The sequence below is a fragment of the Terriglobales bacterium genome (genome assembly GCA_035651995.1).
In the GTDB taxonomy this organism is placed as follows: Bacteria; Acidobacteriota; Terriglobia; order Terriglobales; family Acidobacteriaceae; genus DASRER01.
Genome location: DASRER010000006.1, coordinates 1 through 57671, shown reverse-complemented (window position 1 = coordinate 57671; position 57671 = coordinate 1). Strand labels below are relative to the sequence as shown.

General features: G+C 65.5%; 46 protein-coding genes and 1 riboswitch (1 of these 47 running past the window's edge). Of the genes, 15 read left to right on the top strand and 31 right to left on the bottom strand.

The features are described from left to right. Positions 1-505, top strand: the 3' end of a protein-coding gene (locus VFA60_03220) for a protein kinase (GenBank protein HZQ90784.1). The gene continues 2780 nt to the left of window position 1, outside the view; 505 of the gene's 3285 nt are visible here — the last part of the coding sequence; its start codon lies off the left edge, out of view; it ends in the stop codon at positions 503-505. Further along, the gene (locus VFA60_03215) at positions 477-1838 is read left to right on the top strand and encodes a hypothetical protein (GenBank protein HZQ90783.1); all 1362 of its coding nucleotides are present in this window, start codon (positions 477-479) and stop codon (positions 1836-1838) included. Before VFA60_03220 ends, VFA60_03215 begins: the two co-directional genes overlap by 29 nt. 199 nt (positions 1839-2037) lie before the next feature. Here VFA60_03215 and VFA60_03210 read toward each other — a convergent pair whose 3' ends face one another. From VFA60_03210 to VFA60_03190, 5 genes are all read right to left on the bottom strand, one after another. Then, on the bottom strand, positions 2038-2541 hold the full coding sequence (locus tag VFA60_03210) for a response regulator (protein ID HZQ90782.1): 504 nt from the start codon (positions 2539-2541) through the stop codon (positions 2038-2040). Positions 2542-2617: 76 nt separating this feature from the next. Next, the gene (locus VFA60_03205; GenBank protein ID HZQ90781.1) at positions 2618-3328 is read right to left on the bottom strand and encodes a response regulator transcription factor; all 711 of its coding nucleotides are present in this window, start codon (positions 3326-3328) and stop codon (positions 2618-2620) included. Beyond that, on the bottom strand, positions 3325-3741 hold the full coding sequence (locus VFA60_03200) for an Hpt domain-containing protein (GenBank protein HZQ90780.1): 417 nt from the start codon (positions 3739-3741) through the stop codon (positions 3325-3327). Before VFA60_03200 ends, VFA60_03205 begins: the two co-directional genes overlap by 4 nt. Before the next feature lie 205 nt (positions 3742-3946). Then, positions 3947-7342 carry a carboxypeptidase regulatory-like domain-containing protein gene (locus VFA60_03195; GenBank protein HZQ90779.1) on the bottom strand — a complete coding sequence of 1132 codons (3396 nt, stop codon included), beginning with the start codon at positions 7340-7342 and terminating at the stop codon, positions 3947-3949. Between the two features lie 504 nt (positions 7343-7846). Beyond that, positions 7847-11167 (bottom strand): TonB-dependent receptor, encoded by a 3321-nt coding sequence (locus VFA60_03190; protein ID HZQ90778.1) that lies wholly within the window; start codon positions 11165-11167, stop codon positions 7847-7849. Positions 11168-11519: 352 nt separating this feature from the next. Here VFA60_03190 and VFA60_03185 point away from each other — a divergent pair, with 352 nt between their 5' ends. Both VFA60_03185 and VFA60_03180 read left to right on the top strand, forming a co-directional pair. Further along, positions 11520-13124: a patatin-like phospholipase family protein gene (locus VFA60_03185; protein HZQ90777.1), complete on the top strand. Its 1605-nt coding sequence runs from the start codon at positions 11520-11522 to the stop codon at positions 13122-13124. A gap of 159 nt (positions 13125-13283) precedes the next feature. Further along, complete coding sequence (locus VFA60_03180) at positions 13284-14534, top strand: hypothetical protein (GenBank protein HZQ90776.1); 1251 nt, start codon at positions 13284-13286, stop codon at positions 14532-14534. Positions 14535-14579: 45 nt separating this feature from the next. Here VFA60_03180 and VFA60_03175 read toward each other — a convergent pair whose 3' ends face one another. Beyond that, on the bottom strand, positions 14580-15170 hold the full coding sequence (locus tag VFA60_03175) for a PAS domain-containing protein (protein ID HZQ90775.1): 591 nt from the start codon (positions 15168-15170) through the stop codon (positions 14580-14582). 316 nt (positions 15171-15486) lie between these two features. Between VFA60_03175 and VFA60_03170 the strand changes: the two genes are divergently transcribed. From VFA60_03170 to VFA60_03160, 3 genes are all read left to right on the top strand, one after another. Beyond that, positions 15487-17694 carry a response regulator gene (locus tag VFA60_03170; GenBank protein ID HZQ90774.1) on the top strand — a complete coding sequence of 736 codons (2208 nt, stop codon included), beginning with the start codon at positions 15487-15489 and terminating at the stop codon, positions 17692-17694. Next, entirely contained in the window at positions 17691-18050 is a 360-nt protein-coding gene (locus tag VFA60_03165; protein HZQ90773.1) for a response regulator, read from the top strand. Before VFA60_03170 ends, VFA60_03165 begins: the two co-directional genes overlap by 4 nt. Positions 18051-18160: 110 nt before the next feature. Then, positions 18161-19087 (top strand): proline dehydrogenase family protein, encoded by a 927-nt coding sequence (locus VFA60_03160; GenBank protein ID HZQ90772.1) that lies wholly within the window; start codon positions 18161-18163, stop codon positions 19085-19087. Positions 19088-19688: 601 nt separating this feature from the next. Here the strand turns inward: VFA60_03160 and glmM are convergent. The 7 genes from glmM to queA all read right to left on the bottom strand — a co-directional run bounded on the left by glmM (position 19689) and on the right by queA (position 30577). Then, a complete protein-coding gene (gene glmM / locus VFA60_03155) occupies positions 19689-21089 on the bottom strand; it encodes a phosphoglucosamine mutase (GenBank protein ID HZQ90771.1) in 1401 nt (466 codons plus the stop codon). After that, a complete protein-coding gene (locus VFA60_03150; protein ID HZQ90770.1) occupies positions 21086-21763 on the bottom strand; it encodes a CdaR family protein in 678 nt (225 codons plus the stop codon). The genes glmM and VFA60_03150 overlap by 4 nt, the downstream gene beginning before the upstream one ends. Continuing rightward, the gene (cdaA, locus tag VFA60_03145; protein HZQ90769.1) at positions 21764-22663 is read right to left on the bottom strand and encodes a diadenylate cyclase CdaA; all 900 of its coding nucleotides are present in this window, start codon (positions 22661-22663) and stop codon (positions 21764-21766) included. A gap of 82 nt (positions 22664-22745) precedes the next feature. After that, on the bottom strand, positions 22746-24152 hold the full coding sequence (xseA, locus tag VFA60_03140; protein ID HZQ90768.1) for an exodeoxyribonuclease VII large subunit: 1407 nt from the start codon (positions 24150-24152) through the stop codon (positions 22746-22748). Between the two features lie 132 nt (positions 24153-24284). Next, complete coding sequence (gene polA, locus VFA60_03135) at positions 24285-27137, bottom strand: DNA polymerase I (protein HZQ90767.1); 2853 nt, start codon at positions 27135-27137, stop codon at positions 24285-24287. A gap of 68 nt (positions 27138-27205) precedes the next feature. After that, entirely contained in the window at positions 27206-29353 is a 2148-nt protein-coding gene (locus VFA60_03130) for a M28 family metallopeptidase (GenBank protein ID HZQ90766.1), read from the bottom strand. Positions 29354-29473: 120 nt separating this feature from the next. Further along, the gene (gene queA, locus VFA60_03125) at positions 29474-30577 is read right to left on the bottom strand and encodes a tRNA preQ1(34) S-adenosylmethionine ribosyltransferase-isomerase QueA (GenBank protein HZQ90765.1); all 1104 of its coding nucleotides are present in this window, start codon (positions 30575-30577) and stop codon (positions 29474-29476) included. A gap of 234 nt (positions 30578-30811) precedes the next feature. Here queA and VFA60_03120 point away from each other — a divergent pair, with 234 nt between their 5' ends. Further along, complete coding sequence (locus VFA60_03120) at positions 30812-31513, top strand: class II aldolase/adducin family protein (GenBank protein HZQ90764.1); 702 nt, start codon at positions 30812-30814, stop codon at positions 31511-31513. A gap of 104 nt (positions 31514-31617) precedes the next feature. Here VFA60_03120 and VFA60_03115 read toward each other — a convergent pair whose 3' ends face one another. The 3 genes from VFA60_03115 to VFA60_03105 are packed head-to-tail and all read right to left on the bottom strand — an operon-like array spanning position 31618 to position 34206. Beyond that, on the bottom strand, positions 31618-33033 hold the full coding sequence (locus VFA60_03115) for a glycosyltransferase (protein ID HZQ90763.1): 1416 nt from the start codon (positions 33031-33033) through the stop codon (positions 31618-31620). 18 nt (positions 33034-33051) lie between these two features. Continuing rightward, positions 33052-33726, bottom strand: coding sequence for a DUF5752 family protein (locus VFA60_03110; GenBank protein ID HZQ90762.1), 675 nt, complete (start codon positions 33724-33726; stop codon positions 33052-33054). A 60-nt stretch (positions 33727-33786) separates the two neighbouring features. Continuing rightward, positions 33787-34206 (bottom strand): DUF4118 domain-containing protein, encoded by a 420-nt coding sequence (locus tag VFA60_03105; GenBank protein HZQ90761.1) that lies wholly within the window; start codon positions 34204-34206, stop codon positions 33787-33789. 154 nt (positions 34207-34360) lie between these two features. On the opposite strand from VFA60_03105, the gene VFA60_03100 reads away from it, so the two are divergent. The 5 genes from VFA60_03100 (at position 34361) to VFA60_03080 (ending at position 38147) form a co-directional block, all read left to right on the top strand. After that, complete coding sequence (locus tag VFA60_03100; protein HZQ90760.1) at positions 34361-35566, top strand: cation:proton antiporter; 1206 nt, start codon at positions 34361-34363, stop codon at positions 35564-35566. 67 nt (positions 35567-35633) lie between these two features. Further along, positions 35634-36395: a 3-oxoacyl-[acyl-carrier-protein] reductase gene (gene fabG / locus VFA60_03095; GenBank protein ID HZQ90759.1), complete on the top strand. Its 762-nt coding sequence runs from the start codon at positions 35634-35636 to the stop codon at positions 36393-36395. After that, positions 36392-37045: a DUF2238 domain-containing protein gene (locus VFA60_03090; protein HZQ90758.1), complete on the top strand. Its 654-nt coding sequence runs from the start codon at positions 36392-36394 to the stop codon at positions 37043-37045. Before fabG ends, VFA60_03090 begins: the two co-directional genes overlap by 4 nt. Before the next feature lie 44 nt (positions 37046-37089). Further along, entirely contained in the window at positions 37090-37578 is a 489-nt protein-coding gene (locus VFA60_03085; protein ID HZQ90757.1) for a GNAT family N-acetyltransferase, read from the top strand. Positions 37579-37748: 170 nt separating this feature from the next. Beyond that, complete coding sequence (locus tag VFA60_03080; protein ID HZQ90756.1) at positions 37749-38147, top strand: helix-turn-helix transcriptional regulator; 399 nt, start codon at positions 37749-37751, stop codon at positions 38145-38147. A gap of 114 nt (positions 38148-38261) precedes the next feature. Here the strand turns inward: VFA60_03080 and VFA60_03075 are convergent, their stop codons facing one another. From VFA60_03075 to VFA60_03035, 9 genes are all read right to left on the bottom strand, one after another. Beyond that, complete coding sequence (locus tag VFA60_03075; protein HZQ90755.1) at positions 38262-39788, bottom strand: glycosyltransferase family 39 protein; 1527 nt, start codon at positions 39786-39788, stop codon at positions 38262-38264. A 131-nt stretch (positions 39789-39919) separates the two neighbouring features. Further along, entirely contained in the window at positions 39920-42025 is a 2106-nt protein-coding gene (gene fusA / locus VFA60_03070) for an elongation factor G (protein HZQ90754.1), read from the bottom strand. A 448-nt stretch (positions 42026-42473) separates the two neighbouring features. Then, entirely contained in the window at positions 42474-42797 is a 324-nt protein-coding gene (locus VFA60_03065) for a hypothetical protein (GenBank protein ID HZQ90753.1), read from the bottom strand. A gap of 164 nt (positions 42798-42961) precedes the next feature. Further along, positions 42962-44164: a pyridoxal phosphate-dependent aminotransferase gene (locus VFA60_03060; protein ID HZQ90752.1), complete on the bottom strand. Its 1203-nt coding sequence runs from the start codon at positions 44162-44164 to the stop codon at positions 42962-42964. Positions 44165-44330: 166 nt separating this feature from the next. Continuing rightward, positions 44331-44975, bottom strand: coding sequence for a pantetheine-phosphate adenylyltransferase (gene coaD / locus VFA60_03055; GenBank protein HZQ90751.1), 645 nt, complete (start codon positions 44973-44975; stop codon positions 44331-44333). Positions 44976-45379: 404 nt separating this feature from the next. Next, positions 45380-46753: a methyltransferase domain-containing protein gene (locus tag VFA60_03050; GenBank protein ID HZQ90750.1), complete on the bottom strand. Its 1374-nt coding sequence runs from the start codon at positions 46751-46753 to the stop codon at positions 45380-45382. Beyond that, complete coding sequence (locus VFA60_03045) at positions 46750-47139, bottom strand: DUF2442 domain-containing protein (GenBank protein ID HZQ90749.1); 390 nt, start codon at positions 47137-47139, stop codon at positions 46750-46752. The genes VFA60_03050 and VFA60_03045 overlap by 4 nt, the downstream gene beginning before the upstream one ends. Before the next feature lie 14 nt (positions 47140-47153). Continuing rightward, a complete protein-coding gene (recA, locus tag VFA60_03040) occupies positions 47154-48242 on the bottom strand; it encodes a recombinase RecA (GenBank protein ID HZQ90748.1) in 1089 nt (362 codons plus the stop codon). Between the two features lie 129 nt (positions 48243-48371). After that, positions 48372-48731 carry a DUF6632 domain-containing protein gene (locus tag VFA60_03035; protein ID HZQ90747.1) on the bottom strand — a complete coding sequence of 120 codons (360 nt, stop codon included), beginning with the start codon at positions 48729-48731 and terminating at the stop codon, positions 48372-48374. A gap of 186 nt (positions 48732-48917) precedes the next feature. Between VFA60_03035 and VFA60_03030 the strand changes: the two genes are divergently transcribed. Next, positions 48918-49472 (top strand): superoxide dismutase family protein, encoded by a 555-nt coding sequence (locus VFA60_03030; GenBank protein HZQ90746.1) that lies wholly within the window; start codon positions 48918-48920, stop codon positions 49470-49472. Positions 49473-49583: 111 nt separating this feature from the next. Here the strand turns inward: VFA60_03030 and VFA60_03025 are convergent, their stop codons facing one another. From VFA60_03025 to VFA60_03015, 3 genes are all read right to left on the bottom strand, one after another. Continuing rightward, the gene (locus tag VFA60_03025) at positions 49584-50117 is read right to left on the bottom strand and encodes a cytochrome D1 domain-containing protein (GenBank protein ID HZQ90745.1); all 534 of its coding nucleotides are present in this window, start codon (positions 50115-50117) and stop codon (positions 49584-49586) included. Between the two features lie 5 nt (positions 50118-50122). Continuing rightward, positions 50123-50566: a hypothetical protein gene (locus VFA60_03020; GenBank protein ID HZQ90744.1), complete on the bottom strand. Its 444-nt coding sequence runs from the start codon at positions 50564-50566 to the stop codon at positions 50123-50125. 437 nt (positions 50567-51003) lie between these two features. Next, entirely contained in the window at positions 51004-52605 is a 1602-nt protein-coding gene (locus VFA60_03015; protein HZQ90743.1) for an FAD-dependent thymidylate synthase, read from the bottom strand. 116 nt (positions 52606-52721) lie between these two features. Between VFA60_03015 and VFA60_03010 the strand changes: the two genes are divergently transcribed. Beyond that, the gene (locus tag VFA60_03010; GenBank protein HZQ90742.1) at positions 52722-53594 is read left to right on the top strand and encodes a hypothetical protein; all 873 of its coding nucleotides are present in this window, start codon (positions 52722-52724) and stop codon (positions 53592-53594) included. A gap of 33 nt (positions 53595-53627) precedes the next feature. Here VFA60_03010 and VFA60_03005 read toward each other — a convergent pair whose 3' ends face one another. From VFA60_03005 to VFA60_02995, 3 genes are all read right to left on the bottom strand, one after another. After that, positions 53628-54308, bottom strand: a complete 681-nt coding sequence (locus VFA60_03005) for an ATP-binding protein (GenBank protein ID HZQ90741.1) — start codon at positions 54306-54308, stop codon at positions 53628-53630. Positions 54309-54324: 16 nt separating this feature from the next. Continuing rightward, positions 54325-54891: a DUF6580 family putative transport protein gene (locus tag VFA60_03000; protein ID HZQ90740.1), complete on the bottom strand. Its 567-nt coding sequence runs from the start codon at positions 54889-54891 to the stop codon at positions 54325-54327. A gap of 145 nt (positions 54892-55036) precedes the next feature. Further along, the gene (locus VFA60_02995) at positions 55037-57190 is read right to left on the bottom strand and encodes a TonB-dependent receptor (protein ID HZQ90739.1); all 2154 of its coding nucleotides are present in this window, start codon (positions 57188-57190) and stop codon (positions 55037-55039) included. A 66-nt stretch (positions 57191-57256) separates the two neighbouring features. Further along, positions 57257-57457, bottom strand: a riboswitch (cobalamin riboswitch). Positions 57458-57671: the final 214 nt, after the last annotated feature.

Below are 57671 nucleotides of genomic sequence, written 5' to 3'. Positions count from 1 at the left end.
GGCGGCGCCGCCCGCGCAGCACACCATGGTGGCCGGAAGCGTCGCGCCGGCGGAAGCGCCTGCTCCAGCGGCTGCGCCGGCCCCGGCGAAAGCGGCCGCCGCCCCGGCGCCCGCGCGGCATGTTCCGCCGCCGGCGCCCGCGCCCGCCGCGTCGAAGAACCTGAAGCTGATTCTGGCAGCGGTCGCAGCCGTGGTGGTGCTGGCGCTCGGGTTCGTCGTGTACCAGAGGCTTTCCGGTCCCCCGCCGGCAACGACGTATATCGAAGTCAACGCGGTGCCGTGGTGCACGGTGAAGTATCTGCAGCCGGCCAAAGGACGCAAGATCGAAGTAAACCAGCAGACACCTGTGCGCGTGGCGGTTCCGCCGGGCGACTACACCATCGTGGTCGCGGGTCCCGATGGCGCCGAGCGCAGCGACCAGGTGAAGGCGAGCAATGAAGTTCCCGGCGCGTACAATGCCGTCTTCGAGCAGATTGATGTTGAAAAGCTACTCAAGAGCTACTAACGCCCTCGCGGTCGCGCTGCTGCTGGCGCTCGGAGCGACGTCTGCCTTCGCCGACAAGAAGGGCGAGCAGTGGAAGCTGGCCGACCAGGCCGGCAAAGAAGGCCGCTTCGAAGAGGCGGCGCAGCTCTACTGCGCGATCGCGGCGGAAGATCCGAAATACAAGAACGGCGACGTCGTCATGATGTGCAACGTCATGACCAAGGAGGCCGCGCGCGTCAAAAAGAAGTACGAAGACAATTTCAGCCAGGCTGTGAGCTTCTTCCAGTCGGGTCAACTGGAAGACGCCGAGCAGAAATTCCGAAACGTCAAAGACGGCCCCCACCTGGACGAAGCGCGATCGTATCTGGCCAAGATCAACGCCGCGCGCACCGAGGCGGGCCAGGTGGCCGCCTTCCAGAAGGCCGTGGCGGCGTACCAGGCGGGCAATTTCGGCGACGCGAAGGTCAGCTTCCTGCTGATCACCGGCGGCAAGGCGGGCGAAGCCAAGGACTATCTCGCCAAGATCAACCAGTACGAGCAGGCGATGGCCGCCGGGAACAAAGCGCTGGAAGCCAAGGACTACCGCGCCGCGACCGAGCGTTTTAACGAGGCGATCGCGATCAGGGCAGATGGCCCGGGCGATCCGCGCGGCAAGCTTTCGCAGACGCAGCAATTGATGGCCGCGGCCGCCGAAGCTGAAAAGAGGCAACAGCAGCAACTGGCAAGCGCGGCCGGCGGAGGCGGCTCGCATCAGGCCGGCGGAGGCGCAATCACGACGTCGGGCGGCGGCGCGGGACTGAGCGGGCAGTCGGGCAGCGCCCTGCAGCCAGCGAAGGTGGTCGGCGCAGTGAAGCTGCCTACCCGTACCCTGGACGTCGCAAAGACTCTGGAGGAGGCGGAAGCGGCCAAGAGCAAAGGTGACATGGCGCTGGCTCGCGGCAAGTATCTCGCCGTACTGGGTGTGGAGCCGGCGAACGTCACGGCGCGCGGCGGCTTGCGCGCGCTGCCCAGGCCGCAGGCGAATGAGAAGCCGAGTGCCGCCGCGACCGCCGACGCCGATACTCTGCTGGCACGCGGCATCGGCGAGTTCTACAGCGGACAGTTCGAAGATTCCGAGGTCCACATCAAGGAATACATCGAGTTCGGCGGCACCAAGACCGGGCTGGGGTTTTTCTACATCGGCGCCAGCAAGATCACGCGCTACTACCTGGGCAGCAAGGAGCGCCGGCTGTTGCTGGAAGCGAAGAATGCGTTCAGCCAGGCGCGGCAGACGGCGAGCTTCCATCCGCCTGACCAGAAGTTCATCTCGCCCGTCATCCTGAAGGAATACGAAAGCGGCGCGGCGGCGAACTAGATCCGGATTCGAAAACCGCAGGGCCCGGCGAACCGGTCGCGCCGGGCCTACGTTCTTTGCCGGGCCGGCAGCGGGCGCGCGAAGCTGCCGCCGTCAGGCAGCGGCGCGCGCGCGGCGCGCTTGGCGCGAGCGGCCCGGGCCAGGCGGCGCAAGTGCAGCCGCAAGCAGCGGCAGCGTCGAGCAAGCTGGGGAGCGGCGCTCATCGCAGCGCCTGCTCAACCACCGCCAGCAGATGTCGCAGCGGCGCGGGCTTCGCGATATAACGATCGAAGCCGGCGCTCAGCGCCTGGGCGGCGCAATCGTCGTAAGGAACGGTGCTGACGGCGATCATCTTCAGTCCAGCAAACTGTGGCTCAGTGCGCAACCGGCGCGCCACAGTCAGCCCGTGCAGCTCCGGCAGGTATAGTTCCATCACGACCAGGTCCGGGTGCAGGTCCATGACGTCGTCATAGGCCTGCTGGCCGGTCGATGCCTCGATGACGGCATAACCGCGTGACTGCAGCAGTTCGCGCAACAGTTCGCGGCTCACAGGATCGCTGTCGGCGACCAGGATTGTTTTATTGCGCGCAGCCTGCATCGTTCGCAGATTGCCGCCGGTGTTCGCTTCCGCCTCGGGTGTCATGACCAATTCTCCTTGCATGATGAGGAGCTGTGCTCCGTCCTGATGTGCAGAGTAGGCGGTGGCGCTGAAACGCAGAATCACGAGAGGGTGGTAGAGCGTCCCACGACGGTAACCGCGGCGGAAGTTCCGAAAGTTTGGCGCGGGCGACGGCCGGTGACTAACGTTTCGGAACGAGCTGGTGGTGGATTGCGAAGAGCGCCAGTTCGAGGCGGGTGGAAACGCCGGTCTTGTCGAAGATGTTGGTGAGGTGACGCTTCACGGTTTCTTCGCTGATGGAGAACTGCTGCGCGATGTCGCGGTTGGTGCCGCCCTCGAGCACCGCGCCCACGATCTCCAGCTCGCGCGCGGTCAGCCGGAAGCGGCGGCGCGGGGCGGGGCGTTCGGGCTCGGGGCCGGCCGTGCGCAGGATGTCGGCCAGGCTGCCGGCCACCTGTCCGCCGAGCCAGTAGCGGTCATGGAGCACGGCATCGATGGCGTCGAGCACCTCGCGCGCCGCCGATACTTTTGCGACGATGCCGCGCGCGCCCATCTGCAAAACCTGGTGGACCTGGTCCCGCCCGGTATAAGCGGAGACGACGACCACGCGCAGCGACCTGTGCGCCGAAGTCAGGCGGCGCAGCACGTCAATGCCGGCCGACAGATCCGGCATGGCGAGGTCGAGCAGCAGCACGTCGGGCTTGAGCCTGCGGACCAGGTCAAGCGTTTGGCGGGCATCGGCCGCTTCGCCGGCCAGCACGTATCCGGGACGCGACTTCAGCAGGTTGGCCAGGCCGATCCGCACCACCGGATGATCGTCGGCCAGCAGAATGCGGACCGGCGCAGGACGCCGTTCGGCCAGCGCGCCCATGGACGTGGCCGCGGCGCTCACGGCTCGGTCCTCGCCTGCGCCAGCCAGTCGCGCGCCTCCGCCTCGGCGTGGGAAAAAGCGTTCGCAATGGCGGTGGCCAGCAGCCTCAGGTCCCCGTGCGATGCGCAGCCACTCTGCTTCTCCAGCTCACCGCAGCGTCCCGCCATCTCGTTCGCGCCCACGCAGGCAGCGCTGCCGTGCAGATAGTGCGCGATCCGGCACACCGTATCACGGTGCTCCAGGTCAGCCGCGCGCAGAAGCTCGGCCACACGGCCGGGCGTGTCGGAAAGGAACAGACTCAGCAGGCGCACGGTGAGGTCGGCGTTTCCAGGCGCGCTCAGTGAGCGCAAAACACCCGCGTCGAGGGCGACCGTCGGCGCGCCGTCCGTGGCCTGTTCGCCGGGCGCGCCCCCCAGAACTTTCGCGTTGTGCATGGATAAAGCATCTACACGGGCGTGTCTGGACGCCAGCGTAATGCCACAAAAGGACACTCACTGGAGCCGGTGAAATTCCCAAATCAGGACTGGGCGAATCGGTGGCGGCCAGGCCGAGGGCAGCTTGGCTCCAGCAGGCAAGAAAAAAGCCCCGGAGAATTTCTCCGGGGCTACCTGGAGGATGCAGGGGTTACCAGGTTCAAGACTAGAAGATCAGCTTCACGCCCATGCGGATAATGCGGCTGCCGACCGCATTGCCCTGGGCGGTAAGGCCGAGGTTCTGCAGGTTGTAGTTGATGAACTGACCGGCAGCGGTGGTGTTCACGTTGATTCGCGTGGAAGGCGTGACCACGTTTCGAGTATTCGTGAGATTGAATATCTCAGCGCGGTACTCGAACTTCCAGCGCTCGGTCAGCTTGAACTGCTTGATGATGTTGGCATCCACCACCATCTGTCCCGGCGTGTAGTTGGCGTTGCGGCCTTCCACAATACCCTTGACGGGCTGGCTGCCGCCGTTGGCTAGGACGAAGTGCACGTCGTTGGTCGTGACGCAGGCCAGCGTGTCAATGTTCTGGAACCCGGTGGAGCAGGTCGCAATCGCGACACTCCTCGCACGCGTGTTGACCGGAGCATTGGGGTTGCCGATGTCCGGACGATCACCGATGGTCGAGCCGTCGAAATCGCGGTCAGCGCCCGCACCCTGGAGCACCGTGAACGGAATGCCGCTCTGGACGGTGATGATGGGCGAGAAGTTCCAGCCACCCAGCACCTGACCGAGGACGCCATTCTTGGGGCCGCGCACGTTCCACTGCAACGCGGTGACCCAGGCGTGGCGACGGTCGTTGTCCGACGGGCCGTAGTCGAACTCCTTCAGCGGATGAAGCGCCGGCGAGAGCGAGGGGTTCTGCGCCGACGAGTTGGTGGCGAAGATCTCCGATGCCGTGTCCATATTGCGCGACCAGGTGTAGTTGGAGGTGAAGCCCATCTCACCCAGTGGCGTCCAACGCAGCGGCCGCTTCACGCCCAACTGCATGGAGTGGTAGTTGCTGGTTGCGCCCGAGTCGCGGACTTGGATAATGCCCCGATTCGGGAACAAGCGCGCGCCCGGCGCGGTGTTGGTCGCGTTGGGGAGCTGCGGGTTGAGCGGGTTGGTGTAGAACAGCTGCCGCGCCAGCAGGCCGACGTACGACAGGTCCACCACCATGTTGCCGAACGTCTCTCGCTGAACTCCGAACGAGAGGCGGTTGGCGTAGGGGTTGCGGATGTTCTGGTTGAAAACCGACGTCACGGTGGAGAGCGGCGTGATGGCTACAGGCTGCAACGTGGGGATGATGTTGCGGATGTTCCCCAAACCGCGTGGAGTGGCTGCCGACGGCGCTGCCGGAATGTTCAGGTTGGTCAAGGCATTCGGCGAACCGGCCGCCATGTTCGACAACATGTTGTTGAAGAACGTGTCGTAGCTCACCGCGTATCCGCCGCGGATCACCGTCCGGCCGCTGCCCGTCAGCTTGCCCAGGAACCCATTCGACCACTGCGGGTTGTAGGCGAAGCCAAGGTTCGGGCCGAAGTTGTTGTTGTCCTGGTTCACGCGCTTGCCGTCGTTCACGCAGGCGTCGCAGAACCCGGTGAACGCCGGGAACTTGAAGATGTTCGCCGGCTGGCCGAAGTTGTCGTAGCGCAACCCGGCCGAAATCGTCAGGTTGGGCGTGAACTTCCAGCTGTCCTGGAAGAACAGGCCGTAAGTAAACAGATTCGGACGATACAGGCCGCTGCCGAACGAGATCGCCGCCACGTTCGAGGCCGACGTCACGAAATCGTCGACGAAGTTAGCCAGGCCGGTAATGGAGCCGCCAGTGAACACCTGCTGAGCGGCGTTGGGAGTGAAGTTGGCGTAGGCAATCTGACCGCGACCGTTGAACGGAGCGACCTGCCGCGCCAGCTGGCGAAGCACTTCGCCGCCGAAGCGGAAGGTGTGCTTACCCGCCACCTTCGACATCGTGTCCTGGTACTGGAAGCTGTTGGCCACGCGCCCCTGCGGGAAGGTGGATGGAACACCCAGGTTGTTGCCCGAGGCGAACAGGCCGGAGATAGTGATTTCCGGCAGCGTGGCGCCGATGCCGTTGGAATCCGCCAGCGGGAACTGGAAGTTGAACCGCTCAAAGCTGAAGCGGAACTCGTTCGTCCAGGTGTTGTTGATGATGTAGGTGTCGTTGAACGTCGCGCTCAGCGTGCGGCCCTGGAAGTTGCTGTCGAAGCCAGGGACAAGGCCGATGAACGAGGCGGTTGCGGTGGTGTCGTCATACAGCCAGCGGAAGCTCAGGGTCTGCTTCTGCGAGGCCACGTGGTCGATGCGCACGGAGTGATTGTTGTCGAGCACGAGCGACGGTGCGAATCGGCTAAACGTGCCGACTTGTACCGACTGGCCGGCGCGCGCGCCACCACCGCACGAGGTGTTCGCGATCTGGTTTGGAATGGCAATGCTGATCGGAGCACCCAGCGCCGTGGGCGCAACTTCGCCATTCAGCGTGGTGAGCAGCAGGGCCACGTTGGGGCATGTCGCGGCCAGCGGCTGCAGGGTTGCGATGCCCGCCGCCGTGGGAAGTGTAAAGTCCTGCTGCACGCCGCCGGAGGAGAAGCGGTCCCACTGCCCGGCGCCGAAGAAGAACGTCTTGTTCTTCCCGTTGTAAAGGTGGGGAATGATCACCGGCCCGCCGATGGTGAAGGCGGGGATGTTTTCCTTGTAGGCCGGCTTCAGCACGCCCGTCTGACCGGCGTTGAAGAAGGCGTTGAGCTGCGTCTGCGTGGCCGAGTTCAGCACTTCGCTCTGATAGACCTCCGCCACGGTGCCGTGCAGGCTGTTGGTGCCGCCCTTGGTGATCTGGTTCACCACTGCGCCGCCCGCCCGCCCGAATTCGGCGGTGAAGTTCGACGTCTGGACCGCCACTTCCTGGATCGCGTCGTTGTTGGTGATGGTGAAAGCCGGGCCGGCCACGGAGATGTCCTGGTTCAGCGCGCCGTCGATCAGGAACAGATTGGAGCGGGCGCGCGCGCCGTTCACCGAGCCGATGCCGCTGTCGAGCGAGCCCCCCTGGCGCGAGCGGACCACGCCGGGAAGCACCAGCACCAGGTTCAGCGAGTTCTGCGCGATGATCGGCAGGTTGAGAAGGTCGTGCGGCTGGATCGCGCCCCCGCGGACGGTCTCTTCGGTCTGGAGCTGCGCGGCGGCGGACTCTACCGTCACCGTTTCGCTCGCCTGTCCGACGCGCAGCTGGAAGTCGTAGCTGGAAGTGCGCTCGGCGTTGATGGTGGTGCTCGCCTTCACCTCGGCGAAGCCGGCGGCCTTCACCGCGACGGTGTAGGCGCCAAGATCAACCGCGTCGAAGCGGTACACGCCGGCGCTGTTGGTTTCGGTGGTGCGCGCGACGGTGGTCGCGGTATTGGTCAGCGTGACCGTGGCGTTCGCGACCACGGCGCCGCTGGGATCAGTCACGGTCCCTGTCAGGGTGCCGCGGCTGGTTTGCGCCAACGCCGGAATGGCCAGCAACATGGCCAGGGCCGCGATCAGCACAATTGAAACAGTGTTGCGGAAGTTGCGCTCCATCTCTCCTCCAAAAATTTGGTGCTGAGGGAACATCGCTGCTTTTTGCAGCCGCACTTCCAAAGCTGCTGCCGTAAGTTGCTCAATCTACAGGCCGCACTTGTGTGCCAGAGGCGCGCGAAACAGGCGTGAATTCCGCATTTCAGAGCGAGCCAGGAAGCGGGGGGACCAGTGTCCGGGACAATGAGTTTCCTCGATGTGACGAAGGGATGAGTGTGGTGATGAACGGCCAATCCGCGTTATGAATGGTGAGTTATGTAAATGTGGAAGGAAGATATGGGATTTGGCAGCGATGAGCGGCGCATTCAATGCGTCAAATGGGCCAGATTGCCGAGCGGAATTGAAACTCAAAAGCAAACACGACGGACGGCATCCGCCGGTGGACGAAGGCCTATCAAATTCGGCGGTTCCGCAATCGTTCTCGGCTGAGTGCTGAGCGCCGGCTGCTTGCCGAAAGAAAAAAGGCCCCGGAGAAAATCTCCGGGGCCACCTGGAGGATGCAGGGGTTTACCAGGTGAACTTAAGCGCCATCCTCATCGTGCGGCCGCTGGCGGCCAGCTGCGTGAAGTCGTAGAAAGAAGACGACGACGCAACCGTGACCGCGGGAACGCCCGTGAAGTTGATGGTGTTGAGGGCGTTAAACATCTCGAGGCGATACTGCAGATCCATGCCTTCGCGAATCTTGAAGTGCTTGATCACGTTCGCATCGACGATGTCGAAGCCGTTGCTGCGCTGGCTGTTGCGGCGGATGGTCGCGGCCGTGGGGTTCCCGGTTCCCACGATCCAGTGAACATCGTTCGCCGTGACGCAGGCGCTGGTGTCAATGTTGCGCAGGCCGCTGGCGCACACGCTGGTGGCCACCGAGGTGGCGCGGGTGTTGAGCGGCGCGTTCGGGTTGCCGACATCCGGACGGTCCGGACCGGCCTGGCCGTCAGAGTTGCGGTCCGTACCGTTCAGCATGGTGAACGGAGCCGCCGTCTGCCACCGCGGAATACCCGAGAGCGACCAGCCACCCAGGATATAGCTGAGCACTCCCGTCTTCGGTCCACGCACATCCCACACGAAGTTCATGACCAGGCGCTGCCGGCGATCGAGATCGGAGTCAGCGTAGTCAACGCGTGAGAACTGCGGCCCGAGCACCTGCGCGATCGACTGGAACGAGCTGTTGGTGTTCGCGGTAGCGAACGCCTCAGAGCCCGCGTCGAAGGTGTGCGACCAGGTGTAGGAGCCTTCCACCGCCATGGTGCCCACCGGCGTGGCGCTGAAGCGCCGCTTCACGTTGACCTGCAGCGCGTCGTAACGCGAGTTGACGCAGGCGCACCGGATGGAGCGGACACCCTGGCTGGCGTGCGACAGACCATTGACCGTGCCCGGAGACTGCAGTTCCGGATGCAGGCGGTCGCCGGTCGCGGCGTTCACGATGGGGTTCATGTCGAGCGTGCGGAAGAGCTTGCGCCCTGCCGTGCCCACGTACGACACGTCGAAGATCATGCCGAGCGGGGCCTCGCGCTGGACGCCCAGCGAATAGTGATACGTGTACGGGTTGCGAATGTTGGGATCGAACAAGCTGCTCTGCGCCGACTCCTTGGTCGGAGGCGTCGCCGTAATGCCGGCGAACTGATCGGAGAAGTTCCCCGAACCGCGAGGATTCGCCGCGTTCTGGATGGACGCAATGGAGCCGCCCAGGGTGTTCGGCGAAGAGCCGGCGATGTTCGACAGCAGGTTGTTGAACCAAGTGTCGTAGGTCACCTGGTAGCCGCCGCGGACAACCGTCTTGCCGTCTCCGAACAGGGCGTGCTGCCAGCCGGAGCTGCCACGCGGATTCCACGCGAAGCCGACGGTCGGACCGAAGTTGTTGTTGTCCGCATTCACTTTGTGCGGCGCGGCGAAGTTCACCGGGTCGTAGTTGGTGAAGGCGGCCACGGTGAAGAAGTTCACCGGAGTGCCGAAGTTCTCATAACGCAGGCCAAGGTTCAGCGTCAGGTCCGAGCGGACTTTCCACGCATCCTGGAAGAAGTAGGACTGGCGGAAGAGGTTCGGACGATAGCGGGCCACACCGAACTGCTTGTTGAGGCTGCCGCCGTTGCCGCCGAAGTTGTCGATGAAGTTGGCCAGCGCGGTTGCCGCTCCAACGCCGGTGCTCGCCGCATAGCTGAACGAGCCACGGAAGTTGAACGGCGGGTCCTGGGCCGCGATCTGCCGCAGGAAGTCGCCGCCAAACCGGAAGGTGTGCGTGCCCTCCACCTTGGTCATGGTGTCCTGGTACTGCCAGTTGTTGGCAATACGTCCCTGCGGGATGTTGGTCATCAGACCGAAGCCGGTCACACCGGTGATGGTGTAGCGCGGCAGGTCATTGTGGAACGCGTCCGGCGCGGCACTGGGGAAGCCGAAGTTGATGCGGCCATAGTTGAACCGGAATTCGTTGGTCCAGCTGGGGCTGAGCACATAGGTATCGGCCCAGGTGCCGGAGAGTGTGCGGCCCTTAAAGGCGTTGTCGAAGCCGGGCAGGCTGGCGAGCCCGTTCGGCGTCTGAATGCTGTCGTCATACAGCCAGCGGAACGTCATGTTCTGCTTCGCCGAAACGACGTGGTCGATGCGGATGATGTGGTTGTTGTCGAGGAACGGTTCGGCTTCGATGCGCGAGAACAGGCCGGTGGTGATGCTCTGGCCCGTGCGGAGCGTGCCATTGCACGTGGTCGTGCCGGCCGGAGCAGCAATGCTGATCGTGGTCGGAGAAAGCGTATCGCCACCGCGGATGGGGCCGAGGGCCTGGAGATAGGTGGCCACGTTCGGGCACGACGACGCCAGCGCCTGCAGCGTCGCGAAACCCGACGCCGTGGGAACGCGAATGTTGAGCTGGCCGCCCTGATACTGGCGGTCCCACTGTCCGGCGGCGAACCAGAACGTCTTGTTCTTGCCGTTGTAAAGGCCCGGAATGATCACCGGTCCGCCGGCGGTGAAGTCGGGGATGTTCTCCACGTACTTGGCCGGGTGCTTCAGGCCACCCAGGCGATCGTCGTTGCTGGTGGCGTTGAAGGCGTTGCTCAGGTAGTAGTGCTCCACGTTGCCGTGGAACGAGTTCGTCCCGGACTTGGTCACCTGATTGATGACCGCGCCGCCGGCGCGTCCGAACTCAGCGGTGAAGTTGGTGGTCTGAACCGAAACTTCCTGCACCGCGTTGTAGTTGGTGATGGTGTTGGCCGGCCCGGCGACGGAGATGTCGTTGTTCTCCACGCCGTCAATCATGAAGTTGTTGCCGCGCGGCCGCTGCCCGTTCACCACGAAGTTGAACGTGCCGTTGCTGAAGCTGGTCGTCGGAGTGGTGACGCCGGGAATCAGCGTGAGCACCGCCAGCGAGTCCAGGCCGGCGAGGGGAATGTTCTGGATGGTCCGCGGTGTGTAGTTGCCGCCGCGCACCTGCTCGGTGGTCTGCAGCACTTCCTGCCGCGTCGCTTCCACGGTGACGGTCTCGGTGCTGGCGCCCACTTTCAGGGCGATGTCCAGCGCGGTGACCACGACGGCGGGCACGTTCACGCCCACCGCTTTCGATTCGGCAAAGCCCTTGGCCTTGACCGAAACGTCATACACGCCCAGGTCAACCGCGTCGAAGCGGTAGATGCCGGCGCTGTTGCTGGTGGTGCTGCGGCTGGTTCCATTTGCCGCGTTGCTGATGGTGACGGCTGCGTTCGCTACCACGGCGCCAGTCGGATCTGTGACTGTGCCGGTGAGCGTACCGCGGCTGGTCTGGGCCAATCCTGGAATCGCCAGCGCCAGGGCCAGCGCCAGAACAACCCATGTCCTGCTCGTAAGACGGAAGTCGCGCTCCATCTCTCCTCCAAAACTGTGTTTTACTTGGGGGAACACGTACGAACTTCAACTTAGCAGCTTGGGTTCCAAAGTACCTGCCCGCAAGTCGTTCATCCCACAATGGCGGTTGTTGACACCTTGGATAACCTTCTCGTCCCTTTTCCTATATTTGAAATGTATCTATGAAAATCTGCATTTTTCCCGCTAGCACATTGGTGTTCAAAGAGTAATCGCCTGTTCGACAGGGTCTGAATCTCCCCTGACGGAAGTGGCAGGACGCGGGCGATTCGGGCTGGCATGCGGTTGGACTCCGGTTACTGGACTCGGCCGGGTTTGCGGCCCGGGTTTGGAGTTCCGGCTTATGCTTGGAGCAATGCGGAGCTCTGCCCAATTGCAAATCGGCGCGGCGCGCCAGGTCCTGCAGGCGCGGCGCGCCGAGTTTCGCGCCGGCCTGGCCGCCGATACAGCGCAACTCTGGTCGCGATCGCCGGGGCGCATTGCGGCGGTGCTCTCCGGCGGCGGCGCGCGCGGCGCCTACGAAGCGGGCGTGCTGCTCGCGTTCCAGGACGCTGCCCTGCCAACCCACATCCTCACGTCAACGTCGGTGGGCAGCATCAATGCGGGCTCGTACGCGGCGCAATCGAGCACCCTGGTGGGCAACGCGGAACCCGCGGTGGACGCCTGGTTCAAGGTGACCTCCACGGCGGTGGGCATCGACTGGGGCCGCTATCTGGTCATGCTGGCGGGGCTGATCGCGGCCACCGCCGGCTTTGGAAACCTGGCGCGAGCCTGGCTGTATCAGAAGAACGTTTACGTCCACCTGGAGCACCCCCGCCTGGCGTGGCTCTCCCTGGGACTGGCCGGGCTGGTGGTGATGTGGTTCTACGACAGCTTTCCCTACCTGCTGATCCTGCTGCGCCGGCAGTTGCGGCACGAGCACTGGAAGCCGCGCACGGAAAAGATTCTCGCTTCCATCGCCGGCAACGCGGTGGTGCTCGCCGTGGTGTGGAGCATCTTCGTGGCGATGCACCTGCACCTGGGGCGCAGCGGCATCGTGCGTCTTCCGATTGACGAGCGCCTGCTTCTGCTCGGGTCGTTGGCGCTGCTGGGCGCGCTGGGATGGCTGCTGCGGCGTCCCATCAGCCTGCTCGGGCACAAGTTTCTGCGCCTGCCGCTGCGCAGCGGACTGTTCGCCAACTTCGACCGGTCGAACTATCTGCGCGATTGCATTCCGGCGGCCGGGTTGCGCGCTTCCCCCATTCGCGTAGTCGTGACCAGCAGCGACATACGCAACGGCGAAGTGCAGTTCTTCACCAACGCCAATGCCGGCGAGCTGGCGCGCGATCCGGGCGTCGACGTGGACTTCGTGCGCAACGAGGTACGCACGGCCGAAGACCTGTTCCGCGCGGTCATCGCCTCGTCGGCATTTCCGCTGGTTTACGAACTGGTCCAGATGGAAAAGCATGACTGGACCGACGGCGGCATTGTGGCCAACCAGCCGATCCGCCCCGCCATCCGCCTGGGCGCCGAGGTGCTGTTCCTCATCATGGTGGAGCCGCGGCACGCGCCCGCGCAGACGGGGCGCATGAGTTTTCTCGACGTGGGCCTGCGCGCCCTGGAAGTGCTGGTGGCGCAGAACGTGAAGGCCGACCTGCGCTTCCTGGAAAACATCAACGGACTCTGTGAGGCCTCGGCGGCGCCGATGAACTTGCGCCCCGAACAGGTAACCATCGAGCTGGGCGCGCGGCGCTATCGCTATCTGAAGGCGTTCACGGTATGTCCCGAGACGCCGCTGGCGCCCACCGTGCTCGACTTCGACGGCCGCATCACCGCGCCCGCCATCCTGCAGGGGTACGCCGACGGCTGCCGCGCCGTGCTGGAATTCCGCCAATACCTGCTCGACCTGCCGCACGATCTTCCCAGGGTCACTCTGCGGCTCGCAGCCGAGCGGGCAGCGGGGGCCACGGTCAGCACCTAGCTGCTCCCAAGCTGGACAATTCCGCAGGGTTCAGGGTCTGAATGCCGACTGTTAAGTGCTGATTGCTGGTTTTTCCACAGCGGGTATTCACTTAGTAATTCCACGCACAGTCAGCCGGGCAGATACTGGCCGCAGCTCTGGTCGAACCCCGCAGTCCTGATGAAAATCACGCGGCGCACGGCTTCGGCGGCCGCCGGGACGATCGCGGTCCTGGCATGGTTCGGACTCGCAGGCGTATCAGAGGTGCTCGGGCAGGCCCGCAAAGACACAGCCGAGCGCGAAGTCCAGTACGTCAACACGCGCGGTTACAACGCCGCGCACCCGAAAAAAGTTGTCATCAATCAGCTCGGGTACAAGACGCCCGAGGGCCTGGAAGTGCGTTTTCAAATGGCGCCCGTTCCGCCGGAAGCGCCCTCGCACATGCCCGCGGGCCTGATTTTCCTGCTCTGCTCGGCCGCGATCCTCACCGGCCTCGTCCTGCTCGAGTGGCGCTTCCAGGTGCCGGTATTGACGTCATTGAAAATTTCCCTGCTGCGTCCCGTGCTCAGGCGCCCCGTGGTGGCGCAACCGGTGTTGGGAGAGCTGACCCCGAAGCCCCAGCCCGCCGCGCAGCCGCGTCCCGTGCCGACGCCGAAAGCGGCGCAACCGCCGCTGCCGGCTCCTCAGTCGCAAGCTGCGCGGCAACCCAAGCCAGTGCATCAGCCGCAACCAACGCGTCCGCCACAAGTACAAGTAACGATCGGTGCGCCGCCGGTGGAGCGGACCGCAACGCCGCCGTCGCTGAGCGCAACCGTCGCGTTCGGCATGTGGACGTCAAACACGTTGACCGGCGCGATCGCCGAGCGCGAGCGCGCAGCCAGCGCTCCGGCGCCGGCCGCGGCGTCCCCAGCGCCGGCTGTCGAAGCGCCCGCGGCTCGCGAAACAGAAGAAGTGAAGCCGCCCGTAGCGAAAGCGCCAGTAGCCGAAGCCGCCTCTCCGGATCCGGGCCCGCTCGCCGGCTCGCACCTGATGATCGTAGGTTCGCACAGCGCCGTGATCGAAGTAGAGAAACGCATCCTGGAGAAGGCGGGCGCGTGGGTGCTGGCGCTGCCCTCCTGGTCCGACGCGGTGGACCGGCTGCAAACCGGCACGCCCGACCTGCTGCTGATTAACGACATTACCGCCGACGGCTGGGCCGCGCCGCACATCCACGGCTGCCTGGCGCGTCACCATCCCGGCCTGGAGCGCCGCATCGCGCTCACCCTGGCGGCGTGCGACGACGAGGTCGAAGAATTCATTCGCACCAGCGGCGTGCCCTGCATGTTCCATCCGTTCCTGCCGCGCGAGCTGGTGCGGTTCGTGGCCGAAGCGCTGACCGAGGGCGTGCTGCGGAGCCCCGCGTTGCAGACGGACGTCGCCGCGTCGGCGTAGCAAGGTCTGCGCATCCGGCTTGTCCGCTCAAGAGGCGGCCCGAGTCTACGGGCAGTCCTCGCGCTGTGGATCGTGCGCCGGCACCGGACGCAGCACGCTGAAGTGGCGGCCCGGCCGATAGTGCGCCCGCCAGGCAAAGTTCACTACCAGGTCGTCCCCTTGTCCGCGGCGCAGGCGGAAGACGCCGCGCAGCGAACCCTCCGCGAGAAAGCGCTCCCACATCAGGCTCAGGTGCGGCGCCAGCTCCGGCGGAGTGATCGTATCCAGCCGCGTCCCGGCAAGCTCGTCGCGTTCGCGGCGCAGCAGCCGGCAGGCGGCGGGATTCACTTCGACGATCATGCGCCGGTCATCGGTGATGAGGATGGCATCGAGCGCCTGTTCGAACATCAGCCGGAAGTCGCCGGCGTCGGCCGCGACCGCGCGGTGGCGAAGCACGGTCCAGTCCTTTTGCCACTGGTCCAGCTCGTCGGTGTAGGCGGTGACCAGCCCGCGCCGCTTGCCGGCAACGCGGCGTACCGGCAGGCGCTGCAGCTCCTCAAAGCGCTGCACCGTGCGAATGCTCTTTTGTAAGTAAGCGGAGATTTCCTTCCAGCCGGTCAGAACCTTGCGGTCGGGATCGAAAGAGGCAGCGCGCATCACACCAAAATCCGATCTGGCGTATGTTGTCAGTCCCACGGCAAACCTGCCTGCCAAAATGGAATTTTCCACGGATGCGTGGACGCGTATTTTACTCAAAATAGGCCTCTGTACACGCTCTGACGCATTTTGACGCACCTGGCCTCCCCGACATTCCCCTAGAGTCCTGTTTTGCGTGGACACCGGCACCGTGCCCCGGCTAAGCTTGCCCTGCCGCAAGCCTCACGCTGTAAAGCACTTTCATGGCCTGAAACGTTGTAAGTAGCACCGGGGACTGAGTGCATTCCCGCAAGCGCCGCGCACTTGGGAGGCAGCGATGCACCGGCTGCAGGACACGAAGCTGGCGATCCTCTTTCTTGGCACCATAGTGGCCCTGGTTACGGTCGGGATCGTAGGGTACCGGCAAACCGCGGGTTTCACTGTGAATGCCCATTGGGTCAGCCACACCTACATCGTGATCCAGTCGGTTGAGCAGGTCCTTGCGGAACTGGGCGCCGCCGAAGCCGAGCAGCGCGATTTCCTGCTGACCGGCGACCAGCCCTATCTGGACGCCTTCCACATGCATTCCGCGCGCGTGTGGCAGCACTTAGAGGACCTGAACCAGCTCACCAAAGACAATCCGGTGCAACAACGCCGGCTGGCGGGTATCGAGCCCCTCCTGCGCGCGCGCTTGCAGCGGCTGGAGCAGGGCGCGGCATTGCGTCAGAGCAAGGGAGAAGCAGCGGCGATTGAATTCGTGCGCTCCAGCGGGGGGCCACAGCTTTCCCGCGACGCTCGAATGCTACTCGATGATGTCGTGGAAGAAGAAAGGACGCTGCTGCAGGACCGCGAGGCCATGGCCCAGGCCGATGCACGTTCGGTCGCCATCATTCTGCTGGCGGGCGGCGGCTTTTCAGTCCTGCTGGTGATCTTCATCTTCCTTCGACTGAACCGCGAGGTCGCCATTCGCCGCCATTTCCAGGACGAAGCCGAGCGGCGCAAACACGAGGTTGAACTCCGCAGCCAGGAGGTGGAGCGCGCCAACCAGCTCAAGAGCCAGTTCCTGGCCAGCATGAGCCATGAGTTGCGCACGCCGCTCAACGCGATCCTGGGGTTTTCCGAGCTGCTCAAGGACCAGGTGGCCGGGCCGCTCCAGCCCAAGCAGGTGCGCTGGGTGGAACACATCCAGAGAGGCGGACGCCACCTGCTGCAGCTGATCAACGACATCCTCGACCTTTCCAAGATCGAGGCCGGGCAAGTGGAGCTGGCGCCGGAGACGTTCGCCCTCGCCGCGGGGCTGGGCGAAGTGCTCTCCACAACACGGCCGCTGGCCATGACGAAGCGCATCACCGTACGCAGTTCGGTGGCGCCGGGAATCGCGGTTTATGCCGACCGGACGCGGGTGAAGCAGGTGCTCTACAACCTGTTGAGCAACGCGATCAAGTTCACGCCCGAGGGCGGATCGGTGACGATCGAGGCCGTGAACGAAGGCAAGATGGTGCGCTGCTCGGTGACCGATACCGGCGTGGGCATCAGCGAAGAAGACCAGAAGGTCATCTTCGAGGAGTTCCGCCAGGTCGGCAAGGCCTCGAGCGGTGTGACCGAGGGCACCGGCCTGGGGCTGGCCATCACGCGCCGGTTGGTGGCGCAGCACGGCGGCAGCCTGACCGTGAGCAGCCAGCCGGGTGCGGGCAGCAGCTTCAGCTTCACCCTGCCGGCCGCGGAACTGGCTGCCGGCATCGGTCCCCCGCCCGAGGCCATCGAAATCGCCGGTTCCCCGGAGGCGCCGCTCGTTCTGGTGGTGGACGACGAGATGGCCGCCTGCGAGCTGCTGGTCAGCCATCTTTCCAACGCGGGCTATCGCACGGCGGTGGCGAACAGCGGCAAGGAAGCGCTGGAAAGGGCGCGCACGCTGCGTCCGGCAGTGGTGACGCTCGATGTGCTGATGCCGACCGGAAGCGGATGGGAAACGCTCTTCGAGCTGCGCAACACGCCCGAAACGGCCGACATTCCCGTGATCGTGGTCTCCATCGTCGACCAGAAAAAGCTGGGCTTTTCGCTCGGCGCCTCCGACTACCTGGTAAAACCGGTCGACCGCGAGCAGCTGCTTGATGCGGTGCGCCGCAAGACTGCCGGGCGTCCCGGCCAACCCTTGACCTGCCTGGCGGTGGACGACGATCCTGACATGCTGCGGCTGGTGCGCGAGGTGCTGGAACCGGCGGGGTTCGGCATCCTTTCGGCCGCCAACGGCCTGGAAGCGCTTGCGTGCCTGGAGCGCGAGAACAGCGTGCACGTCATCCTGCTGGACCTGCTGATGCCGGAGATGGACGGCTTTGAGGTGCTGGAGCGCCTGCACGACAACGAGGGCTGGCGCCGCATTCCCGTTCTGGTGCTCACCGCCAAAGACCTTACGCCGCCGGAGCGCGAAACGGTGGCGCGCCGCGCCCGCGCGCTGCTACATAAGAGCGACGAGTGGCAGTCGCGGCTGCTGGAGAGCGTTCGCAACGCCACCGCGCAGGGCAAAAACTGGGCAGGGGTGGCATGAAGATACTGCTGGCGGAAGACAATCCGCTGAACCAGGAGATGCTCTCCGAGCTTCTCGAAAACTGGGGACATACGGTCGCGCTGGCGGAGAACGGCCAGCAGGCGCTGGACCGCATGGAGGCCGATGTGCCCGACCTGGTCCTGTTGGACCTGCAGATGCCCGTGCTCGATGGCTACGCAGTGCTCAGCCGCATCCGGCAGAATCCGAAACTGAACGGCGTGCCCGTGCTCGCCGTGACCGCCTATGCCATGGCCGGCGATCGCGAAAAAGCCATCTCGGCAGGCTTCAATGGCTACGTGACCAAGCCCATCGAAAGCGCGCAGCTGAAAGCGGAGATTGCGAGGGTGAAGCAGTGAGCATCGCGTCATCGGGTCATTGATCATTGGACCGCGTCAACCGCGCGTGCATCCAGCGACTCCATGGCCCGTGACCCGATGTTCAATCGGCGTCTGGTACCATCGCGCCCATGAACGTGATGCGCAGCGCGTTCCTGGCCGCTTCCACCAGCCGCTGGCTGCGTGAACGCGCGCCACGCTACCGGTTCGTGCGGCGCACGGTCTCGCGCTTCATGCCCGGCGAATCGGCCGGCGATGCGCTGGCTGCCGCCGCGACGCTGGCGCGCGACGGCATCGGCTGCGTGCTTACCCACCTGGGGGAAAACGTGGCCCGGCGCGAGGAAGCAGCGGGCGTCGCCGACCACTACATCGAAGTGCTGCGCACGGTGCGCTCCTCCGGCCCGGCGGCGGAAGTTTCCATCAAGCTGACCCACCTCGGGCTCGATCTCGACCCCGACTTCTGCTATGCCAACGTGCGCCGCATCATCGAGACGGCCGGACCGCGCAGCACGGTGTGGATTGACATGGAGTCAAGCCCGTACGTCGACGGCACGCTCGCCATTTATCGGCGCTCGCGCGCTGAAGGCGCCAACACCGGCGTTTGCGTGCAGGCCTACCTGCGGCGCACCGCGGCCGACGTGGCGGCGCTGCTGCCGCTGGGCGGAGCGATACGCCTGGTGAAGGGCGCGTACTTGGAGCCGCCCGAAGTCGCCTTTCCGAAAAAGAAAGACGTGGACGAAAACTACTTTGCCCTCGCCTCAACGCTCCTGTCAGAAAAGGCGCGGCGCGCCGGTTTGCGGGCCGCGATTGCGACGCACGATTTGTCGCTGATCGCGCGCGTCATCCAGCACGCCTCCGAGCGCAAGCTGGCCAGGAGCGAGTACGAGTTCCAGATGCTGTACGGAATACAGCGCGCCGAGCAGTTGCGCCTGGCGCGCCAGGGCTACCAGTCCATTGTGCTGGTGGCCTACGGCGACTTCTGGTTTCCCTGGTTCATGCGGCGGCTGGCGGAGCGGCCCGCGAACGGGTGGTTCGTGGTGAAGAACCTGTTTTCGTGAGTTGTCAGTTGCCAGTTGCAGGTTGCCAGTTCAGTTCCCGGTTCTCAGTTCTCGGTTCTCAGTTCGCTGGTATCGGTTCTCGGTTTGTTTCTCAGCCATCGTTTCCTGATTTGAAGAATCTCGAGGTTCGCGGGCATGCAAGCACAGCCGGCGAAGCCGGCGGCACTGTAGTGGCCCACAGCGTAAGCTGTGGGTAGACCGCGCGCCGACGCCCAAGCTCGCGTAGCGAGCGACACAAAAACCGTGTCAAGCCCCTGCCAACGCAAAATCCGCCGCAACTCATTCCAAACACGACGAAGAGAAATTCACCCGGCCTTCCCATCCGCCCAGCCCAGGCTGCTACCCTTGAAAGCAGGCCCGCGCACACGCGCGCGGGCATTGGTTCTTTGACAACTGCGCGCCTAATTCCTTTAGGCAATATACTTTGCCCCTAACCCCTTTAGATCGACAGACCACGAACATACTTCGGTCGCTAAGCTGATGATTCCATTCAGTGGCGGTGGGGGAGGGCATATGTTCGTGCCGCTCGCTTCGCGAGGCTGGCGCCCGCATTGAAGACCGCTTCGGAGCGGGTCTTAGACTGGCAACTGGCAGCTGGCAACTACTGCGCGCCCAGCTCGCGCTGAATCACGCCTGCAATCGCGTCGGCCGAGGCGCGCATCTTGGCCTCATCGGCAGCTTCGACCATCACGCGCGCCAGCGGCTCGGTGCCGGAGTAGCGCACGACCACCCGGCCTTCTTCGCCCAGCTCGAGTTCCGCGCGCTTGATGGCCGAGGCCACGGCGGCGATCTGGTCGAGCGGGCGCTTCTCGCGCACGCGCACGTTCTTGATGGTCTGCGGGAAGACCTTCAGGTCGCCCACCAGTTCGGCCAGGCTTTTTCCGCTCGTGGCCATGACCTGCATCACGCGGAGCGCGGTGAGCAGGCCGTCGCCGGTGGTGGAGTCGCCATCCCGGTAAATGATGTGGCCGCTCTGCTCGCCGCCCAGCGTTGCGCCCGAGCGCACCATCTCTTCCAGCACGTACTTGTCGCCCACCGGCGCGCGCAGCATCTGGATGCCGCTGTGGCGCAGCGCCGCTTCCAGTCCCATGTTCGACATGGTGGTGGCGACCACGGTGGCGTTGCGCAGCTTGCCGGCGGCGAGCATGACACGGGCGCAGAGCAGGAGCACGCCGTCGCCGTTCACCACGCGGCCCCTGGCGTCTGAAAAGAGCGCGCGATCGCCGTCGCCGTCGAAGCTGATGCCCAGGTCGTAATGCTCGAACGCCGACGCTTCGCCGATGGCTTTGGCCACAATCTCCGGATGCAGCGCGCCGCAGCCGTCGTTGATGTTGCGCCCGTCGGGCGCGGTGTTCATGAGCACCGCTTCCACACCAACAGCGCGCATGACCTCGCCGGCCAACTGCGACGTGGCGCCGTGCGCGCAATCGATGAGCGCCTTGAGGCCGCCCAGGTCGGTGCCGCTGACCTGCGCCGCCAGCCACTCCACGTAGCTGGAGTGCAGCGCCTCGTTGACCTCGAGCGCCTGGCGCCGCGCCGGCGGCGTGGATCCCTCGGCGATGTGCTGGAAAATCTCGCGCTCGATCTCGTGCTCGACGGCGTCGCTGAGCTTGTAGCCGTCGGCGCCGAAGACCTTGATGCCGTTGTCGTGCCAGGGATTGTGCGAAGCCGAAATCACCACGCCGGCTTCGAAGCCGCGCGTGCGCGCCAGGTACGCGACACCGGGCGTAGTGACGACGCCGGCGCTGTGCGCCTCGACCTGCTTGGAGCGAAGCCCGGCGGCGAGCGCTTCGGCAATCCACTGGCTGGACTCGCGCGTGTCCTGGCCGATGAGGACGCGAGCGGCGCGGCGCGTGCCCGTGCTGGCGCTGAGGCGCGCCCCGAGCGCGCGGCCGATATCGAAGACCGTGCTCTCGTTGAGCGGAAATTCGCCGGCAACGCCGCGAATCCCATCCGTGCCGAACAGCTGACGCGTTTTTCCCGGTTCGCCCTTCGCGCTCACTGCGCCGCCCCCGAACTCGATTTGCCCGTCACCACGATAACCCGCACGTGCGTTGGCGCCACGACGTGCACCAGGGGGTCGTCCACGTAGGCGCTCGCGCTGAAAACGGCGCGGCCGGCTGTGCCGCTGGCGTCAATCGTGTCCGTCGTAGCCGCTTCCACCGGCGTGACCCGCGTCTCCGGACCTTCGATCATCGCGGTGGGCGGATCGGCGGTCACGCTTTGGATCTCGTATCCCGGAGGAAGTGTTGCCTGCACGCGCGCCTTGATCGGCACCTGGCGCGTAACCCGGCGGTCGAAGCGCAGATGAAATTCGCCGGGCACCACCTGCACCACGGTAATGCCGTGCGGCGCGCGAATCTGGCCGGGAGCGAGTTCGAACGTGCGCTCGCCGGCTTCGCGGCGCACGCCGGCCAGGTCAATGGTGGCATGCAGGTCGTCGGCCCTGACGCCGCCCACCACGCGCTCGGGGCCGCGAATCCACACCTGCGCCTGCGGAGGAGCGTCGGTGACGACCGAAATGTCGTCGGCCATGTGGACGAACTCCAGCGGAATGGTATGCGCGATCTCCACCTGCGGCTGCCGAGCCACGCCCAGCCACAGCAGCAACGCACTGGAAAGTGAGAGCAGCTTGAGCCAGAAATTGCTGAAGACGTAGCGCCGGAGCAAGTCCATTTATGGCTCCTCTCCGGGCTTGGAGGCGGGCGACGGCACGCCTTCGCCGAGCTTGGGCGGGCGCAGCGGCTGGTCGCGCTCGGGCAGCAGATCGGACTCGGAGATCAGCGGCTGCGGTGCGCTCGTGCTCGGCGCAAAGCGCCAGTGCAGCAGATCGGCCAGGCGCGCACGCAGGTGGTCGGTCGAGATGTCGCGCTCGATGTTGCCGGAAACCGCCAGGCTGATGGCGCCAGTTTCTTCCGAGACGATGACCGCGATCGCGTCGGTTTCTTCGGTGATGCCGATGCCGGCGCGGTGCCGCGTGCCGAGCTGCGGGGAGAGCACCGGGTTCATCGAGAGCGGCAGGAAGCACGCCGCGGCGGCGATGCGGTCTTTCTGAATGATGACGGCGCCGTCGTGCAGCGGCGCGCTGGGACGGAAGACGGTGGCCAGCAGGTCGTAGCTGAGCTTGGCCTCCAGCGGCACGCCGCTCTCGATGTGCGTGCGCAGGCCGATGTCGCGCTCGATCACCATCAGCGCGCCGGTGTTGTTCTGCGAAAACAGGTTGGCGGCGAGCACGATGTCGTCGTAGGAGTCGCCCTCCTGCCCGGCCATGCGCGTGAAGGTGAGGCGGTGGCCGAGGCGCGCCAGCGCGTGGCGGATCTCCGGCTGGAAGACGACGATGAGAGCGAACACCGCGTAAGGCAACGCGGTGCTCAGCAGCCAGTTCAGCGTGGGCAGGTTGTTCTGCCGCGCCATGTAGAAGGCGCCGGCCAGGACGGCGACGCCGACCAGGATCTGCGTGGCGCGCGTGCCGCGCACCAGCACCAGGAACTGATAGATCAGCACGGCGACGAGCACGATGTCGAGCACTTCAAGTGCTGACACGTCTGTCCAGCGCTGCACCAGGTGCGTCGGCAAAGCGGTCCCCTCCCGGTCAGATTGCCGCGCGCGGCTGGGGTCATTGTAACGGGTGCGGGGACGGAACGCTGCTGCCCGCCAACTACTGTTTGGAGCCTCGGTCGCTCCCTTGGACCACCGACGTGATCTCGCCGCGCGCGACGCGGGCTCGGATCTCGTCCCCCGGCGCGACCTGGGCGGCGTCTTTGACCAGCTTGCCTGCGGCGTCGAACACGAGCGCGTAGCCGCGCTCCAGGACCTTCAGCGGCGAGAGAGCTTCAAGGCGCGCGCCAACGGCCTCCACGCGGGCGCGGCGGTCGGCCAGCAGGCGGCGCTGGAGTGAAACCAGCGATGCGCTGCGCGACTCCACTTCCCTGCGCGTGGCGGCGAGCTTGCGGCGGATGTCGTGGTGCCGCACGCGGGTGGCGGCGCGCTCCAGGCGCTGGCGGCAGTCGTGCACCTGCGCGCGAGCGCGCGAAATGAGCGCGAAGGTCAGTTCGTCGAGGCGCTGTTGGCGGCGGCCGAGCGATTGGCGCATCTGGGCGAAGGCGCCGTGCTGCGCGCGTTCGGTAAGCGCGTTGCGTGCGAGGAGCAGGCGATAGCGCGCGGCACGGCCGAGGCGCGAGCGCAATGCCGCCAGGCGCTCGTCAAGTTCGTCGCGGCTGCGGATCACCAGCTCCGCGGCCGCCGAGGGCGTGGGCGCGCGCAGGTCGGCGACGAAGTCCACGATGGTGAAGTCGGTCTCGTGCCCCACGGCGGAGATGACCGGCGCCCGCGAGTCGGCGACGGTGCGCGCCAGCGCCTCGTTGTTGAACGCAGCCAGGTCTTCGGCCGAGCCGCCGCCGCGGGCCACGATGATCACGTCCACAGGCCTCTTGCCCGGCAGGCGCGAGGGCATGTTGAACAGCTTGACGCCCGTCGCGACCTCGGCCGCCGCCGTCTCGCCCTGCACCTGCGCGCCATATATAAGGATGTGCACGTTCTCGTGGCGGCGGCGCAGGACGTTGAGAATGTCATGCATGGCGGCGCCGCGCGGCGACGTGACCACGCCGATGCGCCGCGGCAGCGATGGAATCGCCTTCTTGCGCTCAGCCGCGAACAGGCCTTCCGCTTCGAGCTTCGCCTTGAGCTGTTCGAAGGCGACCTGCAGGGCGCCCGCGCCCTTCGGCTCGAGGTATTCGACCAGCAGTTGCAGATCGCCGCGCGCGTCGTACACGGTGACGCGTCCGCGGGCGATCACTAGCTGGCCGTTGTCGGGACGGAAGCGCAGCAGGCGCACCTGCAAACGGAACATCACGGCGCGAAGCTGCGCGCTGCCATCCTTCAGAGTGAAATAGATGTGTCCGCTCTCAGCAGGCCTTACGTTGGAAAGCTCCCCCTCCACCCACACGTCGGTGTACTCGCGCTCCAGGCGCGTGCGCACCGCGCCGACCAGGTCGCCCACACGCCACACGCGGCGCGCCGCGGCCTGCGGCTGGAAGGTGAAGTCGAGTTGGCCTTCAGAAGACATTGCGGAATTGCCGAACTGCGGGACCGCGGAGTTGAAAGTCAAAAGCTAAACACAAAGGACACAAACCGAGCACAAAGGGCACGCAGGAAATGCAACTCGGCAGTTCGGCAATTCGGCAGCTCGGCAATTGCTTCACTCCAGGTCCCGCCAGTTCGGTCCCACGCCGACTTCCACCACTAGCGGCACGCGCAACGCATGCACACGCTCCATTTGCTCGCCGACGAGCGCGCGCACCGTGTCCACTTCAGATTCGGGAACTTCGAACACCAGCTCGTCGTGCACCTGGAGCGTCATCTGCGCGCGCAGCTTGCGGGCGGCGAGTTCGCGGTCAATCCGGATCATGGCCAGCTTGATCAGGTCGGCGGCCGTGCCCTGCAACGGCGTGTTCACCGCGGTGCGCTCGGCGAAGCCGCGCATATTGGTGTTCTTGCTGTTGATGTCGGGAATGGGGCGCACGCGTCCGAACAGCGTCCGCACTTTCCCATCGCGCCGCGCTTCGTCCAGCGTGCGATCGATGAAGCGGCGCACGCCGGTGTACCTGGCGAAGTAGGCGTCGATGAACTGCTTGGCTTCTTTCGTCTCGATGCCGAGCTGCTGCGACAGGCCGAACGGCGAGAGGCCGTACACGATGCCGAAGTTGACCGCCTTGGCGCGGCGGCGGTGCTCGGCGTTGATCATGAGCGGCGGCACGCCGAAGACCTGCGAGGCCGTGAGCGTGTGGATGTCGTCGCCGCGGCGGAACGCCTCGGTGAGCAGCGGGTCTTCGGAGAAGTGCGCCAGCAGGCGCAGCTCGATCTGCGAGTAGTCGGCCGCCAGCAGCACGTTTCCCTTCTCCGCGACGAAGGCGGCGCGAATTTCGCGCCCGAGTTCCGTGCGGATGGGAATGTTCTGCAGGTTCGGATTCGTGGATGAGAGCCGGCCCGTGGCTGTGCCGGCCTGGTTGAACGTGGTGTGCAGGCGGCCGCTCGAGCGATCGCAGAGCGCGGGCAGCGCGTCAACGTACGTGGACTTGAGCTTCGACAGCTGGCGGTACTCGAGCACCAGGCGCGGGACTTCGTGCTCGGCGGCAAGCCCCTCCAGCACATCGACCGCGGTTGAGATCGTCTTGCCCTTGCCGTACTTGACCGGCTTGGGCAGCGCGAGCTTGTTGAAGAGCACGTCGCCGAGCTGGCGCGGCGAGTTGATGTTGAACTCGGTGCCGGCCTTGTCGTAGATCTCGCGCGCTTTTGCGTTCACCTCGCGCTCCAGGCGGCGCGACATGGCAGCCAGCACGCCGCAATCAATCTTGACGCCGGCAATTTCCATGCGCGCGAGCACCGGTGCCAGCGGCAGATCGATGTCGTCGTAAACGCCGCGCAGACCGGCTTCGGCCACCTCGCCGCGCAGGAGCGTGATCAGGCGGCCGGCCACGTCGGCGCTCTCGGCCAGCCCGCCTTCGAGTTTGAGGTTGAAGCGGCGCAGCGCGACGGCGGCGAGTGAGTGTGAGGAGTAGGTGGGATCCAGCAGATAGCTATAAAGCAGCGCGTCGTCGGCAACGCCGGCGAGCGCGAGGCCCTTCCGAGCAAGCACACGAAGCGCCGACTTGAGGTCGTGCGTGGCTTTCGGCAGGTTTGGATCGGCCAGCGCTTTCCTCAGCCGCAATGATGCGCCGCCGTCGTCGAGCGAGAGCGTGAGCGCCTCGCCCGGCTGCGACGAGACTGCCACGCGGCGCGCAGGTTGGGCCGCAGTTTCCGGCGGCGGCGCGCTGAGCGGCAGTTTGCCGCTTGTCTCTTCCGCCTCCTCGTCCTCTTCCTCTTCCTCCGCAGCCGGCGGCGCCTCGGCCTGCGCTTCGAGGACAAACGTCAGCGGCTGCTCAGCCGAGACGCGCGCGAGCACGCGCTCGACGTCGGCGGCCGACTCTGCTTCGGTGTACTTGCGCTCGCCGAGATCGAGCGTTGGGGCAAAGTCCTTGGCGAGCGTGGTGAACTCCAGTTCGGTGAACAGCGCGCGCGCTGAGTTCGAGTCAGGATCGCGCGCGGTCATGGCTTCCACGTCGAGTTCCACTGGCACGTTGCAGTCGATGGTGACCAGTTCCTTGCTCTTGAGCACCACGTCGCGATTGTTGAGCAGCGACTCGCGATACGTTTTGCGCTCGACCTCGGCCGCGTGATCCAGCGCCGCTTCGACCGTGCCGAAGCGCTGGATCAGTTCCACCGAGCCCTTGTCGCCGATGCCGGGCGCGCCGGGAATGTTGTCGATGGAGTCGCCGCGCAGCGCCATCACGTCCACCACCCGCTCGGGCGGCACGCCCAGAATCTGCTCCACCGCCGCGCGGTCGCAGATGAGGTTGTCCTTCGGCGGATTGAGCACGCACACGCGCTCGTTCACCAGCTGCAGCATGTCCTTGTCGCTGGAAACCACGTACACCGGATGCCCGGCCTTCGCCGCCTTCTGCGCGAGCGTGCCAATCAGGTCGTCGGCCTCGTAGCCGGCGTACTCGAGGATGGGAATGCGATACGCCTCGAGCGCACGGCGAATGTACGGCACCTGTTGCGCCAGGTCGTCGGGCATGGCGGAGCGGTTGGCCTTGTAGCCATCGTAGGCCACGTCCTGGAACTGCTGCGTCTTCGAATCGTACTTGCGCACCGAAGTGATCGCCGCCGCCTGCTGATCGCGAAACGTGGGCGCGCCCACGTCGAACACCGCCGCGATGTATTCGGGCTTGAAGTCGGCGCGCAGCTTGCGCAGCATGTTGACGAACACGTAGGTGGCGGCGGTGGGAATGCCGGTCTTGGTGGACATGGGCCGCTGCCGCGCCATGGCGTGGTACGCGCGGAAGATGAACGACATGGCGTCGATGAGGAAGACGCGGCCCTTCCCGCGCGAGCCTTTGGGCAGCTGCGGCTTGGCCGGCGCGATGGGCTGGGGCTGTGACGCCGGCGCCGGAGCGGGCGCTTCCTGCGTGGCGACTGGGGCTTCAGCTTTGGATTTGACTTTGCGAGGCAACAGGTAAGTTTAACAACTGCTCCGGGCTCAGCGCGCTGGCTGAGTTGCTCGTTTCCAGTTTCTCGTTTCTAGAAACCAGAAACCGGTTTCGTTGCCTTCTCCAACATCTCCGCCGCGCGGTTCAGCGCCGCGGCCAGCGCGGCGGCCTGCTGCTCGATCTGCGCAGCATCTTTGTTCTCGATCGCCGTGGCGAGGCCGGGCAGCGGCGCCGAGGCGTATCCGGTGTACTCGCCGGGGGCGTAGATCGCATGCCGATACCATGCGCGGCCGGGAAGTCCGCCGGGCAGGAGCAGCGCGCGTCCGGCAGCGATCAGCGCGCGATTGAGCGCGGCCGCGTCCGCGGGCGGATTCTTCTGTGCTGCCGCAATGGAAGCGCCGGCGGCGGTGAGGCGCTGGGCGGCCGCGGACGCCGCGGTGAATCCCGCCGGCGTTGCGCCGGCAACGGAAGCGGCGCGCTGCGCGGCGGCGTCCACGTAGCCGGAGATTTCCTTTCCGTAGTCCTGCCAGTCATACGGCAGCACGTCGGCATTGGCGAGCCGCAGGACTTCCAGGCCGAAGAAGCGCGCCAGTTCCTGCGTGTAGGCGAAGGTTGGATCGCCGAATTTCATGAACCAGCTCAAGTTGTCGAAGACGGAGTGGTACACGCCGTAGCTGCCGCTGCTGCGCGCGTCGGTGGCGGGCACGCCGGCGTGCTCGAGGAAGGGCGTGAAGTCGGACCCGCTGCCCAGGTTGCCGACCGGCGGATCGCCGCTGACGGCCCCGCGCAGAGACGGCGTCAGAGTGCGTGAAGTTGGGCGCGCCGGCTCCGGTGTTGCTCGCCAGGCCTCATAGAGCGTGCCGCCCCTGGGACTCGGCACGGCGCGCGCCACGTCGCGCAGAAAATCCTTCAGCTCGCCCGACGCCCAGGCGCGAAAGTTAGGGCCCGAGGCGCCGCTGTCCATGTTGACGTACGCGGCGGCATTGGCGAGCGCGCGTTCGTTGTCTTCCACCCACTCGGTCGAGCCGATCAGGCCCTGCTCCTCGGCGTCCCAGCTCGCCAGGACGATGGTGCGCCGCGGGCGCCAGCCTGATTTGAGAAGTTCACCGATGCCGTGAACCGCTTCCAGCATCGCCGCCGTGCCGCTGCCTGGATCGACTGCGCCGTACACCCACGCGTCGCGGTGATTCCCGGCCACGACCCACTGTTCGGGCTCGCTCGAGCCGCGCAGGCGTCCGATCACATCCCAGATCGTGGTGTACGCGTAGCTCTGCTTCAGGCGCATCTTCACGCGTACCGGCCCGGGCCCCACGTGATAGGTGAACGGCAGGCCGCCCTGCCAATCGCGCGGCGACTCGGGTCCACCCAGGTTTCGAAGCAGCGGCTCGGCGTCGGCTGATGAGAGCGGCGTGGTCGGCACGCGCGGCAGGTCAGGCGCGCGCTCGGGAGCAATGCGCTGCGCGTCGGGCAGGCTCGGGACCGCGGCGATGCCCGGCGTGGTGGGATCACCGGCGTACTCGAACGCGAACTGAATGGAGCCGCGCTGCACCGCGCTCGACGGCCGCCACGGCCCGCGCGGATACACGTCACCGCGAACGTAGCCGTCATCGAACGGATCGGAGTAAAGCAGCACGCCGGCAGCGCCCCTCTCCTGCGCGATGTAGCTCTTCACGCCGCGAAAATTCTGCCCGTAGCGGATGAGCAGAATCTTGCCGCGCACGTCAATCTCCATCTGCTCGAGCTGCTTGAGGTCTTCCGGGCGGCCGTAGTTGGCGTAGACGACGTCGGCCTCAGCGTCGCCCGAGGGAGAAAAGCCGTTGAAGGGCGGGATGACCCGTGCGTCGTCCTGCCACGGGTCGCCCTCAACGCGTTCGGGGTTCGGCCCGTGCATCGCCACTCCCGGCGGTGCGACCACGTCAACACTGATCTCGCCAGGCCTGTTCATCCACACCCGGTACTCACGGATTTCCGTTTCAAGGCCCGCTTCGCGGAAGCGCTGCGCCACGTAGTCGGCGGTTTTGCGGTCCTTCGGCGAGCCGGCGATGTGCGGCGCCGACGCCATGGCGCGCAGGTGCTGCTCGGCAAGCTTGGGATCGGGCACGGCGAGGAAGCGGCGCTCGAGCTCGGCCTGGCGGGGAGCGTCGCGGAAGCCGATGATCGCAGGCGGCGGCGCCTGGGAGTTCTGGCCGCGGCTTGCCGCGGCCCGGCCCGGGGAAGGCGGGCTGAACGCGGTCGCCAAAGCCAGCAGAATCGCGCGCGCCCTTTTCCGCCGTATCGGCGCTGCGCCCTCTGCAAACTTATTTGCTCGTGTCGGCATGAAGAATCCGGCAACTCCGCACTCCGGCAATTCGCAATCGGCTCACTCAATCAGCATGCAATCGCCATAAGAATAAAACCTGTAGCGCTGCGCGACCGCATGGCGGTAGGCCGCTAGCACGCGTTCGCGGCCGGCGAAGGCGCACACCAGCATGAGCAGCGAGGAGCGCGGCAGGTGGAAGTTGGTGAGCATCGCGTTCACCACGCGGAACTCGTACCCGGGATAGATGAACAGCTCTGCTTCGCCGCTGCCCGGCGAAATCCCGGCGGCGTCGGAGAGTGAGGCCGCATACTCCAGCGTGCGCACCGTGGTGGTGCCGACGGCGACGATGCGGCGCTTCTCCCGGCGGGCGCGGTTGATCTGTTCGCCGGCCACACGCGAAATCGAGTAGCGCTCTCCATGCAGCTTGTTCTGCTCGACCACTTCGGCGTGCAGCGGCTGAAAGGTTCCCAGTCCGACGTGCAACGTGACCTCACAGGTTTCCACGCCGCGCGCGCGGACCTCGCTTAGCACCTCAGGCGTGAAGTGCAGCCCGGCGGTGGGCGCGGCCACGGAGCCGCGCTCGCGGGCGTAGACGGTCTGGTAGCGCTCGCGGTCGGAGGCCCCATCGGCACGCGCGATGTAAGGGGGCAGCGGCACATGCCCGATGCGCTCCACGCGATCGAAAAAGTCAGGCACGGAATCGAAGCGCAAGGTGCGCTCGCCGAACTCGCCGCGCGCGATCACCTCGGCATGGAGCGCGTCGCATTCGCGTTCGCCGAAGGCGAGCCGCTCGCCCACGCCGATCTTGCGCCCGGGACGGACCAGCGCCTCCCATTCGCCCGCTGTTCCCAGCGGACGCGTGAGCAGCACCTCCACCGTTCCCTTCAGAAATTCGCGGGCTGCGGGATTCCGCGGGCTGACCGGTTGCGCGCGCGCGCCGGAGCGACGCCCGAAGAGCCGCGCCGGAAAGACGCGCGTGTTGTTCATCACCAGCAGATCGCCAGGACGCAGCAGCCCGGGCAGGTCGCGGAATTGCCGGTCCGCGAGTGCGCCGCTTTCGACGCCGCGCCGCAGGTGCAGCATGCGCGCGGCGGCGCGCTCGGCGGCGGGCTGCTGCGCGATCAGTTCCGGCGGCAGGTGGTAGTCGAAGTCGGAAACCAGCACAAGCTTGAATCTACTATGCGGCGCCAAGGGCATGCACGGCAGGCTGCCCAAGGCCGGCGCCGCGCGTCTTACTCAGGGGCGTGGGCCCAGCGAACCGGCGCACGCCCCAAAATCGTCGCAGCGCCGCGGAAAATTGCGCCGCGCTTGCGAAACAGCAACTTACGATTCAGTTTGCCGCGGCAACCGAAAGCGGGTTAGGATGCTTTTTCCCCCCGACCTTCGAAGGCCCAGCACTTGAAAAGCGAGCGCCAATACCGGGAAGAGATTGTCCGCTTCGGCCGCATGCTCTACGAGCGCGGCTTCATCGCCGCCAAAGACGGCAACCTTTCCGTCCGCCTCGACGACGACACGATCCTGGTGACCTGCGCCGGCTTGTGCAAAGGCACGCTGTCGGCCGACGACATGGTGCTGGTGGATCCCGACGGGCGGCGCAAGTCGGGCGACCGCGCCGTCTCGACCGAGATGGGCATGCACCTGCTCATCTACCACGAGCGGCCTGACGTGCACGCGATTGTGCATGCGCATCCCCCGACGGCGACCGGCTTCGCCGTGGCCGGCATGGCGCTGGACAAGCCGATTCTCGCTGAAGTCATCGTGACGCTCGGCTCGGTGCCCCTGGCGCGCTATGGCACGCCGGGAACGCCGGAACTGGCCGACTCGCTCTCGCCGCTGGTGCCGCACCACGACGCCATCCTGATGGCCAACCATGGCGTGGTCGCCTACGGACACGACCTGGAGCGCGCCTACATGAACATGGAAATCGTGGAGCACGCGGCCAAGATCGCGCTCGTCACCCACCAGCTTGGGCGCGAGCAGATGCTCCCGGAAGAAGCTGTCCGCAAGCTGAACGCCCAGCGCGCGGAGTACAACCGCGCGGCGCAGGCGGCAGCCGCCGAAGCCCACCGCGCGACGGGCACGAGCAAGAGGCCGCAGTAAATCAGCAGTCAGCATGCAGCCCCTGAACCGCCCGGCAAAACCTGCCATTCGTAGCCGGGATGCTCAAGGGCTGAATGCTGAGTGCTGACTGCTGATTGCTGCCGTTAACCCCTCCCGCTCAAGTTCTTCGGGTCCTTCATCTCCGGTGGCGCAGGCTTCGCCAGGCCGAGGATGATCTGGAACAGCAGCAGCCAGCGCTTCACGTTGGTGGTCATCAGGAAGTTTTCCTTCACGTGCTCGCGGCCGTTGCGTCCCAGTTGCGCGGCGAATTCGGGGTGGGTGAGCAGGTAGCGGATCTGGTAGGCGCAGCCCTCCACCGAGTGCACCAGCACGCCGGTCAGCTTGTGGATGATCTGCGTGGGGATGCCGCCGACGGCGCCGCCGATGACCGCCTTGCCCTTCCACAGTCCTTCGGTGACGGTCAGGCCGAAGCCTTCCTTGATGGATTTCTGCACGACGATGGTGGCGGCGCGCTGCAGCGCGTTGATCTCCAGCGCCGACCACGGCGGCAGGTTGAGGATGATGATGTCGGGGTCGTCGCCCGCTTCGTTCATTACTTCCTGGAGGACGGCCGCGCCCTCGGGATCGTCGGTGGCGCCGCCGCCGGCCAGCACCAGCTGGCAGTCCACATACTTCTTCACCAGCTTGTAAGCCTGGATCACGCCCACCGGGTCCTTGAGGCGGTCGAAGCGCGAGACCTGCACGAGGATGGGGCGCGAGCGGTCAATGCCGAAGTCTTCGCACACCTTCTGGATGAAGCTCTCCTCGAGTTCCTTGTTCTTCTCCGAGAGCGGATCAATGCAGGGGCAAAACAAATACTGGGGAATGGTGAGCTGGCGCGCGAATGAGGGCGAGGAAAAGTTCGCCGCGTCATACTGCTCGACCATGGGACGCAGGAAGCCCCACACGTCAGGATGCGGATTGCTCAGGTCGATGTGGCAGCGCCAGATCCACTTGCCGCGGTCGCGCTTGGCGCGAATGAGGCCGACCGGCTGCGGATCGTGGATGACGAACAGGTCTTCCGCGAACTCCATGCGCTGGCGGTTCTGCTCGTTGTACATCATGAAGATGTCGAGCGCTTCCTTGGTCACGTTGTATTCGCCGCCGTGCAGCGCGTTGTGGAATCCCTTGGTGATCTCGTAGAAGTCGTTGCCGCCGGTTATGACTTCCCATTTGCACTGCACTTCCAGCTCATTGATGAGTGGAACCAGGCGATTGAGCATTTCGGCGACGCCGCCGCCGATGGCGGTGGAGTTCACCATCTTCACCGTCTTGCCGCGGAGGCGCTGGGCCAGGAAGCGGATTTCGTCGAGCTCGGCGCGGCCCACGATGGGCTCGTAGTCGTCCATCACCGGCGGCGGCGGCGGGGCCGGCGGGGTTTCGCTGATCTTTGGCCGCGGCCGCTGCCGGCGCTCAGGCGGCGCTTCGGTGGTGGTCGAGGCTGGGTTTCCGTTGCCCGCCGGAGTTCCCGGCTTCTGGACATCGGCTGACGTGCTTCCGCTCTGTCTGCTGTCAGTCATGCGACGCTTGTCTCCCGCTTACCCCAGGGCCGGCTCCAGCGCGCGCAGCATCTGGCGGCGGACGTCCTGCAGAGTGGAGGTATAGATGTCAATGCGATTGATGCGGTCGGCCACGGCGCCCAGGCCCAGCTGCTCCTCCAGCCAGAGCGAGAAGTCGTTGCTGTTGAGCTTGAGCCGCAGCCGCGCCTCGATGAAGTGGTAATGGATGCTGTGCACGCTCGCCTTCTCGATGCAGTCGGCGAATTCGCGCAGGTTGCGCGCCACCAGCTGCGTGGGCACGACCACGGTGTCGCTGGCGCAGAAGTAGAAGGGCTCCAGCGCCGCCCGCTCGCCGGCGCGCGGGTTGCGCCGCAGATAGTCTTCCACCACCCCGACCACGTTTTCGCGCAGCGCCTTCAGGCTGGTGTACTCGCGCACGTCGATGGACGCGAGCCGCTCCGCCAGCCCGACCTCGTTGCACGAGGCGAACGCCCAGTGCGCAAAGTCGTTGGAAAATCCCTCCTGGATGAAGTGGTGATCTTCCAGCGTCCGGAACATGTGCTGGAAAATGGAGTCTTCGGGCACGCTGCGCAGCCCTTCCAGCAGCTCATTGAGGTTGTAGCTCCTGGTGCGGCCGATGCGCATGAGGTGTGCCGCCGAGTTGAAGTAAAACGGCAAGCTCGCCCAGCGCGATTTTGGGGCCGTGATGGCCACAGTCTTCCTCCTGTTGGCTGACTCAGGTTGGATGGAAGTGCCCGGGTCCGGCGCTGCCCGTCAATCTTGCTTGGATGCCTCTTGGGACCGGGGTTGTTGTTCGGAAGCGCCGCCGGCCGGGAGGTCCGGAGGACGACGCCAGCCTTTGCGCGGCGCCAGCAGGAAGGAAAAAGCCACGCCTGCCAGCAACATCCAGCTCAGGGCTTGGCGTTCCGAGGTGCTGCCCACCGACAGGCTCCCCAGGGGCGGATACAGCGTGATGGCGAAGACCGCCACCGAGGCAACCGACCCGAGCATGCCCGCCACGGCGCCGTACCGCCATGCCAGCCCGAACACAATGATGAGGAAAGCAAACGGCAGCCAGGGCGAGGTGGGACGGGGAGCCGTGGCCGAGACCAGAATCGCCGCACCGGCCGCCAGGGCGACGCCCATCAGCACGCGCACGCCGTCGTCCAGCCGCTGGGGTAGAGGGTTTCGCATGACCGATCCCTTCTGTTGGATGCTCGGCGGCGCCCGGTTTCTTGTGAAAATCGGGGGCTCCAGCGCGCCCGTCTCAGATTGAGCAGCAGCTCTGGAATTCAATGGCGTGAGAACTCAACTTAGGATTAGATAGATCGCCGCTTTCGGCGCTCCCATGTCGCATGCGCCCGACATCCTTCTGCTGGAGCTGTTCGCCATCTTCGTGTGGGCGAAAGTCTTCGCCGAGGTGTTCGAGCGGCTCGCGCTGCCGGCGGTGCTGGGCGAAATTCTCGCGGGCGTGGTGCTCGGGCCCTACGCCCTGGGCGTGGTGCAGCCCAGTCCCACGGTGAACTCGATCGCGCAACTCGGCGCCATCTTCCTGCTGTTCGTCGCCGGGCTGGAAACGCATCCCAAGGAGCTGGTGCGCGTGGGGCGGCAGTCGCTCACGGTTGCGATCGCCGGAGTGATCGTGCCCTTCGTGCTCGGCTTCGGCTACATGCTGCTGCACGGCAGCCCCTCGCACGAGGCTACGTTCGTGGCGGCGGCGATGGTGGCCACCAGCGTTGGCATCACGGCGCGTGTGCTCAGCGACATGCACGTGCTGCAGACGCGGGTGGCGCGCATCATCCTGGGCGCGGCCGTGTTTGACGACATCCTCGGCATGGTGCTGCTCGCGGTGGTTGTCGGACTCGCCTCTGAATTGGGCGTGCAGTGGACCCAGCTCATCGTGCTGGCGCTGGAGGCGGTCGGCTTCGCGCTGTTCATGATCTTCATTGGGCCGCGCATCGTGGCGCGCATCCGGCCCGGGCTGGAGCGCATGAGCACCCGCAACGCGCCGCTGGTGCTGGCGCTGGCCATCTGCCTGGGACTCTCTGTCGCGGCGGAGCGAATTGGACTGGCCGCCATCATCGGCGCGTTCTTCGCCGGCCTCGCCTTCGCCGAATACTCCCGCGAGTGGAACCTGGAGATGCGCGCACACGCCATCAACGAATTCCTTGCGCCGTACTTTTTCTTCACCATGGGCGCGCTGCTGGATTTCCACGTGTTTGGCGCCAGCGGCGTGCTCACCGCCGCAATCGTGGTCTCGGTGCTGGCGCTCATCTCCAAGGTTGTGGGCTGCGGGCTTCCAGTCTTGCGCGATGGCTGGCGCGCGGCGCTGCGCGTGGGCGTGGGCATGACGCCGCGCGGCGAGGTGGCGCTGATCGTTGCCCTGATCGGGCTGAACATGCGGATCGTGAGCAACCGCACCTACGCCATCGTGGTCTTCATGACGGCGGTCACCACCATCGTGGCGCCGCCCGTGCTGCGCTGCCTGTTCCGCACCGGGCCGGAAGAGCCGGTGCCGGTCCGCGCCGCGGCCGGACCGGTCGCTGTCGAGTAAGCCTGGGCCCGCTGGGGGCAGTCGTGTGACCCGCCCCTTCCCGCTATAATCACGCGTTCCTGCAATCATGCCGCTTCCCACCACCAACCTGGAAGGACACGTCGCGCTCGTCACCGGCGCTTCGCAGGGCATCGGACGCTCCTGCGCGCTGGCGCTGGCCGAAGCCGGCGCCGCGGTGGCGCTCGCCGCGCGCAGCCAAGATAAGCTGGCCGCCGTGGTCGGCGAAATCACCGGCGCGGGCGGAAAAGCCGCCGCCTTCAGGATGGACGTGGCCAGCGAGGACGACATCAAGTCGGCCACGAAAGCGGCGATCGCTCGGTTTGGCAAGATCGATATCCTGGTCAACAACGCCGGCATCACGCGCGACACGCTGGTCATGCGCATGAAGCGCGCCGACTGGGACGACGTGCTCGCCACCAACCTCACCGGCGCGCACCTCTGCATTCAAGCCGTGATCGGCTCCATGCTCAGGCAGCGCTGGGGACGCATCGTCAACATCACCAGCATCTTCGGGCAGATGGGCCAGGTCGGGCAGGCCAACTACGCCGCCTCGAAAGCCGGGCTGATTGGGCTGACCAAGGCGGTGGCGCGCGAGGTGGCGTCGCGCAACATCACGGTCAACGCCGTGGCGCCCGGCTACATCGAGACGGCCATGACCGCCGCGCTCGCGCCCGAACTGCGCGAGCAGGTGCTGAAAATGGTCCCGCTGGGCCGCGCCGGCAGCGACCAGGACGTGGCCAGCGCCGTGCGCTTCCTCGCCTCCGATCAGGCGGCTTACATCACCGGGCACGTGCTGAATGTGAACGGCGGGATGTGGATGGGGAGTTGAGCTCCAACAGGCAATCCCGCGCACTTGCCGCACTGCTCATCACATTCGGCATCGTCCTGGCGTGGTCCGCGATTCGTCCGCACGACTACTTCACCTGGATTTTGGAAACCTGGCCGGCGCTGGCCGCGCTCCTCGTACTGGCTGCTACCTACTCGTCGTTCCAGTTCACGACTTTTGTCTACGGAATGATCTGGGCGCACGCTGTCGTTCTCCTCGTCGGCGGGCACTACACCTACGCCGAGGTGCCCGCCTTCAACTGGCTGCGCGACCACTGGCAACTGGCGCGGAACGACTTCGATCGCGTGGGCCACTTCATGCAGGGATTCGTGCCGGCGCTGATCGCGCGCGAATTCTTCCTGCGGCGGCGCGTGGTGAAGCGCCGCTGGGCGCCCTTCCTGGTGGTGTGCGTGTGCCTCGCGATCAGCGCGCTGTACGAGCTGCTGGAGTGGCGCGCGGCGGTGGCGTTCGGCTCGGCGTCAGACGCTTTTCTGGGCACGCAGGGCGACCCGTGGGACACTCAGGAAGACATGGCGACCGCGCTGGTCGGCGCCATCCTTGCGGTGACGCTGGCGGCGCCGCTGCACAATCGCCAGATCGCCAGGATGGATCCGGACGCCCTGGCGCGCTCCGCCACCGGGCCGGTCGCATAATTTCCTGCGCCGGATCGGCCCGGCGCTGCGTCTTTTAAGGGCAAGTGTCCTCACCCGCCCAAGACGCCATCGTCCTGAAGCAAGCCGAATCGCCATCGGAACTGGAAGCGGTCCGCGAGCTTTGGCTCGAGTATGCCAGGTCGCTGGGCTTCAGCCTCTGCTTCCAGAATTTCGAGCACGATCTGGCAAACCTGCCGGGCGACTACGGCGCGCCGTCGGGCACGCTGGTCCTGGCGAAGGTCGGCGCAGAGTATGCCGGCTGCATCGCGCTGCACGCGCGCGGCGAGGACATCTGCGAGATGAAGCGGCTCTACGTGCGCCCTGCGTTCCGCGGACGGGAACTCGGCCGTCTTCTGGCCGAGCGCCTCATTGCCGACGCGCGGGCGATGGGCTACCGGCGCATGCGGCTCGACACCATCCCCCGGCTGATGGGAACGGCCGTGGAGCTCTATCGCGACCTTGGTTTCTACGAAATCGCGCCGTACTACACCAATCCCATCGAGGGCGCGATCTACATGGAGCTGGAACTCTAGGCATTGCGGAACGGCCGAAGGGCCGAATTGCCGAACTGATGGACCCTGCATTCCCCGGCCCGGTTTCAATTCAGCAGTTCGGCACTTCGCAGTTCGGCAATTTCCTTTCCATTGCCGCTGTTAACGACTAACAAAAATTGTCCTTGCCAGAAGGTACTACTCTGGTTAGTATGCGTCGGACCCCCAACGCAGCCCTGGACTTAGCGCCACAACCCATGAACATTGGCGAGACGATAAGAAACTTCCGCCTACAAAAGGGCATGTCGCAGGGCGACATAGAAAAGCGCACCGGGCTGCTGCGCTGCTACCTCTCGCGAGTCGAAAACGGCCACACGATTCCCTCGCTCGATACCCTGGCCAAAATCGCCGGCGCCATGGATGTTCCGCTCGGCAACTTCTTTGCCGATAGCGCCGGGGAAAACGGCCATGCCAAGGCCGTCCCCCAGCTCAGCGAAGACGAAGTCCGCTTCCTCACACAGATCCGCCGCTACTCGCCCAGCCTGAACGAAAGCGACCGCAAACTGGTGCTCGCCATGGTGAAGAAAATGGCCGCCAGCGCCGGCAAGTAAGCAATCAGCAGTCGGCATTCAGTCCCCGAACGCCTTCTGCGATCGCGATCACGTTCACTTTTGGCCGGGTACGCGCAAGGGCTGAATGCTCATTGCTCAGTGCTGATTGCTGCCTCACCCGTAGTAATGAAAGTCCTTCCAGAACTCCGGCCAGCCCTGTTTTAATCCTCGGCAAACGTAGATCTCGGGATGGTCTTTCGTCTCCTCGTTGAGCACGCCGAGGTGGTTCCAGACTTTGGCCGCCACCTGGCATGACGTGAAGCGCCGCTCGCGGAAGCGCGCCGAAAATCCGAGAACGATCAGCGTCTGGGGCGGCGGCTGGGGATAGCCGCGCTCCCACATCGAATTCACGCCGCTGATCGCTGTCGGCAGCCCATACCGCGGCCCATAGAGATTGATGGCGCCCGCCTCGCCATAGTTCGCGGCCAGGATTCCGTAGCGCATGCGGTCTCCCGCCGGCAGCGCATCACGAATTTTGGCGACCGTCTCGACCAGCTCCGGCCAGCCGATTTCTTCTCGGAAGTTCTCCTGCACCGCGCATGCCGCGCCGAACCACTTCGAGCCCTCGGGCGCCAGCGGCAGGGTGAATGCCGCGGCGAGGGCGACGTCGGCGACTAGCGCCGCCCACACCAGCGCCTTCAGCGAAAGACGCCGGCTGGCGAGTGTGCCCTCCAGCCACACGCTGCCCGCGGCATAGAGCATGGGATACGCCGCCGCGAGATAGTAGCTGCGCCCCTTGGCGAGTATGAACACCACGAGGGGAACGATGTACATCCAGCCAAGGGTCCGGTAGCGTTTTCCTTGTGGCGAGAAAAAGAAGTAGTACAGGCCGGCGATGGCCAGCGGGAACGCGAACAGCGTCAGCTCGAGTTGCTCGGGCAGGAAGAGGCGGTGCCGGCCCTGGCTTACGTCGCGCTCGTGGATGTGACGGACAAAATCCAGGTAGATGAAGTTGTGCCGCACCTGCCATAGCAGGTTGGGCAGGAATATCAGCAGCCCCGCCGCCGCCCCGCAGAGGAACCACTTGCTTCGCAGGTGGCGGCGCGCCGGCGTCAGCAGCAGTCCGATGCCCAGCGCGAAGACCAGGAACGGCATCGCGTACTTGGAGAGCATTCCGAATCCGATGGCCGCGCCAATGGCCAACCACCAGCGGGGATCGTCTGACTGCAGCAGCCGCATGGTGAAGTACGCCACCAGGACCCACGCCAGATAGTCGAACGAGACGTACTGCATCACCGCGCCGGCCGCGAGGCAGAAGGGCACAGCTGCCGTGGCGGCGAAAAGCTGCGCCAGGCGGCGTCCGCCCAAATCGCGCGCCATCAGCCCGGTAAGAAAAACCGCAATCGCCTCGGCGATCGCCGCGAACAAGCGGAACCCGGTCAGCGACGTCCCAAACAGCTCCAGCGAGATTCGTGCGAAGAACGGCGTTACCGGCGGGTACGCGACGTATCCCCAGGCGAGATGGCGCGCGTCATCCAGCGTGGCCAGTTCATCGCGATGGAAGCCGTAGCGGTGGCCAACAAGCAGCTGAATGATTACCGTCGCGGCGGCGACATAGGCGAGGACAGCGGCGTCGCTCGACCAGGGACCCCGCCAGCGTCGCGATTCCGGAACCGCCGGCGATGTGGAGGTCGCGGTCACTGGCACATAGTTAGAGCAGGTTTGTTTGACTGTACGGGCGAGCAAAAAGCCGGCCGGGTGCGGCCGGGCTCCATCTTAGCGGAGTTCTGCGCGGGCGAGGCCTCGAACGGTTCGCTCACGTCCACACGGTTCTACTCCTCTTCTTCCGTGACCTCGCCGCGCTCCTTCTTGTACTTCTCCACGATCTTCTCCTGGATCATGCCGGGGACGACGTCGTAGTGCGCCATTTCCATGTGGAAGCTGCCCCGGCCTTGGGTCATCGAGGTGAGCTCGTTGCCGTAGCTGAGCATTTCGGCCATGGGCACCTCGGCCTTCACCACGGTGTTGCCGGCCTTGTTGTCCATGCCCTGGATGCGGCCGCGGCGCGAGTTCAGGTCGCCCATGATGGCGCCGGCAAACTCGTCGGGCACGGTGATTTCGACCTTCATGATGGGCTCCAGCAGCGTGGGCTTGGCCTGCTCCATCGCCTTCTTGAAGGCGATGCGTCCGGCGGTCTTGAACGAAAGTTCGTTCGAGTCCACGTCGTGGTAGGAGCCGTCGTAGAGCGTCACGCGGAAGTCCACCACCGGATATCCGGCGAGATATCCGCGCGCCGCTGCCTCGACGATTCCCTTCTCCACGGCGGGAATGAAGTTCTTGGGGATGGCGCCGCCGAAAATGTCGTTGACGAACTCGAAGTTGCCGCCGCGCGGCAGCGGCTCCATCCTGATCTTGCAGTCGCCGAACTGGCCGTGCCCGCCGGTCTGCTTCTTGTGGCGGCCCTGCACGTCGGCGCGCCCGCGGATCGTCTCGCGGTACGGCACCTTGGGCGCCTTCAGCGTGACCTCGGTGTGGTAGCGCCGCTTCATCTTGGAAACAACCACTTCGATGTGTTGCTGGCCGGTGCCCGCGATGAGGAATTCCTTGGTCTGCGGGTCGCGGAAAAAGCGCAGCATCGAATCTTCTTCCATCAGCTTGTGGACGCCGGTGCCCAGCTTGTCTTCGTCGGCGCGTGACTTCGGCTCGATGGCGAACGTGATCGCCGGCTCGGGCAGCGCGATGTTGGGATACTGAATGGGGTGCGCCTTGTCGCCCAGCGTGTCGCCGGTGAGGACTTCGCGGAGCTTGGCAACGGCGCCGATGTCGCCGGCGTGCAGTTCGGGGACCGCAATCGCGTTCTTCCCCTGCATCACCGAGATGTGCGAGAGCTTCTCGGCCGTGTTGCGCGTGAAGTTCTGCACCGTCATGTCGTTCTTCACCACGCCGGAGTAGACCTTGAAGAAGGAAATGCGCCCGGAAAACGGGTCGTTCACCGTCTTGAAGACATACATGGAAAGCGGCTCTGAGTCGGCCACTTTGCGCGTGGCGGGCTCGCCGTTATTGGGCTGCACGGCGGCGGTCACCGGCGGGCGCTCGGTGGCGGCAGGCAGAAACTCGCCGATGAAGTCGAGCACGCGGTCGGCGCCGATGTTGCCCAGGCCCGAAGCGAACAACAGCGGGAAAATGCGGCGCTCGCGCACCGCGTCGCGCAATCCGGGAATCAGGTGCTCGTCGGGGATGGTGCCCTTGTCGAAGAACTCTTCCATCAGCGAGTCGTTGCCTTCGGCAACCAGCTCGACAATCTTTTCGTGTCCCGCCTGGGCGGCGCCGGCCAGGTCGGCGGGAATTTCGCCTTCCTTGCCTTTGCCGTTGCCGCCGAGCTCGTAGGTGTAGGCCTTCATGCGGACCAGGTCGACCACGCCCTTCAGCCCTTTCTCGCTGCCGATGGGGAGCTGCACGGGAATCACGTTGCGTCCGAAGGCGGATGTTAGCGACTCCAGGGTGCGCGTCGCATCGGCGCGCTCGCGGTCCATGCGGCTGGCCACCACGATGCGCGGCAGCTCGAACTCATCGGCGTCGCCCCACACGCGCTGCGTCACCACTTCCACGCCGGCGACGCCATCCACCACGATGGCGGCCGATTCCACCGCGGGCATCGCCAGCTTGGCTTCGTGCACGAACAGGTTGAAGCCGGGCGCGTCTACCAGGTTGATCTTCTTTCCGGCCCACTCGGCTGCGGCCACAGCCGTCGAGATCGACATCTTGCGGGCAATCTCTTCGTCGTCGTAATCGGTGGTGGTGGTGCCGTCGTCGATGCGCCCCAGCCGCTGCGTGGATCCGGCGGTGAACAACATGGCGCTGACCAGGGAGGTTTTGCCGGCATGCGAGTGGCCGGCGAACAGTACATTACGGATGTTGGCCCCTTCGTAAACCTTCACCTATGGCTCCTTTCAGACTCTCCCCAAGAAACCGCTGCGGGGTGCGGCCGTCGGCGCGCCTCGGCGACAGAGCAGTGGAAATCGGCTATTGCAAAGGAAAAATGCTAGCACAGCGGCGCTGGAGTGCGGAATCGCCCCGCCTTTTTCACCGCAGAGAACGCAGTGACCGCGGAGCACAATTCGACGAAAAAACCGCAAATGCTTTTGTGAATTGCCTTCCGCTGCGTTCTCCGCGATCTCTGCGGTGAAGAGCTTTTCCAAAGCAAAAAGGCCCCGCGTCTCCGATTCAGGATCAGTTCCAGTCACCGATGCGGCTGGAACTCCGGGAAGACGAGAAGCCTTCTGCTGCTGACCAACCAGGCCCGGTACAGCGAGATTGGTCTGGCCCCTCCTCGGGGCCTTCCGCGCGGTAACACCGTGGCGCCGGCACGCGGGCCGGCGCGGTTCCTCAGGCCGCCAGCTCTCGCCCTGGTTGAGGCGGGGCGGCCCGGAGCTGCGCTCCTTTGTTGTGACGCAGCCGGCGCAGCAAAAGGATGGCTGCCACCACGGCCAGCGCCGCGCGCGGGTCGGGGAGGGCGGCAGCAATCAACGATGCGCGTATGGCGGCCGGCTCGGCCAGGGCCGGATTCGCGGCAAGATCGCGCGTGCGCGTCTCGGGGCCATTCCATCCCACACGCGCCGGCACGAACTCGTGCCGGCGGCCCGCATCTTTCACCAACTTACGGGGATCGGGGCGGATGGGCGTGGCAAAAGCGGCGGCGGCCAACAGCAAAACTGCTGCAAAACCCGGCAAAACGCGCGTCAGGAGCCTGCTTGCACCCACAACCGATTAGATGCAGGCTGGCGCAACAGGTGGTCTGCCATCGAATATCGGGTCACCGGGCCATGGCGTCACTGGACCCAATGTCCCGATGACGCAATGGCCCGATGTTCAACTCAGCGGCGGATGCCGCTGAAGAACTTCGCCATCCGCTCCAGCGCCTTGTCGATTTCCTTCATCGACGTGGCGTAGGAAAGACGGATGTGTTCCTTCGTGCCGAAGCCCTCGCCGGCGACCGTGAGCACGTGGACTTCGTTCATCAGGCGATCGGCCACGTCATTGGCCGAGCGCAGCGACTTGCCGTCGAAGAATGCGGAGACGTTCGGGTACGCGTAGAAGGCGCCCTCGGGCTTGGAGCAGGTGATGCCCGGAATGGCGCGCAAGCCGGCGACCACGCGGTCGCGCAGCTGGATGTAGCCGGCCTTCATCTCCTCCACGCACTGCTGCGATCCGGTGAGCGCGGCGACCGCCGCTTTCTGCACGATCGAGGTTGGGTTCGACGTGCTCTGTCCCTGGAGCTTGGCCATGGCCGAGATCACCGCCGCGGGCCCGAGCGCGTAGCCCAGGCGCCAGCCGGTCATCGCGTACGTCTTCGAGAGCGATCCAAGAATGACCATGTGCTCTTTGGCCGCGGTCACCGACCCGAGCGAAAAGTTCTGCCCCGTGTAATTCAGGTAGACGTAGCACTCGTCGGCGAGCAGCCAGATGCCGCGCTCCTGGGCCACGTGCGCGATCTCGGTCATGTCGGCCGGGTTCATCACCGCGCCCGAAGGGTTGGCCGGCGAGTTCAGAATGATGGCGCGCGTCCGCGGCGTGATGGCGCGCGTGATCATATCGGCCGTGAGCTTGAAGTTCTCGCGCTCGTCGGTTTGGACCAGCACGCAGTTGCCCCCGGCGTAGCGCACAATGTCCTTGAACGACACCCAGTACGGCGCCGGCAGAATGACCTCATCACCCTCGTCCACCAGCACCTGGATGGCGTTGAACAGCGCCTGCTTGCCGCCCACGGAGGCAACGCACTCCTCGCGCTTGTACGCCGAACCGAAGTCCGCCGCGTGGCGGCGAATGATGGCGTCGCGCAATTCCCCCGTCCCTCCGACCGGCGTGTACTTGGTGAAGTTGGCGCGGATGGCCGCGATGGCCGCTTCCTTGACGTGCTCGGGCGTGGAGAAGTGCGGCTCACCGGCGCCGAGGTCCACCAGGTCAATGCCCTGCGCGCGCAGCTTCTCAGCCGCGATGGTGGCGGCCAGCGTGGGTGACGGCTCGATGCGGTTGATGCGCTCGCTCAACGGATTGGCTGCGACGGTCGTGCTGCTCATGTCCTCCCCCAAAAAAATGCGCTCTCAGCTGTTAGCTTGAACTTTCGTGCGCCTTCGTGCCCTTCGTGTTCCTTCGTGTCCTTTGTGTTTCGCTTTTGCCTTTGATCCGGCTTTTGCCTTTGGTCTTGCTTGAGCCAAGGGCCAGGAGTCAGAGGCCAGGAGCGCCTTACTTCTTCTTCGTCCCCAGCGCCTGCCGGGCCTCGGCGCGGCGATCGGCCCGCCAGCCGCGCTGCCCGGGACGTCCGCGGCCGTCGGCGCGTCCCCGGCGGGCACTGTTCATCGCTTCACCGCTTCCCGGCGCCGACGGACGAAAACTTGCCGCCTGCACACGGCGCATGCGCTGCTTCAACTGCCCGGCGACCAGCGGCGGCACCAGCTCGCGCACGTCGCCGCCCAGGTGCGCCACTTCCTTCACCAGCCGCGAGCTCAGATACGAGTACGCCTCGGCCGGCATCATGAAGACGGTTTCCAGTTGCGGTTGGAGCTTGCGGTTCATCAGCGCCATCTGCAACTCGTACTCGTAATCGCTGATGGCGCGAATGCCGCGCAGCACCACCTGCGCCTTCTGTCCCACGGCGTAGTCCACCAGCAGCCCGGTGAAGGTGTCCACGCGCACGTTCGGCCACGGCCGCGTGAGCGCTTCCAGCATGCGGCGCCGTTCGCCGAGCGTGAACAGCGCTTCCTTCTCCGGATTGCGCAGGATGGCCACCACCAGCTCGTCGAAAATCTGGCTGCCGCGCTCGATCAGGTCGAGGTGGCCGTTCGTCGGCGGATCGAACGATCCGGGATAAATAGCGACAATCTTGCGCAATTTGCCTCGGGCAGCGTGGCTGGGACTGCCGCGATTTTATGCTTCATGCGCGCCGCGAGGCAATGACGAGCCTACTCGGACCCAGCGCCCGCCTGAAATCAATATCCCTAATACTCACTATTGGAAATTCTGTTCCACCGCCGTCTTGTGCAGCTCCGCTTTTCGATTGAGCAGCAGTGCACGCTTGCTCGCCAACCGACATCCCACACGGTAGCAAACTCTTCCGGAGGAGTCCGCATATGAATCGCAATTCCGCACTATTTCGCTGTCTGCGCGCCGGGTTGCTGGGCTGCCTGGTGATGGCCCTGCCGCTCTGGGCGCAGACGAGTGTTCCATCGCAGGACAAGCCGCAAAGCGGCAGGTCTGATGAGGCGCGTGAGCGCGACCGCAACCAGAACCCGCAGTCAGACCAGGCGCCGGCCACGCAGGAAAAACATGAGCACGGCGCCATGACGGCGCAAAGCTACCTCGACCACACGTCGCGGGCCAATGCGTCGGAGATCAGCATGGCCAGGCTGGCGCAGCAGAAGGCCAGCAGCCAGGACGTGAAAGATTTCGCCAGACAGATCGAAAACGACCACAACCAGGCGGAAGGCCAGCTGAAACAGGTCGCGCAAAAAGACAAGCTCCAGCTTCCGCAAAGCGATCAGCCTCCCGCCAAGGAAAGTCGGGAAGAAAAGGAACTCAGCCGCCTGTCCGGCAGTGAGTTCGACAAGGCTTACATTCGCCACGAGATTCGCGATCATCGCCAGGCGATCGCGATGACCGAGAAGGCCTCTAAGTCGCTTACCGATCCCGATGCCAGGCAGTACGCCGAGAACATGCTCCACAAGCAGCAGGAGCACCTCGGCAAGGCCCAGCAGATCGCCCAGAAGCTCGGCGTGAGCACCAGCATGGATATGGAGAAGGACCACGAGATGGAGAAAATGCCGCCCAAATGACCGCACCTGCAGTGCGCCTGACGTGTGAAAACTAAAAGGGAGCAGCACCAGGCTGCTCCCCTTTTTTGCAAAGTCCGCCGAGGGTGCCCCGCATCGGCCTTCCTTTGGCAGATGTGCGTGTCCTAGAGCGCCGTCGAATCCAGCATGCTCGACGTCGGACACCGCAGGCGCCGGCTGCCCCGCCGCCTTCTCGGCAACCAGAAAGTACCAGTGCTCGCCGGCGTGCTCCGGGTCGGTGGGATCGAAGCCGGGCTGCTCGCGAACCGTCTTGAAGCTGTTGCGCGCCAGGTCGTCGCGGACGAAGTTTTCCGGCAGCCGGTGCGCGCTTTCGTAGCTGGAGCGCTCCCGCCCGGGCGTGTCGGCCTTCTCGATGATGCCCAGCCGCCCACCCGGTTTGAGCGCGCGCATGAAGGCCCGGAGCATCGCGTCGTGCTTGCGGAATTCGTGGTACGCGTTGACCACCAGGATGGCATCGAGTTCGCCGGGCGGCAGACGCGGGTCGTCTTCCGCCCCGTCCACCACCTGCACTTGCCTCAGGCCGAGATCTCCCACCCGCTCCCGCAGCTTGCGCGTGGACTCGCGATCAATATCAACCGCGTAAACCTTGCCGCCCGGGCCAACGCGCTCGGCCAGATGCAGCGTGAAGTATCCCGGCCCGGCGCCAACGTCGGCGGCGCGCGAGCCGGCGCGCAGCCCGAGCGCGTCCATCACCTGCTCGGGATGCTGCCACTTGTCGCGCTCGGCGGCCGTCTGCCGCTCGCGGTATTGGGCACGGAGAGCCGGGACCAGCAGGCAAACCAGTACCGTGAGTAGCTCGGCCTTGCGAACACGCTTCACGATTCCGTTGGACGTCTGGCGACGAGAAAGGGTTCAACTACTGCGGGACATTGTCCGCGCGGGCGAGTGCCCGCTCGGCGATGCGGTTTGCGCTTGTGAGGCGCAAGCAAGCCGGCCACAGAGATGTCTTCATCCGGCAGTGGCCCGTGAACGCCGATCCCATGACCGATGATGCGCCAATGACTCCGCTGCTGAAAAGTAGCGCCCAAAAGCCGCGGAAATCTCGCCGAGGGAGCGCGAAACCCTCGCTTCCACGCTAGCGCCACTAGGGTTGAGCACAACTTCGCGACCTCGTCACCGCGCCCCACGTGCACGTGCGGAGGCTCAGCGCCTTCATTGCTGAAGAAGAAAAACCTGTAGCCTTTGTGGCGCAGGATTGTCGGCATTCGGTCACGCGCCGCTACCGCCGTGCCGGCGCCGCCGGCTTGGCCCCCGCGTGCGCCGCGGCCGCCGACTTCTGCTCCGGCGTCGCTGGCGCGGGCGACGGGACGGCGTGCACGCCAATGCCGAGCGCCTTGCGCACCTCGGCCTCGACCTTCGCGTAGATGTCGCGGTTGTCTTTGAGGAACTGGCGCGCGTTCTCGCGTCCCTGACCGATGCGCTCGCCCTTGTAGCTGAACCACGCGCCCGATTTCTCCACAATGTTGTGGTTCACGGCGATATCAATCAGGTCGCCTTCGCGCGAGATGCCCTCGCCGTACATGATGTCGAACTCGGCCTCGCGGAACGGCGCCGCGACCTTGTTCTTCACCACTTTCACCTTCGTCCGCGAGCCGACCACCACGTCGCCTTCCTTGATGGCGGCGATGCGCCGGATATCAATGCGCACCGAGCTGTAGAACTTCAGCGCGCGGCCGCCGGTGGTGGTCTCGGGATTGCCGAACATGACGCCGATCTTTTCGCGGATCTGGTTGATGAACACCAGGCAGGTGCGTGACTTGGAGACCGTGCCGGTGAGCTTGCGCAGCGCCTGCGACATCAGCCGCGCCTGCAGGCCGACGTGGCTGTCGCCCATTTCGCCGTCCAGTTCCGCCTTCGGGACCAGCGCCGCAACCGAGTCCACCACCAGCACGTCAATCGCGCCCGAGCGGACCAGCGCTTCGGTGATTTCCAGTGCCTGTTCGCCGTAGTCGGGCTGCGAAACCAGCAGGTTGTCCACGTCAACCCCCAGCTTGCGCGCGTAGATCGGATCAAGGGCGTGTTCGGCGTCCACAAAGGCGGCCATGCCGCCGGCTTTCTGCGCTTCGGCCACGACCTGGAGCGCGATGGTGGTCTTGCCGCTCGATTCCGGGCCGAAGATCTCCACCACGCGGCCGCGCGGGAAGCCGCCCACGCCCAGCGCCGCGTCGAAGGAAATAGCGCCGGTCGAGATCACCGAGATGGGCACCACGGCTTCCTTCGACCCCAGGCGCATGATCGAGCCCTTGCCGAACTGCTTCTCGATCTGGGAAAGCGCCAGGTCAATCGCCTTGCTACGCTCGTCTGCCATCTTGCTCTCTCTCCTTGAAGTCGCTTCAAACCCGCTCTGGACGCGGCTTTGCGCCGCTAACCCCCCAGCTGCCGTCCCGCTTCGCGGCATTATACACTGCATTCCGCCTGTGGGCGAACAAAAAGCGAATCAGCGCGCCGGCGCTGTTGCCGCCTCTGGTGCGGGCGCAAGCGCCACCAGCGCCAGCCCGATTACGAGAAACCCGGCCACGCCCGTCAGTTCCGTCCGTTCGATCACTCCGCGGTACGCCTGCGCGCCCATCAGCCCGCCGTGCGCCAAGCTCGACCACGCGGTGAAGGCGATCAGGCTGCGATGCGCCGAAGGCCTTCGCGACGCGATCAGCAGAAACACCCCAAGCGTCGCGTAAACGCTGAGCATCATGGCCAGCCCAGGTTGTTTGGCGAAAAACATCGTCATGGGATAGACCGCCGCCGCGAACAGCAGCCCAATCACCACCAGCACCGCTTTCAGGATCCGCTCTCGGACCACCGCCCACCTCCTCGTTCCACCAGCATTATGCGCCGAGCGGCGGAGGAATGCGCCGCCGCTCCCAAAACCTCGGTCTTTTACACCGCCGCGGCCCGGAACGGATGCGCCAACAAGCGCAACCAGGCGCGGTGCTTTATCATGCAGGGTTGCACACCGGGCCTGAGGCCCGACATCCGAGGTCACGCCATGAAACGCGCACTGCTGTTTACGCTGCTCCTCGCGCTCTTCGCCACGGTTGCCGCCCAGACCAAGGGCAAAGACACGACCAAAGACAAGGCAAAGACGAAGAAACCCGCGTCCGTCACCGTGGCGCTGAACGACGCCAAGGGTACGAGTGTAGGCGCCGCCACGCTGAAGGAAACCGGCAAGGGCGTGGACGTGAAGCTGAACCTGCACGGTCTGCCGCCGGGCGAGCACGCGCTTCATTTCCATCAGAACGCTCAGTGCGACGGGCCCGACTTCAAGTCCGCCGGCCCGCACTTCAACCCGGAAGGCAGGAAGCACGGCCTGCAGAACCCCGAAGGCCCGCACGCCGGCGACATGAGCAACTTCACCGCGTCAGCCAAGGGCAAGGCGACGGAAACCATTCATGACGATCGCGTGACCCTGGGCGAAGGCCCGAATTCCCTCTTCACCAACGGCGGCACCGCGCTGGTCGTCCACGCCAAGGCCGACGACATGAAGACCGATCCGGCCGGCAACGCCGGCGACCGCATCGCCTGCGGCAAAATCACGAAGTAGCATTCAGCACTCAGCAACCAGCATTCAGCCCCTGAACAGTCCGGCAAAACTGCAGGAAGCGTTTTGCCGGGATGCGCAGAGGCTGAATGCTGAGTGCCAGGTGCTGAGTGCTTACTTCACCCACGCCATCCCATCCACCCCCGGGCCCGTGGGCAGCTTGTCGGTGACGGCGAGCTTGTCTAAATCAATCGCGGCCACCGCGCCTTCACCGGCCAGCGCCACCCAGGCGCGATTGCCGAGTTGCTCCATCTGGATCCCCAGCGGCTGGCCGCCGGTGTGAATCCGCTGGATCTCCTTGTGCGTGGCGGCGTCGATCACCACCACCTCGCCTGCCTCGGGGTCAGAGACGAGCACCCGCTTGCCATCAGGCGTGAACTTGATGCGGTTGGAGTGCTTGGTCATGCGCGCGATCGTGTCGGTGACTTTCTTCGTCTCGACGCTGATAACAGACACGCCGCCATCCTGCGAGTGCGCCGACCACACTTCCTTCCCGTCGGGCGACATGTCGATGCCCTCCGGCCCGGCGCCCACGGCGATGTGCGTGGCGCGCCAGCCGCCGCCCGGGCCCTGCTCCAGCGCGGTCACCGTGCCGCTGGCGATGTTCGACGTGAAGATGCGCTTGCCGTCGGCGGAGAGCACGAGCATGTGCGTCACTCCTGCCCGGTGCCCATCATCCAGTCGAGCGTGCCCGATGCGGGATCGTAGCGCGCGATCAGCTTGTTGCCCTCGCAGGTGAAGTAAATCCTGCCGCCATTTTCCACGATGCCGTGCGGTCGCCGCAGCCCGCCCAGGTTCACCCGCTTCAGCTCCCTGCGCGTCGCGAGATCAATCACGCTCAGCGTGCTTCCCGGCGCCGGTCCCGTTCCGTAGTTGGCGACGAAGGCGGTCTTGCCGTCGGCCGAGACGGCCACTTCATGCGGCCCTTCGCCGGTGGGCACACGTCCGACCACCTTCAGGTTCACAGGATCAACAATCGCCAGCTCGTTCGCTCCTTTGTTGAGGACGACGAGCGCCGGCGAGGGCACCTGTGCGTAAGTTGCGGTGGCAAGCGCCATCGCGCCGCCAAGGAAGAGCAGTGAGCGTCCACGTTTCATTCTGTCATCCTGAGCGAAGCCCGCCGCAGGCGGGCGAAGTCGAAGGATCCCCAATGTCACCTCATTCTGTCATCCTGAGCGAAGCCCGCCGCAGGCGGGCGAAGTCGAAGGATCCCTAATGTCACCTCATTCTGTCATCCTGAGCGAAGCCCGCCGCAGGCGGGCGAAGTCGAAGGATCCCTAATGTCGCCGAAATCATGAGCCTGAGACGAGATTGCGGCGCCAGAACATAGGCCTCCGCGTCCCTCCGCATCGCGCCGCCAAGGAAGAGCAGCGAGCGTCCACGTTTCATTCTGTCATCCTGAGCGAAGCCCGCCGCAGGCGGGCGAGGTCGAAGGATCCCTAATGTCACCGAAATCATGAGCCTGAGACGAGACTACGGCGCCAGAACATAGGCCTCCGCGTCCCCCGCGTCCTCCGCGTTGAAACCCTTCGGCTCATCGCTTCAGCAAATCCACCGGCTCGTTCACATCCGTCACCCGGAACAACCCCGCCAGCTCCGGATGCCGCTTCGCCACCGCCTCGTACATCCCGTACGCCACGTTGCGATACGAGAAGTGTCCCGCGGGGCCGGTGCGGAGCTCTGAGATGTACACGGCTTCGGCCAGGTCCATCTTGAACAGCGTGCGATGGCGGACGCCGAGCGGCAAGAGGTAGTCCCCCGCGTGGTCCTCTCTTTGGGCGAGTGACTGCACGGCGCCTGCCGCGCGCCGCATCGCGGCGGCGTAGCGCGTGCCGTGGCCCGCGTCCGGAATCTCGGCGGGCGTGTCGTGTCCATGTGCGGCGGTGAAGGGCTGCGAAATCTGCACGCAGCGGCGGTGACGATGCATGTCGCGAAAGCCGCCCAGGTCCATGAGGATGTCGAAGCGGAACCTCTGCCCTGCCGAGAACGCGCGCAGCAGCTCGTCGTGGCGACTGCGATGGCGCGTGCCCATCGCGACGATTTCTTTGCGGCCAGCGCCGGGCAGGCCCTCGACGACGCGGCGCACCTGGCGGTAAGGGTGCGCGCAGAACTCGTACAGCAGCGTCGCCGCCAGCTCGATCTCCACCGGCTCGTCTTCCAGCAGGTCAACCGGCGGCGCGCTCTCGATCTTTTGTCCGGCGAGCAGCTCGCGCGCCAGCTGCGTCATCTCGCGCTCGGTTTCCTGGCGATACCGATTCGTCTCGGCGTACTTGACCAGCGTGGGCGCCACGCGGACGTCTTTGAGCAGCTCCTGCCCGGCGCGCGCGCCGAGCGCCGGATCGAGAGCGCGAATTTCTTCGACGAGAGCAGCCAGGCGGTCGCGGTTAACATTCCATGCGGCCTCGCGCGCGGCTGATTTCAGCTTCTCGCCCAGGCGCCTCACTTCGCCGTACGGACTCGACAGCAGCCGCGCCACCTGCGTCTCCAGCGTGCGCGCGTTCACGATCTGCCCCAGCGACGTGTTGGTCGCCATGGGCAGCAGGTAGCGGGCAAAGTCGAAGGCGCGGGCGCGCAGCGTGCGCTCGTACGCCTCCTGTTTCATCTCGGCGGGCTTGGGCGTGCGCGCGGCCAGGTAGTCGAACATCGCCCCGCCGAGCCACTCGTACTCGGCGAAGAGAAAGTCGGCCGTCTCGCGATAGAGCCGCGCCGCCGCCGCATCCCCGCCGAAATCGGGCGTGTAATAGCCGGACTTCCTGAAGTCCTGATAGCGGGTGGAGCGCTCCTGGCCGTCCCAGCGCTGCTCGTCCACCAGGATGATGGCCGCCAGGATCGTCAGCCGCTCGATGGCCAGCGCCACGTGCGCCAGGTCGGCAATGGAGCGGTGCCCGTACTGAAAGTAGAAGGTATTGAGGAACTTTTCCGCCTTCTGGTCGTTTATTTCTTTCAGGGACTCCTTCATCGAAAGCGCCGACCGCGAGTACTTGGCCATCGCGTAGGCCTGCACCTCGGGTTCGGCGCCGAACACGGCGAAGACGTCGGTTTCGGATAAAGAATCGGGCGCGGACTCGCCTGCATCTTGGTTCGAAGCAGTGAAAGCGGGATTCGCGCGATCTTTTTCGCTGACGTTGCCGGCCATGACGGGAAGGCCATCCTACTGCCGCCTGCGGTCGAACGGCAACGGAGGCATTACCTCCGTCACTTTTCAGGGTCTGGCGGGTCGCATATAAGAGAAGGATTGCCGATCAGGCATTCATGAGGCATTTGGCCATCATTTTGACGGCGTGCAGCGCGCTCGGGGCGGCCGCGCCGGTATGCGGGCAATCGTTCAATTTTGCCGCCGCAACCGTCGCTGAAGCCTCCGCCGGCGGCCCGGCCATGCCGCAGCTCATCGAAGCCGCGCCGCAGCAGGCGCTGCCGGCGGTGATGCCAAGCTCGGCCGCGCTGCCGCGCATGTCGCCTGAACTGGCCCTGGCCACCTTCCACAGGCGCGCCCAGGTCCAGTCCGCCGACCTCGCCTCGCTCGCATCCGTCACTGAAATCGCCGCGCAACTGCCCGACACCCGCCAGCAGGGCACGTTCCAGCTGCGCCGCAACTACACTGCGCCGCGCGAGCTCAAGTTCACTCCCATTCAGTTCACCGGCGACGGATTCGTTAAGACCAACGTGATCAACCGCCTGCTGCAATCCGAGGTTGACCACGTCGAAAAGAACGATCCCGCCTCGACGGCCATCAGCAACCAGAACTACAAATTCAGCTACAAGGGCGTGGAAAAAATCGACGGCGTGGCGGTGCACGTCTTTCAGCTCAAGCCGCGGCACAAAGTGCCCGGCCTGTTCAAAGGGCGCGTCTACCTCGACGCGGCAACCGGCGCGCTGCGCCGCGCCGAAGGCACGCTGGTGAAGTCGCCCTCCTGGTTCGTGAAGAAGATCGAGTTCGTGCAGGACTACGCTGACGTGGCCGGCTTCGTCCTGCCGGTACGCACGCATTCCTCGGCGAGCACCCGCCTGGTGGGCAAGGCAGTGGTGGACATCACCTACCGCGACTACGAGGCCCGTCCCGTCCCCGGCACCGAAGCCGAAGTGAGCGGGCTGCGCGCAGCCGCCTCAGCTGCGTCGGGGAACTGAAACTCCGCCCAACCAACGTAGAGACGCAGCTTGCTAAGGCTTTTCCAGGCGGCCCGCGATCTTCAAGTCCGCGAACGCGAAACCATCGCGCACGATCACCTCGCCCCCTTCCACCGGAATGGCCTCCGGGAACATCGGCCCGGCGTGACAGAAGCTGTGGAACTCGCCCTTTTCGCCGCAGGGATCGGTCCTGGAGGGAAGGTCGCGCAGCAACGCCTCGTCGAACTCGCGGCCGGCGAACTCAGCCGGCAGGACGCGCGTGTCCACGCACGTAAGGCGCGCACGCAGCCCGCTAGTGATCATCTCGCGCGCAAGCTCGGCGGTCGGCAATCCCCACAGCGGAAACAGCGACCCCAGGCCCGTGCCTGCGAGCTGGCGCTCGCGGTAAGCGCGCACGTCCTGCAAAAACAGGTCGCCGAACGCGACCGCTTCCGCGCCGCGCTCGCGCGCCTCCTCGCACGCCCGCCGCATCCGCCGCTCGTATTCGGCGTTGGGACAAGGCCACGGCAGCGGGAGCGTGGTCAGCGGCAGTCCCGCGGCGCGCGCCTGCGCTTCTACCAGCTCGCGCCGCACCGCATGCATGGCCACGCGGTCGGCTTCGGCATTAATGGTGGTGAGCAGCCCGACGACTTCGACGTCAGCGCGTTGCCGCAGCGCGTGCAGCGCCCAGGCGCTGTCCTTGCCGCTGCTCCAGGAAAGCAAAACGCGCTTCACGCGCCCAACCTGTGGTTCACGCGGCCGCCCCCACGCGCTCGGCGGGAAATGCGCGACGGCTGAGCCACGCATGTAAGCCGAACAGCGCTCCGCTCCAGAACAGATCGCCGAGCACCGTCCCGCCGAAGAACGGAATCGCCGCCACGTAGCACCCGATCAGTCCCGCCCAGGTATGCGGATAGCGCGTCCCGAACAGCCACACCGGAAAGTTGCTGATCAGGAAAAACTGCGCGCTGCCTGCCAGCGCCGCCGCGCCGATCCGCCAGGCGTTCTCGCTCGCGCGCAGCCACAGCCTCCCGATCACCACGTTCAGCAGAAAGCTGGCGTAGATGAACACCGTGCCGCGTCCATACGGCCGCAGCCCGTAACCCCAGTTGATGATCGGATCGCTGATGGCCATGGCCGCCAGGGGCGCCAGCCAAGCTCGCCATCCGCGCAGCCGCGCGCCCGCCAGCAGTGCGCTGCCGCCGACAGGCGTGAAGTTCGGCGGATGCGGCAGCAGCCGCGCCGCCACGCTCATCACCACCAGCCCGATCCCCAGCGGCTGGCCTGTCTTCCCGTTCGCGTCCGTGGTCGCAGCCATCGCCTGCCTCCTTTGAGTCGGTTCACAAAACGCTTGGAAGGGGCGCGGCTTCCGGCCGCGCCGTTTCAAGCCGCCAGCAATGCGCGCTTCAGCCCCTGGGGGATTGCTCTTTTCTGATTGCCAGCCGTGATGAAGCCACTCAGCCCTACTCTCCGCCGACCCGGAACCGCATGCCGGCGCGGAAGCTGGCGCCGATCGCCGGAAATCCGAGCACTTCGTTGTAGTTGCGATTCAGCGCGTTCTCCACGTTGAAGTAGGCCGTGGCGTAGCGACTCACAGCGAACCATCCGCCAAAGTCCGCGCGCGCGTAGCCGGCGGCGTGGTCGATGCCGAAGCCCTGAAAATCATTGTCCGGACGCCGGCCGACAAAACTTCCGCCCAGGTTCCCGCCCCAGCGCCGCCCCGAGTACACCAGCAGCAGCGATCCCAGGTGTTTCGGCCGCCGCAGCAACGGCTTGCCGATCGTCGAAGGCGCCAGCGGCGCCTCCAGCGTCTGCGTGGCGGTGTAGTCGTAGGCGGCGTTCAGTGAGAGCGACGGGCGCAGCCGCGCGTGCGCCTCGAACTCCGCCCCGTGAGATAGGACCTTGTTGATGTTGATGAACCGCGCCTGGAACGCCGGCGGACCCAGCGACTGGAAGTCAATGCGGTTGTGGAACAGGTCGTTGAAGTATAGCGCCGTTACGGCCACGCGCCCGGCCGCAAGCGACTGCTCCACGCCCGCTTCAAGCGAACGGTTCTCTTCTGGCTTGAGATTGGGATTCGGAATGATGCTGAATGCCGGCTCGCCGAACGACTCCAGGAAACTTGGCGCCTTGATGCCGGTGGCAAACGCGCCACGCAGTCGCGTGCCGCCGATTCTCTCCTTGCCGCGCCGCGCCAGATACGTTCCCGCAACGCGCGGAACGCCCTTGCTGCCGAAGCTCTCGTTGTGCACGTAACGGGCGCCGGCCGTGAGCGAGCCGCGCGGCAGCAGGAAGAGATGCTCCACGTACAGCGCATGATTGCGGCGCAGCCCGCTCGCCACCGCGCCCGAGAGCAGGCTGCGAGTGTCGCCGTGTTCGTCCTCGAATCCGTAACCGAAGGTGGTGCGCGACCAGCCGCGCGGTGTGTACTCACCCTGGTAATCCACTCCCGCGCGGTTCAGGTTGATGCGGGAATCGAACGGGCAGTCGCGGAAGATGAACTGGGCAAAATCGCAGCCGCGGTCCGGGACCAGGTCCACGTTCGCCAGCCGATGGCTGTACTCGTAGCCGGTCAGCCGGTGCTGCCACGGTCCCGGTCCGTTGATGGCGAGCTCAGTGCTCGCAATCAGGCTGTTCTGGCGCGCCACCTGGTCGCTGTCGGGTGGAAGCAGCGGCACGCCGTTGAACTTCCACGCATTCTGCGCGCCGGCGCGGCTGTTCAGGTGCCGCACCCGCGTGCGCCACAGCATCCGCGGCGAGATCGCCACGCCCACGTTCGCGCCCTCGGACGAATTCGAATAGGCGGCGTTGACGCCGTCGCCGTCGGTGTTCACCTGGTCGCCGAACAGGTCGTAGTCAAAGCGCCCGCGCGCACCCGCGAGGCTGGCGTATCCGTGCGCCGTGGCAAAGTTCCCGCCATCGGCGCCGAAGCGCAGCTCGGGGGTGCGCGTCCGGCCCGTCGCCGACCAGAGCTGCACCACGCTGCTCATCGCGTCGGAGCCGTAGAGCGTACTCTGCGGGCCGCGCAGCAGCTCCACCCGTTCCAGCTCCTGCGGGGGAATGACGCCGAAGTCGAAAAAGCCGTCGTCGTTGTTGATGGGCACGCCGTCAACGATCACCTTGTTGTAGCGCGATTCGCCGCCGCGCGCGAACAGGCTGGCCTGTCCGCCGCGCTGCCCCGCCGTGCTCACCACGGCGCCGGGCAGAAAGCGCAGTGCTTCGTTCAACCCGAGCGGCTGCATGGCCAGCAGGTCGCCGCGGCCGAGCGCGGCCACTGCCGTTCCGGTCTCTTCCTGCGCCACCGGAGTGAGCACGGCGCTCGCGACCACGGTTTGCGGCGCCGCGGCGACCGCGAGCTTCACTCGCGTTGATGCCTCACCGGACTGCGCCAGTGCCGCCGAAGCCGGAGCGAATCCCGGCGCGAAGACCTGCACGCCGTCTCCGGAAGCGGCAAACACAGCCACGCCTTCGGCCGACGTTGTCTGCACTTCCACAACACGCGCGCCCTGCATCAGGGTCACGCGCGCTCCGACAACGACGGCGTCCTGCGGATCAACCACGCTGATGCGTAGCGCCGTGGAAGCGCGCGCCTGCGCCACGGTAGCGGACCAGATCAAACTGAAGAGAAAAGAAAAAACGAGAAAGCGACACCGCACGGCTTTCCTCCTTTGCACGCGAAAGGGGTTGCGACTTGCGATGCGAGCCGGTCTCCTGGCTTGGCGAATGAAGCTTGCGGCGGCCTTCCCGCGACGGTTGTCGCAGTGGCCCTCCGCCTGCCCGGCTTGCGCCGGGCCGCCTTACAGTTGCGCGGCAGCGCGGGATTTGCACCCGCTTCCCAGTCCTGCGCCGCGATGGCGCAGAACGCACGCATCAGTGAATTGGAAAAGATCGCGGCCCAAACTCGGCCGGGACATGGAATCTACGCTTCGAGTTTGATCGTGTCAACTTGGCGGCCAGGCTGGGTGATGTCACGCGGCTTGTGTAAATAGCTTGAGGGTGCGGGTTTTCCATTCCAGGGTAAATCTCTGGAAAATGGAGTAGATGATTCGGTCCACGCTTTTGACGTTCACAAAGCACACCATCGGTCGGGTTCGTCGG

Coding starts and splice junctions, on each gene's coding strand:
- VFA60_03215 (HZQ90783.1), top strand. CDS start 477: ATGTTGAAAAGCTACTCAAGAGCTACTAACGCCCTCGCGGTCGCGCTG.
- VFA60_03200 (HZQ90780.1), bottom strand. CDS start 3,741: ATGCACAACGCGAAAGTTCTGGGGGGCGCGCCCGGCGAACAGGCCACG.
- VFA60_03195 (HZQ90779.1), bottom strand. CDS start 7,342: ATGGAGCGCAACTTCCGCAACACTGTTTCAATTGTGCTGATCGCGGCC.
- VFA60_03190 (HZQ90778.1), bottom strand. CDS start 11,167: ATGGAGCGCGACTTCCGTCTTACGAGCAGGACATGGGTTGTTCTGGCG.
- VFA60_03185 (HZQ90777.1), top strand. CDS start 11,520: ATGCGGAGCTCTGCCCAATTGCAAATCGGCGCGGCGCGCCAGGTCCTG.
- VFA60_03180 (HZQ90776.1), top strand. CDS start 13,284: ATGAAAATCACGCGGCGCACGGCTTCGGCGGCCGCCGGGACGATCGCG.
- VFA60_03175 (HZQ90775.1), bottom strand. CDS start 15,170: ATGCGCGCTGCCTCTTTCGATCCCGACCGCAAGGTTCTGACCGGCTGG.
- VFA60_03170 (HZQ90774.1), top strand. CDS start 15,487: ATGCACCGGCTGCAGGACACGAAGCTGGCGATCCTCTTTCTTGGCACC.
- VFA60_03165 (HZQ90773.1), top strand. CDS start 17,691: ATGAAGATACTGCTGGCGGAAGACAATCCGCTGAACCAGGAGATGCTC.
- VFA60_03160 (HZQ90772.1), top strand. CDS start 18,161: ATGAACGTGATGCGCAGCGCGTTCCTGGCCGCTTCCACCAGCCGCTGG.
- VFA60_03150 (HZQ90770.1), bottom strand. CDS start 21,763: ATGGACTTGCTCCGGCGCTACGTCTTCAGCAATTTCTGGCTCAAGCTG.
- xseA (HZQ90768.1), bottom strand. CDS start 24,152: ATGTCTTCTGAAGGCCAACTCGACTTCACCTTCCAGCCGCAGGCCGCG.
- VFA60_03115 (HZQ90763.1), bottom strand. CDS start 33,033: ATGACTGACAGCAGACAGAGCGGAAGCACGTCAGCCGATGTCCAGAAG.
- VFA60_03105 (HZQ90761.1), bottom strand. CDS start 34,206: ATGCGAAACCCTCTACCCCAGCGGCTGGACGACGGCGTGCGCGTGCTG.
- VFA60_03100 (HZQ90760.1), top strand. CDS start 34,361: ATGTCGCATGCGCCCGACATCCTTCTGCTGGAGCTGTTCGCCATCTTC.
- fabG (HZQ90759.1), top strand. CDS start 35,634: ATGCCGCTTCCCACCACCAACCTGGAAGGACACGTCGCGCTCGTCACC.
- VFA60_03080 (HZQ90756.1), top strand. CDS start 37,749: ATGCGTCGGACCCCCAACGCAGCCCTGGACTTAGCGCCACAACCCATG.
- VFA60_03060 (HZQ90752.1), bottom strand. CDS start 44,164: ATGAGCAGCACGACCGTCGCAGCCAATCCGTTGAGCGAGCGCATCAAC.
- VFA60_03045 (HZQ90749.1), bottom strand. CDS start 47,139: ATGCCGACAATCCTGCGCCACAAAGGCTACAGGTTTTTCTTCTTCAGC.
- recA (HZQ90748.1), bottom strand. CDS start 48,242: ATGGCAGACGAGCGTAGCAAGGCGATTGACCTGGCGCTTTCCCAGATC.
- VFA60_03030 (HZQ90746.1), top strand. CDS start 48,918: ATGAAACGCGCACTGCTGTTTACGCTGCTCCTCGCGCTCTTCGCCACG.
- VFA60_03025 (HZQ90745.1), bottom strand. CDS start 50,117: ATGCTCGTGCTCTCCGCCGACGGCAAGCGCATCTTCACGTCGAACATC.
- VFA60_03020 (HZQ90744.1), bottom strand. CDS start 50,566: ATGAAACGTGGACGCTCACTGCTCTTCCTTGGCGGCGCGATGGCGCTT.
- VFA60_03015 (HZQ90743.1), bottom strand. CDS start 52,605: ATGGCCGGCAACGTCAGCGAAAAAGATCGCGCGAATCCCGCTTTCACT.
- VFA60_03010 (HZQ90742.1), top strand. CDS start 52,722: ATGAGGCATTTGGCCATCATTTTGACGGCGTGCAGCGCGCTCGGGGCG.
- VFA60_03000 (HZQ90740.1), bottom strand. CDS start 54,891: ATGGCTGCGACCACGGACGCGAACGGGAAGACAGGCCAGCCGCTGGGG.